42 protein-coding genes and 1 pseudogene (2 of these 43 running past the window's edge) are annotated in these 57,671 nt (G+C 65.9%); 16 read left to right on the forward strand and 27 right to left on the reverse strand.

Annotation, left to right across the window (positions count from 1 at the left end):
* The 3 genes from BHE01S_RS06665 to BHE01S_RS38370 all read right to left on the reverse strand — a co-directional run.
* Positions 1–1,331 carry the 5' portion of a S53 family peptidase gene (locus tag BHE01S_RS06665; protein ID WP_042262133.1) on the reverse strand. The gene continues 307 nt to the left of window position 1, outside the view, so the window shows 1,331 of its 1,638 coding nt (coding positions 1–1,331); its start codon is at positions 1,329–1,331; its stop codon lies off the left edge, out of view.
* Positions 1,332–1,695: 364 nt separating this feature from the next.
* On the reverse strand, positions 1,696–2,586 hold the full coding sequence (gene galU, locus BHE01S_RS06670) for a UTP--glucose-1-phosphate uridylyltransferase GalU (RefSeq protein WP_042262135.1): 891 nt from the start codon (positions 2,584–2,586) through the stop codon (positions 1,696–1,698).
* 265 nt (positions 2,587–2,851) lie between these two features.
* Positions 2,852–2,995 (reverse strand): hypothetical protein, encoded by a 144-nt coding sequence (locus BHE01S_RS38370; RefSeq protein ID WP_165822883.1) that lies wholly within the window; start codon positions 2,993–2,995, stop codon positions 2,852–2,854.
* A 199-nt stretch (positions 2,996–3,194) separates the two neighbouring features.
* On the opposite strand from BHE01S_RS38370, the gene BHE01S_RS06675 reads away from it, so the two are divergent.
* On the forward strand, positions 3,195–4,385 hold the full coding sequence (locus BHE01S_RS06675) for an acyltransferase family protein (protein ID WP_042261852.1): 1,191 nt from the start codon (positions 3,195–3,197) through the stop codon (positions 4,383–4,385).
* 109 nt (positions 4,386–4,494) lie between these two features.
* On the opposite strand, the gene BHE01S_RS06680 is transcribed toward BHE01S_RS06675, so the two are convergent.
* Genes BHE01S_RS06680 through BHE01S_RS06690 form a run of 3 tightly spaced genes read right to left on the reverse strand, consistent with a single transcriptional unit; the run spans position 4,495 to position 10,652 of the window.
* On the reverse strand, positions 4,495–6,981 hold the full coding sequence (locus tag BHE01S_RS06680; protein ID WP_042261853.1) for a glycosyltransferase family 4 protein: 2,487 nt from the start codon (positions 6,979–6,981) through the stop codon (positions 4,495–4,497).
* Complete coding sequence (locus tag BHE01S_RS06685) at positions 6,978–8,444, reverse strand: flippase (protein WP_042261855.1); 1,467 nt, start codon at positions 8,442–8,444, stop codon at positions 6,978–6,980. Before BHE01S_RS06685 ends, BHE01S_RS06680 begins: the two co-directional genes overlap by 4 nt.
* 30 nt (positions 8,445–8,474) lie before the next feature.
* Entirely contained in the window at positions 8,475–10,652 is a 2,178-nt protein-coding gene (locus tag BHE01S_RS06690) for an NHL repeat-containing protein (RefSeq protein WP_042262136.1), read from the reverse strand.
* Between the two features lie 398 nt (positions 10,653–11,050).
* On the opposite strand from BHE01S_RS06690, the gene BHE01S_RS06695 reads away from it, so the two are divergent.
* From BHE01S_RS06695 to BHE01S_RS06705, 3 genes are read left to right on the forward strand one after another with little or no spacing between them, the layout of a single operon-like run.
* Positions 11,051–12,145, forward strand: coding sequence for an acyltransferase family protein (locus BHE01S_RS06695; protein WP_042261857.1), 1,095 nt, complete (start codon positions 11,051–11,053; stop codon positions 12,143–12,145).
* Between the two features lie 37 nt (positions 12,146–12,182).
* Positions 12,183–13,226 (forward strand): GDP-mannose 4,6-dehydratase, encoded by a 1,044-nt coding sequence (gene gmd, locus BHE01S_RS06700; protein WP_042261858.1) that lies wholly within the window; start codon positions 12,183–12,185, stop codon positions 13,224–13,226.
* Positions 13,213–14,169 carry a GDP-mannose 4,6-dehydratase gene (locus tag BHE01S_RS06705; protein WP_042261860.1) on the forward strand — a complete coding sequence of 319 codons (957 nt, stop codon included), beginning with the start codon at positions 13,213–13,215 and terminating at the stop codon, positions 14,167–14,169. Before gmd ends, BHE01S_RS06705 begins: the two co-directional genes overlap by 14 nt.
* An 82-nt stretch (positions 14,170–14,251) precedes the next feature.
* On the opposite strand, the gene BHE01S_RS06710 is transcribed toward BHE01S_RS06705, so the two are convergent.
* From BHE01S_RS06710 to BHE01S_RS06755, 10 genes are all read right to left on the reverse strand, one after another.
* Complete coding sequence (locus tag BHE01S_RS06710) at positions 14,252–15,409, reverse strand: glycosyltransferase family 4 protein (protein ID WP_042261861.1); 1,158 nt, start codon at positions 15,407–15,409, stop codon at positions 14,252–14,254.
* Positions 15,410–15,440: 31 nt separating this feature from the next.
* On the reverse strand, positions 15,441–16,661 hold the full coding sequence (locus tag BHE01S_RS06715) for a glycosyltransferase family 4 protein (RefSeq protein ID WP_042261863.1): 1,221 nt from the start codon (positions 16,659–16,661) through the stop codon (positions 15,441–15,443).
* Positions 16,658–18,151, reverse strand: coding sequence for a glucose-6-phosphate isomerase (locus BHE01S_RS06720; protein ID WP_157025170.1), 1,494 nt, complete (start codon positions 18,149–18,151; stop codon positions 16,658–16,660). The genes BHE01S_RS06715 and BHE01S_RS06720 overlap by 4 nt, the downstream gene beginning before the upstream one ends.
* Before the next feature lie 2 nt (positions 18,152–18,153).
* Positions 18,154–19,299, reverse strand: a complete 1,146-nt coding sequence (locus BHE01S_RS06725; RefSeq protein WP_042261864.1) for a glycosyltransferase — start codon at positions 19,297–19,299, stop codon at positions 18,154–18,156.
* Between the two features lie 34 nt (positions 19,300–19,333).
* Positions 19,334–20,260, reverse strand: coding sequence for a glycosyltransferase family 2 protein (locus tag BHE01S_RS06730; protein ID WP_042261866.1), 927 nt, complete (start codon positions 20,258–20,260; stop codon positions 19,334–19,336).
* A 40-nt stretch (positions 20,261–20,300) separates the two neighbouring features.
* Positions 20,301–22,547 (reverse strand): polysaccharide biosynthesis tyrosine autokinase, encoded by a 2,247-nt coding sequence (locus BHE01S_RS06735; protein WP_407669479.1) that lies wholly within the window; start codon positions 22,545–22,547, stop codon positions 20,301–20,303.
* A gap of 61 nt (positions 22,548–22,608) precedes the next feature.
* Entirely contained in the window at positions 22,609–23,784 is a 1,176-nt protein-coding gene (locus BHE01S_RS06740) for a polysaccharide biosynthesis/export family protein (protein WP_042261871.1), read from the reverse strand.
* The gene (locus tag BHE01S_RS06745) at positions 23,781–24,230 is read right to left on the reverse strand and encodes an arsenate reductase/protein-tyrosine-phosphatase family protein (RefSeq protein ID WP_042261872.1); all 450 of its coding nucleotides are present in this window, start codon (positions 24,228–24,230) and stop codon (positions 23,781–23,783) included. The genes BHE01S_RS06740 and BHE01S_RS06745 overlap by 4 nt, the downstream gene beginning before the upstream one ends.
* Positions 24,231–24,280: 50 nt before the next feature.
* Complete coding sequence (locus BHE01S_RS06750; RefSeq protein WP_042261873.1) at positions 24,281–25,696, reverse strand: UDP-glucose dehydrogenase family protein; 1,416 nt, start codon at positions 25,694–25,696, stop codon at positions 24,281–24,283.
* A 77-nt stretch (positions 25,697–25,773) separates the two neighbouring features.
* Positions 25,774–27,153 carry an undecaprenyl-phosphate glucose phosphotransferase gene (locus tag BHE01S_RS06755; protein ID WP_042261875.1) on the reverse strand — a complete coding sequence of 460 codons (1,380 nt, stop codon included), beginning with the start codon at positions 27,151–27,153 and terminating at the stop codon, positions 25,774–25,776.
* Between the two features lie 499 nt (positions 27,154–27,652).
* Between BHE01S_RS06755 and BHE01S_RS06760 the strand changes: the two genes are divergently transcribed.
* A complete protein-coding gene (locus tag BHE01S_RS06760) occupies positions 27,653–29,173 on the forward strand; it encodes a mannose-1-phosphate guanylyltransferase/mannose-6-phosphate isomerase (RefSeq protein ID WP_042261877.1) in 1,521 nt (506 codons plus the stop codon).
* Between the two features lie 57 nt (positions 29,174–29,230).
* Here BHE01S_RS06760 and BHE01S_RS06765 read toward each other — a convergent pair whose 3' ends face one another.
* A complete protein-coding gene (locus tag BHE01S_RS06765) occupies positions 29,231–30,478 on the reverse strand; it encodes a transposase (RefSeq protein WP_042261879.1) in 1,248 nt (415 codons plus the stop codon).
* A gap of 656 nt (positions 30,479–31,134) precedes the next feature.
* Here BHE01S_RS06765 and BHE01S_RS06770 point away from each other — a divergent pair.
* Together BHE01S_RS06770 and BHE01S_RS06775 are read left to right on the forward strand one after the other, a co-directional pair.
* Entirely contained in the window at positions 31,135–31,614 is a 480-nt protein-coding gene (locus BHE01S_RS06770) for a DUF2501 domain-containing protein (protein ID WP_042261881.1), read from the forward strand.
* 136 nt (positions 31,615–31,750) lie between these two features.
* Complete coding sequence (locus BHE01S_RS06775; protein ID WP_052405734.1) at positions 31,751–32,242, forward strand: hypothetical protein; 492 nt, start codon at positions 31,751–31,753, stop codon at positions 32,240–32,242.
* Positions 32,243–32,246: 4 nt separating this feature from the next.
* Here BHE01S_RS06775 and BHE01S_RS06780 read toward each other — a convergent pair whose 3' ends face one another.
* Complete coding sequence (locus BHE01S_RS06780) at positions 32,247–32,849, reverse strand: DUF4337 domain-containing protein (protein ID WP_042261883.1); 603 nt, start codon at positions 32,847–32,849, stop codon at positions 32,247–32,249.
* Between the two features lie 362 nt (positions 32,850–33,211).
* Here BHE01S_RS06780 and BHE01S_RS06785 point away from each other — a divergent pair, with 362 nt between their 5' ends.
* Positions 33,212–34,423, forward strand: a complete 1,212-nt coding sequence (locus BHE01S_RS06785; protein WP_042261885.1) for a helix-turn-helix transcriptional regulator — start codon at positions 33,212–33,214, stop codon at positions 34,421–34,423.
* 95 nt (positions 34,424–34,518) lie between these two features.
* On the opposite strand, the gene BHE01S_RS06790 is transcribed toward BHE01S_RS06785, so the two are convergent.
* The 5 genes from BHE01S_RS06790 to BHE01S_RS06810 all read right to left on the reverse strand — a co-directional run bounded on the left by BHE01S_RS06790 (position 34,519) and on the right by BHE01S_RS06810 (position 39,442).
* Entirely contained in the window at positions 34,519–35,220 is a 702-nt protein-coding gene (locus BHE01S_RS06790; RefSeq protein WP_042261887.1) for an ABC transporter ATP-binding protein, read from the reverse strand.
* A complete protein-coding gene (gene livG / locus BHE01S_RS06795; protein WP_042261888.1) occupies positions 35,220–35,990 on the reverse strand; it encodes a high-affinity branched-chain amino acid ABC transporter ATP-binding protein LivG in 771 nt (256 codons plus the stop codon). The genes BHE01S_RS06790 and livG overlap by 1 nt, the downstream gene beginning before the upstream one ends.
* Positions 35,987–37,258, reverse strand: coding sequence for a high-affinity branched-chain amino acid ABC transporter permease LivM (locus BHE01S_RS06800; protein WP_042261889.1), 1,272 nt, complete (start codon positions 37,256–37,258; stop codon positions 35,987–35,989). Before BHE01S_RS06800 ends, livG begins: the two co-directional genes overlap by 4 nt.
* Positions 37,259–37,265: 7 nt before the next feature.
* Positions 37,266–38,192 carry a high-affinity branched-chain amino acid ABC transporter permease LivH gene (gene livH, locus BHE01S_RS06805; protein ID WP_042261890.1) on the reverse strand — a complete coding sequence of 309 codons (927 nt, stop codon included), beginning with the start codon at positions 38,190–38,192 and terminating at the stop codon, positions 37,266–37,268.
* A 134-nt stretch (positions 38,193–38,326) separates the two neighbouring features.
* On the reverse strand, positions 38,327–39,442 hold the full coding sequence (locus BHE01S_RS06810; RefSeq protein ID WP_042262145.1) for a branched-chain amino acid ABC transporter substrate-binding protein: 1,116 nt from the start codon (positions 39,440–39,442) through the stop codon (positions 38,327–38,329).
* 827 nt (positions 39,443–40,269) lie between these two features.
* Here BHE01S_RS06810 and BHE01S_RS38955 point away from each other — a divergent pair.
* Positions 40,270–40,365 (forward strand): annotated as a pseudogene (locus tag BHE01S_RS38955) (ABC transporter permease); the annotation flags it as partial.
* A gap of 183 nt (positions 40,366–40,548) precedes the next feature.
* Here the strand turns inward: BHE01S_RS38955 and BHE01S_RS06815 are convergent.
* Positions 40,549–40,950 carry a PaaI family thioesterase gene (locus BHE01S_RS06815; RefSeq protein WP_042261892.1) on the reverse strand — a complete coding sequence of 134 codons (402 nt, stop codon included), beginning with the start codon at positions 40,948–40,950 and terminating at the stop codon, positions 40,549–40,551.
* Positions 40,951–41,295: 345 nt separating this feature from the next.
* Between BHE01S_RS06815 and BHE01S_RS06820 the strand changes: the two genes are divergently transcribed.
* Positions 41,296–42,441 (forward strand): pyridoxal-phosphate-dependent aminotransferase family protein, encoded by a 1,146-nt coding sequence (locus BHE01S_RS06820; RefSeq protein ID WP_245639663.1) that lies wholly within the window; start codon positions 41,296–41,298, stop codon positions 42,439–42,441.
* A gap of 32 nt (positions 42,442–42,473) precedes the next feature.
* On the opposite strand, the gene BHE01S_RS06825 is transcribed toward BHE01S_RS06820, so the two are convergent.
* Positions 42,474–43,232: a class I SAM-dependent DNA methyltransferase gene (locus tag BHE01S_RS06825; protein WP_042261894.1), complete on the reverse strand. Its 759-nt coding sequence runs from the start codon at positions 43,230–43,232 to the stop codon at positions 42,474–42,476.
* 232 nt (positions 43,233–43,464) lie between these two features.
* Between BHE01S_RS06825 and BHE01S_RS06830 the strand changes: the two genes are divergently transcribed.
* From BHE01S_RS06830 to BHE01S_RS06855, 6 genes are all read left to right on the forward strand, one after another.
* Entirely contained in the window at positions 43,465–44,151 is a 687-nt protein-coding gene (locus tag BHE01S_RS06830) for an HAD family hydrolase (protein ID WP_042262149.1), read from the forward strand.
* 172 nt (positions 44,152–44,323) lie between these two features.
* Positions 44,324–44,788, forward strand: coding sequence for a MarR family winged helix-turn-helix transcriptional regulator (locus BHE01S_RS06835; RefSeq protein WP_042261895.1), 465 nt, complete (start codon positions 44,324–44,326; stop codon positions 44,786–44,788).
* A 17-nt stretch (positions 44,789–44,805) separates the two neighbouring features.
* Positions 44,806–46,944: an FUSC family protein gene (locus tag BHE01S_RS06840; RefSeq protein ID WP_042261897.1), complete on the forward strand. Its 2,139-nt coding sequence runs from the start codon at positions 44,806–44,808 to the stop codon at positions 46,942–46,944.
* A gap of 37 nt (positions 46,945–46,981) precedes the next feature.
* On the forward strand, positions 46,982–47,191 hold the full coding sequence (locus BHE01S_RS06845) for a DUF1656 domain-containing protein (RefSeq protein ID WP_027818583.1): 210 nt from the start codon (positions 46,982–46,984) through the stop codon (positions 47,189–47,191).
* 7 nt (positions 47,192–47,198) lie between these two features.
* Positions 47,199–48,179, forward strand: coding sequence for an efflux RND transporter periplasmic adaptor subunit (locus BHE01S_RS06850; protein ID WP_042262151.1), 981 nt, complete (start codon positions 47,199–47,201; stop codon positions 48,177–48,179).
* A complete protein-coding gene (locus tag BHE01S_RS06855) occupies positions 48,176–49,711 on the forward strand; it encodes an efflux transporter outer membrane subunit (RefSeq protein WP_042261900.1) in 1,536 nt (511 codons plus the stop codon). Before BHE01S_RS06850 ends, BHE01S_RS06855 begins: the two co-directional genes overlap by 4 nt.
* Positions 49,712–49,724: 13 nt before the next feature.
* On the opposite strand, the gene pbpC is transcribed toward BHE01S_RS06855, so the two are convergent.
* Complete coding sequence (gene pbpC, locus BHE01S_RS06860; RefSeq protein ID WP_042261902.1) at positions 49,725–52,001, reverse strand: penicillin-binding protein 1C; 2,277 nt, start codon at positions 51,999–52,001, stop codon at positions 49,725–49,727.
* Positions 51,998–57,671, reverse strand: the 3' portion of a protein-coding gene (locus BHE01S_RS06865) for an alpha-2-macroglobulin family protein (protein WP_042261903.1). The gene runs 401 nt beyond the window's last position; the window shows 5,674 of its 6,075 coding nt (coding positions 402–6,075); its start codon lies off the right edge, out of view; it ends in the stop codon at positions 51,998–52,000. The genes pbpC and BHE01S_RS06865 overlap by 4 nt, the downstream gene beginning before the upstream one ends.

A 57,671-nucleotide genomic window follows, 5' to 3' on the forward strand; every position in this document is an offset into this window, starting at 1 on the left:
ACGCCGCGCCGCACCAGCGCACCGGCCCCGCCGCTGCCTCGCACGACGCGCAGGCCCTTTTGCCAGTCCGGCAGCGCGAACGTCGCGCTGACGCCGCCGCCGGTCGCGCCGTTTTCGCCCTCGCTCCACACGGTTTCCTGCGAGATGCGTCCGTTCGACGCCGCGATGTGCGTGCCGCCGCAGCCGAGCGCATAAGGGCTCGACGCGGGAAAGTCGACATGATCGGCGCCATCGCTCGCGCCGTCCGACGAGCCGCTGTCGCCCGAAGCCGCGCACACGGTCACGCCGAGTGCGACAGCCGTTTGCAGCGCGTCGTTCAGCGCACCGAGCGTCTGCTGCGACCACGCCGACTCCGGCGCGCCCCAGCTGATCGAGATGACTGAAGGCTTACGCTGGCTGTCGTGCAGCGCGGCGCTCACGGCATCCACGAAACCCGCCTCGCTGTTCGGCGCGAAGTACACGGCGATGAGCGCGCGCGGCGCCAGCGCACCGGCGATCTCCACGTCGAGCGTGACTTCGGCGTCGGGGCCGTTGGGGTCGCCCGTCGGCGCGTTCGTCGCCTGATCGACGGAGATGTCCTCCACGCGCGGCGCGCTCACGCCCAACTCCTTGAAATACGCGCTGAGATCCGCCGCGTCGTATCCGCCGCCCATTTCGATGAGCGCAATGCATTGGCCGCTGCCGTCGCCCGCGGGAAAGTTGTAAAGCTCCGCGAGCTGCAAAGGCGTGAACGATCGGGTCACCGCGCGCGCGGCGCGGATTGGCGGGCGAATGGACGCACCAGGTGCGCCGGGCGCGTCTGCCGGCGCATTGGCCAGACTCGTCGGCACAATGCGAAAGTGCGGCTGGGCCTTCGCGCGACTGTCGAGCCCCACCACGGCAGTGATGACCTCGAGCATGTCCTCCGGCAAATGCACCGGGCCGCTCGGCTGACGAAAGTGATGCGTGGTTTTGCCGACCTGATGCTCGAATCGCTGCAGGTCGATGCCGAAGGCGGCGTTGTACTGCTGCACGGTGCCCGAGAGCACGACGCGGCGCGCCGAGGCATCGGTCTGATCCACGGTGAGCCCATGCACGCTCGCGAACTGCCTGACACGCTCGATATCGGCGGCGCTGGCGCCAAAGCGCTGCTCGTAGTCCTCGCGGGAAACCGGCTGCGCGGCGGGATCGTTAGCGGTGAGCCGGTCCACCAGTTCGTGGAACTCGGCCGACGCCTGACGCCGCAGGATCAGCACGATCGTGAAGCGCTCCGCCGGATCGCAAGCGCCGACGCACTGCGCGCCAGCGGGCGCGGGATGTTCACTGCCTGCCAAGGGAAGGTGCCTCGTCATGGCCGGTTGCTCCTCCATGAAGCGCGTGTCCGGATTCTGGCCTTCGGACACGCTTTGAATGACGGGAGTTCCGCGCGCCAAACCGGCCCGGAATGCCGTATGGAATCGTTGGAATATTCACGCGGCATGGCCGCCGCACGAGCGGCCCGCCACGCAGTGCGAGCGCAAACGACGCGTTGTGCGCATTCGGCATGCCCGCCAGAACCGTTATACACCGGTGACGATTGCAAAGGCGTGCCGGGGACACGGGAAGGCCAGATCGCGCGGAGGGTTGGGGAGGCGATGCGAGATGGGCGAAAAGCGCGCGGGCACCGGGCCCGCGCGCTTGAAGCACCCCGTAGCGTGGTTGTGCCGCTATGGAGTTTTATGCCGCAGCGGGCAGCGCCGCCGGCAGATGCGTTTGCAGATACGCTTCGAACTCGTCCTTGACCTCCGGATGGCGCAGCGCGAACTCCACCGTCGCCTTGAGGTAGCCGAGCTTGCTGCCGCAGTCGAAGCGCGTGCCCATATAGCGGTACGCAAGCACCTGTTCGTCGGTGAGCAGCGACTGCAAGGCATCGGTGAGCTGAAGCTCGCCGCCTGCGCCCGGCTTCAGCGCGCGCAGATGTTCGAAGATCGTGGGCATCAGCACATAGCGGCCCACCACGCCGAGGTTCGACGGCGCGACTTCCGGCGCCGGCTTTTCGACGATGCCCGACAGCTTGAACACATCCTCTTCCCACTCGCGGCCATCGACAATGCCGTACGACGCGCTGTTTTCGCGCGCGATCGATTCGACGCCCACTACCGAGCTGTGATAGTGATTGAACGTGTTCACGAGCTGCTTCATGACGGGCGTGGGGCTGTAGAGCAGGTCGTCCGCGAGAATCACGGCGAACGGCGAACCGCCCACGAGCTTTTCCGCGCACAGCACGGCGTGGCCCAGACCGAGCGCTTCGGCCTGGCGCACGTAGAAGCAATCCACGTTGGCTGGCTTGATGCTGCGAACGACGTCGAGCAGCTTTTGCTTGTTGCGGGCTTCGAGTTCGCACTCGATCTCGTACGACTTGTCGAAATGGTCTTCGATCGCGCGCTTGCTGCGGCCGGTCACGAAGATCATTTCGGTAATCCCCGCGGCGATCGCCTCTTCCACCGCGTACTGAATGAGCGGCTTGTCGACGATCGGCAGCATTTCCTTCGGGCTCGCCTTGGTGGCGGGCAAGAAGCGCGTCCCAAGGCCTGCAACAGGAAATACCGCTTTGGTTACTTTCAGCATGATGTCCATTCCCAGATCGTTCGTTTGAGTCTCGGTCTCGCAGCGAGGCAAGCCGACTTCCCCGAGGTTCTGCCGTGGCAGAGTCTTGTGTTGAATGAGATTGTCTAGCGCCTTTTAATGAATAAAAAAAGGCCAATAAATTCGGATTACGCGCATCCAGCATAACAGCGGAAATTATTGCCATTCATATCGAATAATCCCAGTCAGATCGGCACGAATTTCCTGCTCCGCCTTGTGTCAATGACGCGGCTGGTTCGCGTGCAGTCTACTCCGCTTCGTCGACGGGCGGCAAGGCGCCGGAGCGCGTGCGTGCGCGCCGGATGGGCTCATTGCGCAACGCCTCGCGATACGCGGACACCGCCACGAGTATCAACAGCACGGCCACGCCGGCCAGCAAGTGCAGGTTCATCGGATTCTCCAGCGACCATAGTCGATCACACTCAAACTAGCATTTCGAATCCGATAAATAAACCGCTTTGTTTTTCCATTCATTTATTTCTCCATTTCCCATGTTCGCATGAATACATTTCGAAAATATTTTGCTTATTTCCCTCGCGCGCGCGCCCTTAAGATCGCCGGATACTCTCCCCAAGGACCGGCCGATACCGATGAGCGATCCCGTACTCCAAACCGCCATGCCGCCTGCATCGGCCCTGCCCGCCGCCGCGACTGCCACGGGGGCGCGGCCTGCGGCCGGGGCCCGCGAGCTTGCCGGCGAGCATCTGATCGAAGCCCTGCGCGGCTTTGCGGCCCTGCTGGTGGCGTATTTCCATTGCCGCCAGGTCACGTGGATCGGCATGGGCGCGTTCCACCAGTTGCACGCCAGCCTCGCGAGCCCCGGTACCCTTGCGGCGTGGCTGACGTTTCCTATTGCCTGGGGATCGGCGGGCGTGCCGATTTTTTTCGTCATCAGCGGCTATTGCATTCATCGCAGCGGTGCGGCGCGGCTTTTTTCGAACCCCGATTTCCGGCTCGACGCGCGGCAGTTCTGGCTTCGCCGCTTCGTGCGCATCTATCCGGTACTGCTCGCCGCGTTGCTGCTCACGCTGGCTGTGGATTCGGTCAGCCTCTCGCTGTTTCCCGTGAGTCACAAGATCAACGAGATTGGGGTGCGCGACTTCTTCGTGAACCTGTTTTCGCTGCAGGGCGTGGCCGGTAAGACGTATGGTTCGAACGGCGCGCTCTGGACCCTTTCGCTCGAAGTGCAGTTTTACCTGCTGTACCCGTTGCTTTTCGCTGCGCGGCGCCGTTTCGGACTGAATGTCGTGCTCGCCGCCGTGGCCCTCATTAATGTCGTATCCGCGCTGACGCTGGAGCGGCACGACATCGTCGTCTTCACGTCGTACTGGTTCTCGTGGATGCTCGGCGCGTGGATCGCCGAAGTGCGTTTGCGTGGTTCCTCCGGGTTCCGGTTTGCCTATCCTGCTGCGGCGCTGTTCGCCGTGGGCGGTTGTGTGGCGTTTCACTTCGGGCAGTTCGGGGCGTTTCAGCTCTGGGCCTGTGCGTTTGCCTGCTATCTCGTCAAGGCGCTTGCGCGGCCCGCTGCTGCTGCTTCCGGCGTGCTGCAGTCGCTGTTTTCCAAAATCGGTGACTTCAGCTATTCGCTCTATCTCATTCACTTGCCGCTCTTTGTGCTGCTCGGGTCGCTGTTGTTTCGCTCCGAGCTGCAGACTTCGATCTGGCCTTCGTTTGGGTTTACGCTCGGCGTGATTCCTGTTGCATGGGTGTTCTATCGGCTCTTCGAGAAGCCTGCTCTTGACGCCGCTGCCCGGCTCAGGAAGCGGGGTGTCAGGGCTTGATCGGTTGATCGCCACTCCTTGCTGTTTTGGCCTTTCCTTGTTTTCGCGTCGGGACGCGAAAACAAGAAAAGGCCAAAGCGCCAAGAAACCACGACAAACAAAAACCGGCTTACTTTCCACGTGCAACGACACCATCGAGCACACGCTCGACCGCCTCGACATACTGCTGCTTCCCAAACCGCTCCCGTGCAGTAGCAAGCCCTTGCACAGCAAGCCCCTCGCGCAGAGCCGCATCATCGTGCAACCTGGCGATCGTAGCCGCCAGCTCCTTCGCATCACCCGGCGTGCAGAGCAGCCCGCTGTTGCCGTGCTCGACGATCTCCGTCACACCGCCATCGCGCGAGGCAACCACGGGCCGCTGCGCCAGCATCCCCTCAACGACCACACGCCCAAACGGCTCAGGCGTAATCGACGTATGCGCGATCACGTCGACAGCACGCATGCAAGCCGCAATGTCATGCCGGAAGCCCAGAAAATGCACCCGCTCCCGCAACCCGTTCGCTTCGACAAACGCACGCAACTCAGCAGCATAGGCATCTTCGCCAAACAGCGGCGCCCCCACAAACACCGCATGCGCCCGCGGCTCGTCGAGCAACGCTTCAAGCAGCACATGCTGGCCTTTCCAGCGCGCGAGCCGGCTAAACGCACCCACGAGGAATGCGTCCCCGGGCAACCCGATCTGCGCGCGCAATTGCGCCTGCGGCACACGCGCAAGCGCGCGGAACGGCGCTTCATCCACGCCGTTGTGCACCACGTCGATGCGCTTCGTGTCGAAATGAGTGAGCTGCGCGAACACCTTCGCCGATGCATGCGAATTGGCGATCACATGCGCGAGTCCCAGCTTCGCGCAACCCTTGATCACGGCGCGCTGCACACGGCCGAAATGCGCGTCGCTCACGATGTCGCGCAAATGCCAGACCACCGGCTTGCGCGCGAGCTTGCCCGCCAGTACGCCGATCACCATCGCACGCTGCGTGTTGGCGTAAAGCACGTCGGCCTCGCGCGCGCGGCGGCGCGTCTCGCGCACGAGCGCGGCAATGCCCGCTAGCACGCCCAGTCGCGGTGCCGTGCCGCCATCGCGGCGCACGTTGCTCAAAGCGCCCGAATCGAGTACCTCCACGCGCGCGCCGGCTTGGTCGAGCGCCTCCCTGAAAGGGCCGTCGTTGAAAAGCAGCACATCGATACGCGAGCGCAATCCCTTCACCACTTCCAGCAGCGACAGCTCGGCGCCGCCCAGCACGCCGCTCTGGTCGATGGCGAGCACGCGCGGCGCTTGCGTTGCGTCGGCTTCGATCTCGAACGGCGCCGCGCCGTGTGCCGAGCCCGCCTGCGCAATCGCCGGCACCGCCGTCGCCACACGCGCGAAAAATTGCTCGCGGAAATGCCGCGAAGAAAAGCGCTCGGCGTTCGCGCGGCAATCCTCAGCGCGGAATCGGCCAGGATCGCCTTCGAACGATTCGACGGCCTCGATGATCGCGTCCGCGGTTTGCTCGTCGAAGAACAGGCCCGTCGGGCGCGAACCGGTGTCACGCACCGTTTCGAGTGCGCCGCCCTTGCCAAAGGCAATCACCGGTGTGCCGCAAGCCTGCGCCTCGACCACCGAAATGCCGAAGTCTTCTTCCGCAGCGAACACGAACGCCTTGGCGCGCCTCATGCGGTCGTGCAGTACCGCGAACGGCTGATAGCCCAGCACTTCCACGTTGGGCGTCGCCTTCGCGCGTACCTTGTTCATGTCTGGGCCGTCGCCGATCACCACGAGGCGCCGCTCGGGCATGCGTGCGAACGCCTCGACGATCAAGTCGATCTTCTTGTACGGCACGAGCCGCGAGGCGGTCAAATAGAAGTCTTCTTTCGTGGTTTCCAGCTCGAACGCATCGACATCCACGGGCGGATAGACCACCTCCGCCTGGCGCTGATATACCTTCTGAATGCGTCGGGCGATGAACGCCGAGTTGGCGACGAACTGGTCCACCGAATTCGCCGTGCGCACGTCCCAGTTGCGGATGTAGTGCAGGATCAGGCGCGCGAGCATCGACTTCGGCCCGCGCGTGAGGCTCGACTCCTGCAGGTACTGGTGCTGGAGGTCCCACGCATAGCGGATCGGCGAATGCACGTAGCTGATATGGAACTGGTCCGGTCCCGTGAGCACGCCCTTGGCCACCGCGTGGCTGCTCGAAATCACCACGTCGTAGCCCGACACGTCGAGCTGCTCGATGGCGAGCGGCATGAACGGCAGGTACGCGCGATAACGCTTGCGCGCGCCCGGCAGCTTCTGGATGAACGAGGTCGTGGCGCGCTTGCCGCGCAGGAACGTGCGGTCCTTCGCATCGACGAAGTCGACGACCGAGAACAGGTCCGCATCCGGAAAGCAGGCAAGGATCTGCTCGAGCACGCGCTCCGCGCCCGCATAGGTCACGAGCCAGTCGTGCACGACGGCCACGCGCGGCGCACGGCCTGCGCCATGGGCCGGCCGCGATGGCCGCAGCGGCATCACGGCGCCCGTTTCGGGGCGTCCCGGTTTGATGGCGTCGCGCCGTTGAATGGGCACGGCGGCGCTTTCGGACGGCGCCGCTTCGTCGATCAGTTCGTGACTCATGCGCTTTTCCGTGAATTCAGTCGAAAGAGAAGGGAACGGGCGTAGCCGCGCAGCATCGGCGTGGTCGTAACGGACCACACCACGTTGGCGAGCGCGAGCACGACACCGGCGCCGATTGCGTACAGCGCGTCCGGCAGCCACCACGCAAGAGCGAGCGCAGCGGCGAGAAAGCTCAGGTGTGCAGACATATCGACGATGATCGTGCGGCTATGAATGCGCGAAAGCCACAGCAGCACGACGTAGTCGAACAGGGAGCGAAACAGCACGGCGGCGGCCGCGCCCGGCAAGCCGAAGCGCGAAATGCCGAGCCACAGCAGACCGGCAAAGAGCGGCAGCTCCACGAGCCCGACGCGCGCGGCGGCGGCAGGATTGTTCTGCGACTGGATGAGAATGCGCGTGACGCCCGCCTGCCCCACGAGCCACACGGCGACGATCAGCACGCGCCCGACCGGCGCGCCATGTCCGGCGATCACGGGCCCGACCCACGCATGCAGGAAGGGCTGCAGCACCACGATCGCGCCGATGGCAATGGGCGTGAACACGGCATTGAGAAACTGCAGCGACTGCGCGGCGATTTCATCGGCGTGCTCGCGACCGAGCGCCGAGAGGCGCGGAAACAGCGTGCGCACGAGCGCGTTGGGCACCATGTTCAGGCGTGTGACGAGGTTCTGCGGCACGGTGTAGTACGTGACGAAGCGCGCACCGAGGCCCGCGCCCAGCATCATGCGGTCGAGCGAATCCGCGACCATCGTCGTGATGCTTGCGACCAGCATCCAGCCGCCGAAATTGAAGAGCGCCTTCGAGGTATCGAGGCGCGGTCCGCGCACCTTGCGAATACCGAGCACGCGCAGCGCCGAGCGGCCGAGCAGGATGCCGGCCGCGAGACGCGCGAACACGGCGGCGGCCAGCACGGTCTGCAGATCCGGCTTGTACGCCCAGGCGGCGGCGAGCGGCAGCAGCTGGAACAGGAACGTGCCGAGCGTCTGATTCGTGTTGTAGATGCCGAAGCGCTCCGCGCCGTTGATCGCACCCGCGAACACCCACGAGACGTTCGCCACCGGAATCGCCACGGCAAGCCACGGCAGCGCGAGATAGACTTCGCGCCGCAATTCGGGCGTGACGTGCGTGAAGTACGCGGTATAGAGCGCGCCGCCCGAATAGATCAGCAGGCCGCCAATCGCGCCGGTCGTGAAGTTCAGCCAGAACGCGCTCCAGAACACGCGCTCGCAGGCGTCGGCGTCTTTCGACGCATATGCCTTCGAGATCTGGTTCTGCGCGGCCATGCTCATGCCTAGATCGAGCACGCTGAAGTAGCCGATCAGGGTCCAGACGAGCGCGATCACGCCGTAGCGCTCCACGCCGAGCAGGCGGATATACGAAGGCACCGTGACGAGCGACACGAAGGTCGGCAGCACGAGACCGAACAGATTGATGGCGACGTTGCGCAGTATTCCTTTATCCATTGGGTATCCAGTTGCGTGGCCCGTAGCGGGTCAGGCCGGTTTCCAGCGGTACATGAGCACCTTGCCGCGCGCGTCTTCCTCGACGAACACGAGGTATTCGCCGTTCGCTTCGCGATGCGCGGTGATCCCGAACGGCACGTCGACCCAGCCCGAGGTGTTGCCCACCTCCGCACCCGGGCCGAAGGTGCCGATCTCCTTCGCGCTGTCCTTGTCGTACACGTGGACGTTGCCCGCGGGCTCGACCACGAACACGTACTGGCCTTCCACCGTGAGCCCCGCGGGCGTGACAGGCGGCCTGGCTTTCGGGTCCCACGGCAGGCGCAGCATGTAGTGCTGCGCGGGGTGGCCGCTCGACCACTTGTCGTAGCGCACCAGCACGCGCCCCGCTTCCTTCCAGAAGCCGGGTTCGTGCGGCGCATCGGCCGTATAGCCCGTTACGTAGAGCGTGTCGGTTTGCGGCTCGTAGATCGCGCGATGCACCTCGGTGAACGGCGCGGGAATCGCGTACTTGTCGAGCTTGTCGTACGAGTAGATCGGGTTGCCCTTCGCGTCGAGCCCGCCAAAGCGGAAGCGCCAGATGCCCTTGTCGTCGCGCGCGCGCCAGATGTCGCCGCGCGTGTCGATCCACCACCCCCAGCCGCCGGCCAGATGGTCGCGGCCCGGATTGCGCGTGAATTCGTCGGCGTCGAAGGCGCCGTTGCCGTTTGCATCGCGCCAGATCCAGTCGCCGGCCGCCGGTACCTCAGGCGCGTTCGGCACGTTCTGCACCCCGCGGCCACGGCCCGCGATGAAGCCCGACGGAATCGCGGTCTCGCCGTCGCGCTGCGCGTCGAAGCGGTAGATTTTCAGGTGGTCCGCGTACATGTCGGTGAGGAACAGGAACGTGTGCCCGTTCAGCGCGCGCGCGGTAGGCAGGCCCGGCCACTGGTCGGTGTGAAAGACCGGATCGTCGGGATAGCGGAAACGATTGGACAGGAATCCGACATATTTCCAGTCCTGCCCCGGCGGCTTCGACAAGTCGAGTTCGAAGCGCTTGTTGCCTGTATAGACGCTATTGGGGCGCTGCGGGTCCATCCACGCGCCATCCACGAACAGCAGGCCTTCCAGGTTCCACAGGCGCTTGCCCTCGGGCGTATAGGCTTCCAGTGTCGCGCCAAGACCCGCGCCGATGCTGTCCTCGCGCTGCGGCCCGACACCATTGGTCGAAACGTAGATGTTCCCGCGCGCATCGGTGCCAACGCCCGTGAGGCCGTTGAAGCGGCCCGGACCCGGCCGCCCCGCGACGCCCGAGAAAATGCCGCCGCGCTCGCCGAGCGTGGCGCTCCGTGTCCAAGTCTTGCCGTTGCGCGTGAAAATGAGGATCTGCTGGCGCGGTCCGTTGTCGGCGATCAGCAGGCGTTGCTGCGGATCGAACGCGAGATCCACCGGCACCGAATCGTCGGGCAGCGCGAGCGTATCGTCGAGGCGCCTGCCGTCTGCCGAGTAGTGCTCGACGTGCGCGTGCGCGCCGCCCTTGCCCGCTTCGGCGCCCGTCAGCACCCACACCGACCCGTCGGCTGCGAGCGCGATACGGCCCGGCGCCTGCACATCCCATTGCGTCTTGCGCTGCATCGAGTTCGCGTCGTACACCTCGATGCGGTTCATCGGCGTGTTGCTCACATAGAGCGTCGAGTCCGTCGCTGCGAGCCCGCCAATGTCGGCATGCGTACCGGCGGGCACTTCGTTGATCTTCAGGAACGACGCGGAAAGCTGCGCATGCGGATTGAGCGGCTCGGGCGAAGCCTGAAACGCGGCGGCGCGTTTGGGCTCGTCGAGCGGCCGGCGCGTGATGCCGTACCACTGACTGCCCTTCGCAGGCCAGATGCCGCTGCCGACGAGATGCCCCTTCTCGTTGCCCACGCCGACCGCCGCATACAGATAGCGATGATTCACGGCCACGGCGTTGCCGCCGGCCCCCCCCCAGCCATGCGTGCCGCCGGCGAAGCCAAGCGGCTTGCCATCCTGGTATGCGCTGATCTCGGCACCGCTCTCGTCCCACGGCGCGTTGGTGAACACCTTGCCTTCGGGCGTGACGGCGATGGCCGTGACATTGATCTGCATCCACGTACCCTGGCCGTTGCCAAAGCTATTGCCGATCCACGAGGTCGTCACATTGAGTTGCGGCGCGGCGATGGTCTGAACCGACGACGTGCAGATAAACGTGCACATCGCGGCCAGTGCCAATGTCCTGCGCAAGCGGCGATCGGGATTCGATAACGGCAAGGCAATTCCTCCGGTCTGGTGACGGCAATCTGCCAGGATCATGCCGTACAAACCGTGTGAAAAATCGCCCCCAAAAAAGGGAAAATAATTCAAAAAAATTCAGTATTTATGACCCTTTTCCAGGTGAAACGGAAATATATTCCAGAACCCGGATGCGAAGCCTGCTGGCCTTGTGCAGCGGAAGAAACCTGATTCCCGGATTATCATGCGGATTTCATATCGCGCAAATTCCGGCATGTAAATTCAAAAATTCATAATCGATATATTTCGGATTTTTGAACATTTAATTCTTTCTAGAATGAACCGCGAAGTCATTGCGCATGCATGAATCCACCGGAGAACCGATGACCGTTAGCCGCCCAGTCAGTCAACAAGGCCCCGCCGACCATTCCCACCGCATCGTCCAGCTGGACGGTCTGCGTGCTTTCGCCGTGCTCGCCGTGTTCGCGCAGCATGCGTTGCGCGCGCCGCTGTGGATGGGCGTCGACCTGTTCTTCGTGCTGAGCGGCTTTCTCATCACCGGCATCCTGCTCGAGCGCAAGGCGCGCGGGCAATCGTATTTCAGCTACTTCTATGCGCGCCGGGTGCGCCGTATCCTGCCGCCTTACGTGCTGCTGCTCATCGTTTCGTCGCTGCTGTTCGGCTTCGGCTGGGCGCACTACTGGCCGTGGTACGCGTTCTTCGCCACCAATATCGGCGACGCACTCGGCCAGAGCGGGCACGACAGCCTCAACATCCTCTGGTCGCTCGCCGTAGAAGAGCAGTTCTACATCGTCTGGCCCTTCGTCGTGCTGCTCCTGCCGCAGCGGCTCATGGCCGTGGTGGCCGCCGCGCTCATCCTGCTCGTGCCGGTGCTGCGCGCCGTCGCGACGCCGTGGTTCGACTCGTACTGGCCGATCTACTACCTCACGCCGTTCCGCATGGACCTGCTGGCCGCCGGCGCGCTGCTCGCCGTGCTCGTGCGCCGCGACCGCAATGCGCTCGAGCCCTTCAAGTGGCCCGCCGCCGTGCTTTTTTTCGCGGCGCTCGGCGTGCTGGCCTGGCTGCACCTGCACTACCCGCGCTTTCGCGGCATGAACACGCCGCTTTCGAACGCGATGCTCTACAGCGTTTCACTCGTGCTCTGCACGTCCATCGTCGTGTTCGCGCTGCAGTCGAAAGGCATCGTGCGGCGCCTGCTGTCCAACCCGGTGCTCGTGTATATCGGCACGATCAGCTACACGATCTATCTCATTCACCTCACGATTCTCTATGCCGTGTGGCCGCTCCACTACGGCCGCATCGAGAGCGCCGCCATTGCGCTCGTTCTCACGCTCGCTTATGCAAGCGCGAGCTGGTTCCTCTTCGAGCGCCGCCTCACGCGCGGTCCGCGCCGCCGCTCCACAGTCGAGCCGGTCGACCTCACCGCGCGCGTGAGCCAGTCGAGCCCGCAATCGTAATTCCCGAATCCCGTTCGATACTTCAAAGGCACATCACATGAACGAACGTCGCAAAGCGATCATCACCGGTGTTTCCGGCCAGGACGGCGCCTACCTCACGCGCTTGCTGCTCGACAAGGGCTACAACGTCACCGGCACGTATCGCCGCACCAGCTCCGTCAACTTCTGGCGCATGAACGAGCTGGGGATCCTCGACCATCCGTCGCTCGAACTCGTCGAACACGATCTCACGGACGCGGGCTCGACCCTGCGTCTCGTCGAACGTGCGCAAGCGCAGGAGGTCTACAACCTCGCGGCCCAGAGCTTCGTGGGCGTGTCGTTCGACCAGCCCGCCACGACCGCCGAAGTCACCGGCATCGGCGTGCTGAACATGCTCGAAGCGATTCGCGTGGTGAATCCGCAAGCGCGCTTCTATCAGGCTTCGACCTCCGAAATGTTCGGCAAGGTTCAGGCGATTCCGCAATGCGAGGACACGCCGTTCTATCCGCGCAGCCCCTATGGCGTGGCCAAGCTGTTCGCACACTGGTCCACCGTCAACTACCGCGAGTCCTACGACATCTTCGCGACGAGCGGCATTCTCTTCAATCACGAGTCGCCGCTGCGCGGACGCGAGTTCGTCACGCGCAAGATCACCGACAGCGTCGCCAAGATCAAGCTCGGCAAGCTCAACCTGCTCGAACTCGGCAATCTCGACGCCAAGCGCGACTGGGGCTACGCCTCCGAATATGTCGAAGGCATGTGGCGCATGCTGCAGGCCGACGAGCCCGACACTTACGTGCTCGCCACGGGCCGCACCGAAACCGTGCGCGACTTCGTGAAAATGGCCTTCACGGCGGCAGGCATCCAGCTCGAATGGTCCGGCACGGGCGAGCGCGAAACCGGTATTTGCGTCGCCACGGGCCGCACGCTCGTGCGTGTGAGCCCGCGCTACTACCGCCCCGCCGAAGTCGATCTGCTCATCGGCGACCCGGCCAAAGCGCAGGAAAAACTCGGCTGGAAGCCGCAGACGTCGCTCGAGCAGCTCTGCCAGATGATGGTCGCGGCGGACCTTGCGCGCAACGAACGCCATGACACATTCTGATCCCGCTAGCCGTGCGCGCGCGCTCGTCACGGGCATCGGCGGCTTTACGGGCCGCTATATGGCCGCCCGCCTCGCGGCGGACGGCTACCGTGTGTGGGGCACCGTGCGGGCCGGCGAATCGCTGAACGCGGAAGCCTTCCCGTTCGGCGCCACGGCGATCGAAGCCGACTTGCTCGACCGCGCAGCCATCACCCACGCGCTCGAATCCGTGCAGCCCGACGTGGTCGTGCATCTCGCCGCGGTCGCCCACGTGGCCGACAGCGACGTCGCGCGCACCTACGTCGTGAACGTGGTCGGCACGCGCAATCTGCTCGAAGCACTCGCGCGCCAGAAGCATGTGCCGCGCGCGGTGCTGCTGGCGAGCAGCGCGAATGTCTATGGCAATGCCACGAACGGCGTGATCGACGAGCACGTCGAGCCCCAACCCGCCAACGACTACGCGGTCAGCAAGCTCGCGATGGAATACGTCGCGAAGCGCTTCCAGGCGCAATTGCCGATCATCATCGCGCGTCCGTTCAACTACACGGGCGTGGGCCAGGCGCCGGACTTCCTGATCCCGAAGATCGTCGAGCACTACGCACGCGGCGAAAAGCAGATTTCGCTCGGCAACCTCCACGTGGCCCGCGACTTCTCCGATGTGCGCGACGTGGTGAACGCCTATGCGCGGCTGATTGAAGTCGCGCCGCGCGGCACGACCGTCAACGTCTGCTCGGGCAGCGGCCAGACGCTTGGCGCGCTGCTCGGCATGCTTGCGCGCATTGCCGGCTACGAGATCGAGGTGCACGTCGATCCGCGCTTCGTGCGCGCCAATGAAGTGCGTCAGCTGATCGGATCGAACGCGAAGCTGCGCTCCATCGTCGGCGACAGCTCGCGCAAGCACCTCGAAGAAACGTTGCGCTGGATGTATGAAGAAGCCCGCGAACGCGTGCTTGAAACGCAATAGCGGGCCGCTTGCCGCCGTTCTCTTCTATCGAACAACCGCCGCTCTCCCGAGCGGCGGCCTTCTTTTGGTTTGACGACCCGCGTCAGTGAGCGGCGATGGCTTGCGCGTAAACCGCGGCCACGCGCCTTGCGATCACGGCGTTATCGAAGTGCTCGCGCGCATACGCCTTGCACGCCTCCTCATCCGGCAGCTTGATGCGGCCCGAGAGCGCGCCGTCAATGCCATCGGCGATTGCGTCCGCACCCGTGCTCGGCAGCACGAGATCTTGCGACAGACCCGCCACCGCCTCCGGCAGACCGCCCACCGGCGTCACCAGAACCGGCGTGCCGGCGGAAAGCGATTCCACTGTAATCAGGCCGAAGCCCTCCAGCGCAACCGTCGGCACCACGCTCAGCGTGGCCGCGCGATAGAGCGAGGGCAGATGCGCGTCGGGCACGAAACCGAGCAGCTTCACGTTGTCGGCCAGCCCTCCTTCGTCGATGCGCTGCTGAAGTTCGGATTCCAGACGGCCTCGCCCCGCGATCAGCAGGAGCACGTCCGGGTGGCGCTGCTTGACCACCTTGATCGCATCGATCAGATCTTCGAGGCCCATGCGGCGCACGAGGCGGCGCACGGCCAGGATGATCGGGCGGCCTTGCGGCAACTGGAGCTTCAGGCGCGCTTCCGCCGTCGTGCAGGCCGGGTCGAAATGCGCCGTATCCACGCAGCCCGGCACGATGCGCACGCGCTCGGGCGAAATGCCGTAGCGGCGCGTGAGGATATCGCCAAACGCCTTCGACAGCACGATGAGCCGCGAAGAGCGCTCATACACCGACTGCTCCAGCGAGTGCTTGATACGCTGGCTCAGCGTCGCCGCGCCTTCCACCAAGCTTTCGTCGGCCCACGGCCCCTGAAAGTGCGAGACCTGCGGAATACCGCGCGTAACGTCGAGGCCGGGGAACGTGTATAGCGCGAAGTGCGAGGAGATCACGTCGGGACGGTGGCGGCGGATCTCGCTGCGCAGCGCGCGGCGCGCATCCATGAGGCGAAACGGCAGCGAGCGCGAAGCGGAGCCGAAGCCGTGGATCGCGCCGCCGCTGTCCTGGGCCACCCTGGGCGAGCCGGCCACGACGCCGCGCACGCGCACGCCCGCGCCGGGCAGCGCGCCGACGAGCGAGTAATACATGCGGTCGAGACCGCCTGCGCGCTCGGGAAACCAGTGCATGCCGATCTGCAGAGACTGAATGGAGTGTGTGGTCATCGCGTGTCCTTATTCTGCACGTAAGCGGTTATCAGGGGGTTTCTGCGCGCGGGAGCGGTTGACCGCCCGGCAGCGTCGCGGCAGCGAACGCGGATTCTTCGCGGCGCACGGCCTCGCTCGCGTCGCCGGCCAGTTGGCGGTAAAGCGCGATGTACTGAGCGGCCATGCGCGCCCAGCCAAACTGCGTGGCAAGCTCCGCCGCGGCCTCGCCCATCGCGAGGCGGCGCGGCGTGTCGGCAGCGAGCGTTTTCACGGCATTGGCGAGCGCGGGCACGTCGTCGGGGTCTTCGAGCACGATGCCGCACTCGGGCGTGATGATTTCCGCACCGCCCGCGGTGCGCGCCGTCACGACGGGCAGGCCGGCCGCCATCGCTTCGAGCAGCGAAAGGCTCATTGCTTCGTAGCGCGAAGGAAATACATAGGTATCGACGGAGCGCATGAGCGTCGGCATCTCGCGCACGAGGCCAAGGAAATGCACGCGAGACTCGATGCCCAGTTCGCGTGCGAGATCGGGATACGGGCTGCCCGGCAGGTAGCCGGCCACAGCCAGATGCACGTTGCCGGGCATCTGCTTGAGCGCATGCAGCACCGTGCCAAGGTTCTTGCGCGGCGTACGCAGGTCACCCACGAAGAGCAGCAGGAACGCCTCGGCGGGCAGCGAAAACTTCTCGCGGTCGGCGCTCGCGCCCGAGAAGCCGCGCGTGTCCACGCCGTTGTAGATCACGTCGAGACGCTCCACGGGGTTGCCGCCCGACGCGCGGATTTCGTCCGCGACCTTCCGGGAGACTGCGGCGATCACGCGCGAGCGCCGGTATGCCCAGCGCTCCAGCACCGCATTGACGCGCGTGTAGACGAACTGGTATGCGGACCATACGCCGCGCGTGAGACCGAACGGGTAATACTGGCTACGCGCCCAGCCGCCGTGCACGAAGTGCGCGGTGTTGACGTCGGCGTGCGCCCAGGTGATGAAGCCGTTCACATGGAGCACATCGTACTCGCGCCGGTGGCGGCGCAGCCATAACGCGCTCTTCAGCGCGAACACCTGCTGGCGCAGCAGGTTGGTGGGCCATGCGCGCGAGGGCTGCACGCGCACCCATTTCACCTTGGGATGGGCGAGCAATTCGGGCGCGACATGCGAGGCGACCAGCGTCACCTCGAGCCCCTCGTCGAGCGCTGCGCGCGCGATTTCATGATTGACGCGGCCCTGGCCGTCGTTGTGACGCACGACATGCGTGACGATTGCGACTCTCAATCGAAGACCTCCGTGGTACGGACATTGGCCTGGCGTTGGAGCTTCGTCCAATGTCCCGCGCTGAGAATGGAAAACACGCTCGAAAAGAGCAGCAGGCCGCCGGTGCCCACGAGCGAGTTGGTGAACACGAGCATGGCGAAGATCGAGACCGCGAGGCTCAGGCAGGCGCAAACGTAGCGGTCGTCGGACAGACGAAACGACACGCGCACTGCCCGCACGAGCAGCCACAGCACGCCCGACATGTAGAGCAGCGTGCCGGGCCAGCCCAGCACGAACGGGATGTTCATCACGCCGCTGTCGAAGCTGCCGTACTGGCCGAGCTGGCCGTTACTGCTGGAGAGCTTGGTCGATGCGCCGGTGGCGCCGAGTCCCTCGCCCGTCACGTCCGTGAAGGCCTTTTTCGCGAAGTCGGCATAGAACTGGTTACGCGCCTCGTAGCTTTGGTCGTCCTTCAGGTTCACGAGCGTATTCAGGCGCTGCTGCATACGGTCCGCCACAGGACCGAAGGTGAGCAGCGGCACGCACACGCCCGCCAGCACGACCGCGCTGATGATGATGCGAATGCGCACCTTGTTGCTCGACTTCATCAACTGGATCACCATGGCGATCGCCCAGCCGCCCCAGGTGGAGCGCACGAGCGAGAGCGCGAACGAGAAGAACCCGAACGCCGCCGCGATCCAGCGCACACGATGTTTGGCGGCCATCACGAACACCATCGCGCCCATCATCGCGAACGCGAACGGGCCCGACGAGTTCATCGTGCTGAACACACGCACGCCGAGCGGCACGGGGTCGCCCTGCGAGTTCATGTCCGAGCCGATCATCCACATCGCATCCCACGGCGGCATGATGAAGAACTGCACGAGACCGTACGCGCCCATCACGAGCATGCCGTAGATAAAGGTGTTGATGATGGTCTTGCTGCACTCGGGATACTGGCGCGTGAGCACCATGATGTGAAAACCGATCAGGAACGGATAAATCCAGTTGGCAAGGTCATAGACCGCCGCGGCCGGGCCGCTTCCCACCACGCCCACCACGAACGCATAACCGATGCCGAGCAGCGCGAGCAGGAGCGGCAGCCCGCGCCGCTGCCCGAGGATCGGGTAGTAGCGCAGCAGCGAAATGCCGCTGATCATCGTGACGGCGAGCGGCGCGACCTGAATGAGGCTGGTGGGCGTGAAGCCGCCCTTGCCGTAGTCGGCGAGGCGCCGCACTTCGGGGCTCAGAAACCACAGCCACCACATGAAGCCGATATAGCGCACCGGGTTCACGAAGTAGAGCCAAAAGCCCACCGCGATCGAAAATACGGGGAACGCGAGCGTGAGCACCGTGCCCTGGTGCGCACCGATCAAGAGCGCCGTGAATACCCACAAGGCGAGCGGCGGCAGCGTATCGCGGCCGAACAGGCTACGCAGGCCGCGGCGGCGGCTGCCTTGCGGGCTTGCCGGCGCGGGTGCGGGTGCGGGGATAGCGGTCGTGACATCCATGCTCACATCCCGCGCGCGGCAACGCCCCGGCCCTGGGGTTCGCTCGCGATCGACTCGCCGTTGCGCGCGTCGCGCTCGTGCAGCATCTCGCGCGTGAGCTGGGCGTGCTGCCGGGCGAAGTGCTGCGTCGTGAGATCGCGCGTGCGCAACTGCTCGCAGGCTTCGCGCGCCTGAGCGAGCGCGCGCGCCGGGTCGGCCACGAGCGCATGCGCGGCGTCGCGCAGCTGTTCGGCGTTGAACGGCTCGACATACGAGGCGGCCTTGTCGTCGAAGTAGTCTTCGAGCGCGCCGACTTTCGTCGCGATCATCGGCTTGCCGAGCGCCGCGGCTTCCAGCATCACCGTGATGCCCGAAGCGTGCGTGTTGGGCCGCAGCGGCACGACGACAAGGTCCGCCCAGTCATACAGCGCGTGCTGTTGCTTGATGCCGGAAACGCGCACGATGTCGACGTTGTCCGCGCGAGCCGATGCCGGCATGCGCCGGCGTGTGGCGATGCGCACCTGGTAGCGCGAATCGTTGCCGAGCGCGCTGACGAGCGTGGTCCAGTCGCGGTCGCGGTCGTTGCCGATCGCGGCCACGCGTACCGGCGTGTGCGGCGTCCATTCCGCGGGCGGACGCAGCGGAAAATCGCCGGTATTGAGCCCATAGAGCACGTGGCGCGCCTCGCGCCCAAAGTACTCGCCGCACAGCGCGGCGTTTTCGCTCGCGAGCGTGGTGAGCAGGTCGGCACGCGCGAGAAGCCGCTTGTAGAGCGCGCGGCGCAGCGCGCCATAGCCCGGCCAGCGGTCGAGCAGCCACACGCTTTGCGCGAGCAGCAGCGGGCGCGCACCGCCCTTCTTCGCGTTCATCAGCAGCACCAGCGCCACGGCCAGATGCTCCTGCTCGGTGTGCGTCCAGATGACGTCGGACTGCAAAATGGCGCGGCGGTTGCGCCAGGCATGAATGAAGTCGAAGCCGCACGCGGCCTTCAGCGCGCGCCGCATGAAGCGCATGGGCGTGCTCTCGCTCGCGTCCTGCGCGTAATTGAGGGCGAATTCCGCAGATTCCGCGTGATGGTAGCCATACAGGCTGCCGATGTTCTCGCCTTTGCGATAGCGGCGCGGATCGGCGCCATAGAAAAGGTGGACGTGGACTTGCGTACCGCTCATTCGGGGTCCTCCGTGTAGTGGTTGGCCGCGCCGCTCAAACGAGCGCGCGGCGCGCCTCTCGTGCGCCGCCGCGCACCGCGCGCCAGCGGGCAAATGCCGCGGCCGCTGAACCGCCGCGCACGGCGCTCAGGCCCGTATGCACGAGGCCCGGATACACGCGCGTGCCGACGAGCGCGTACCACCACCACGCGGTCTCGCGGCGCAGCGGCGTGAGATGGCCGAGCAGGATCAAGTGCAGGTTATAGGCGGCATTGCGGATCGAGGCGAGCGTCTGCGCATTGCGCGGGTCTTCGCCCGGGCGCGGCGCCGGGTAGTGATCCACCGCCACGAGCGGGTCGTACACGAGCTTCCAGCCCGAGCGCTTCACGCTCATGCTGAACGCCATGTCGTTATGCGTTTGCGCGCCGGTGCCGCGCAGGCGCCGGTCGAAGCGCAGGTCGCCGATCGCCGCGCGCCGGTAGCTCATGTTCGCGCCTTTCAGCAGATCGACTTCGCGCGCGCCGCCCGCGCCCAGATGATGGTTGCCGATGATGCGGCCCGAGCGCTGCAGCTTGCCCACCAGCGTGCGCTCGCCTTCGATCATGCGGCCGCCTTCGTGCACCCAGTCGCGCCCGCCCAGCGCACCGAGCTTCGGGTCGGACTCGAACGCCGCCGCAATACGCGCGACCCAATCGGCGCGCGGCGCGGCGTCGTCGTCGGTCATGGCGATCACATCGCCCGTCGCGGCCTCGATGCCGCGATTGAGCGCCGCCACCTGCCCCGGCTCCTCGACGATGGCGACTTCCACGTTGAGCACGCGGGGGGTGACGTGCTCGGCGAGGCACGCATGCGTCGCCTCGTCGTCGGCGCGCGCCACCACCACGATCTCGTCGGGCGTGCGCTGCTGGCGCAGCAGCGCCGAAAGACAGCGCGACAGATCATCAGGACGCCGATAGGTCGGCACGAGCACGGTCAGTTTCATCGCGTGTTCTCCTTTGCTGTGCTGGATGAGGACGTAGTCGTCATGCGCTCAGATACTCGCGCACGTTCGCGTAGCCGTAGCCGTAATTGCCGCGCGTGCGCGCCGGCACGCCGTTGAACACGCCGCCCTGCACACGCACGCCGGCGTTGCGCAAGCGCTTGAGCGTCTCGGCGATTTCGCCTTCGGTGTGCATGCCCGAACGCAGCACGAGGAACGTCGAGCCCGCATGGCCGCCGATGATGGCGGCGTCGGTCACGGCGAGCACCGGCGGCGAATCGATGAGCAGCACGTCGTAGCGGTTCGACAGACCTTCGAGGTACTGGCCAAGACGCGGCGACATCAACAGCTCGGAAGGGTTGGGCGGACGACGGCCGCACGAGATGAAGTGCAGGTTGTCTACCTCAGTCGCGCGAATCGCCTCGTCCAGCGCAATCTGCCCCGAGAGCAGCTCGGAGAAGCCGTTCTCCTGCGGCCCGCCCAGATGACGTTCGAGCGCGCCGCGGCGCATGTCGCCGTCGATCATCAGCACGCGCTTGCCCGAGTGGGCAAGCAGCACGGCGAGGTTCGCGGTCAAGAAGCTCTTGCCGACGCCCGGCACCGAACCCGTCAGCATGACTACGCGATTGCGCGCATCCATTACGCTGAACTGCAGCGAAGTGCGCAGGCTGCGCAGACTTTCGACCGTGAGGTCCTTGGGGCGCGCGTTGGCGAGCACGTCGCGCAGGCGCGTGCCGCCAGGCACCGGGCCGCGCTTTTCGAGCGCGATCTGCTCCGGCGAAAGCGGCACGAGACCGTACACGGGCAGCTGGAACGAGCGTTCGATCTGGTCCGGATCGACAATGCCCTTGAACATGTTGCGGCGCATAAGCACGAAGCCCGTGCCGAGAATGACGCCGAGCAGCGATGCCGCCGAGACGATCAGCAGCTTCTTGGGCTTCGAGGGGTTGCCGGGGCGCAGGGCCGGATCGATGATATGCACGTTGCCGCCCGTGCCCACGCGCTGCACCGAAAGCTCCTGAATGCGGTTGAGCAGCAGCACGTAGATGTCCTCAGCCACCTTCGCGTCGCGCTGCAGTTGCACGGCCTTCACTTCCGTCGCCGGCAGGTCGCGGAACTTCGTGTCGTACTTCGCGCGCTCGGCCTGCAGTTGCGCGAGCTGCTGGCGCGCCGCGATCAGCACCGGATGCTGGTCGCCAAACCGCTGTTGCAGCGAGGCGATCTGCAGTTGCAGCGCCGAAATCTGCTGCTCGTACTGCACGCTGCCGTCGAGATAGATCTTCGCTTCGTCGCTCGCATTGATCGAACCCGACTTGCTCTGGTAAGCCGTGAGCGCTGCTTCGGCGTTCTCCAGGTCCGCCTTCAGGCGCGGCTGTTCGCTGCGCAGGAAGTCGAGCATCTTGCTCGCGTCGGCTTGCTTCGTCGCCACGTGCTCGCGCAGGTACGACTGCGCCACCGCATTGGCGATTGCCGCCGCGTGCCCGGGGTCGTTGTCTTCGAGCGAGATGTCGATCACGCCCGTCTGCTTGCCCTGCTCCTGTACCTGGATCGCGTTCTGGAAGCCGCTGATCGCATCGAGATCGTTCAGGCGCACGACCTTGAAGCGCGTGCCCGGACGCGCCACGAGCTTGCTCACGAGCAGCTTCACGCCGCCGCCCTGTTCGACCTGGCCCACCGTGCCTTCGAGCAGGCGCGCGCCATCCGGCGTCGAGATCACATAGCGGTCGTGGTCGAGCGCGGTGAGCGTGAGCTTCTTGCCTTCGAGCTCGGGCGTGACCTCGACGGAGTCGACGTTGATGACCTCGCCGCCCCACGCATAGCTGCCGAGCCAGTTGCTGAGCCCGAACCACGGACGCGCGGGCGTGCCCGGCGTCGCAAGGCGTGCGGAAAGGCTGCCGATCAGGGGCAGCATGACCGGCGTGACGGTCGTGTTCAGCTTGAACTGCTTGACCACCGGCTCGACCACGCTGCGGCTCTTGATCATCTGGATCTCGGCGTCGGTGGGCAGGCTGCCCGCCGACGATCCCGAGCTGATGTTCGCGCCCGTCTGCGTTTGCGTGAGGGCCTGCGACGTGTAGTCGGACGGCTCCACGCGAACCTGGGTATCGGCGGTATAGACCGGCTTGGCGATAAAGCAGTAAAACACGGCCATGGCGATCACCGCCGCCGCGATCGCGATGAGCCAGCCGATGTCGTCGATGATGACGCGCAGCAACTGGCCGAGAACGACGTCCTCTTCCTCGGTGCGGACCGCCGGGGCGGCCTGGCTATTGGCTTGTATGGTCACGATTCAATCCCGTTGTTTAGGTGTTGCTCCTGCGTCTTCTGCGCAAGCGCTGCGACTCGCGCGCTTACTTCGCGATCTGCTTCAGGTAGAAGACGGTCTGGATGGTCGGCAGCACCTGCTGCAACACACGGTTGAAGGTCGCCGAAGCGGCTGTGCCCACGTACACCACATCCAGCGGCTTGAGCTGGAACTGCGACGAAAGCATGATCGCGTCGGGCTTGGTCATGTCGAGACGGTAGATCTCGGGCTGCGTCGGGTTGTCCTTCATGCCGCGCATCACGAAAATCTGGCGTGGGTTCGCGTCGGTATCGAGAATGCCGCCCGCCTGGGTGAGCGCGTCGGCGATCGTGAGGTTGCCGCGAATGAGGTTCGTCTGCAGGGGCGTCTTCACTTCACCCATCACGAATACTCTGCTATCCGAACGATCCGGAATATTGATGACGTCGCCGTTCTGCAGCAGCACGTTCTGGGTCGAATCGCCGCCGTCGAGCATGCGGTTCGCATCGAGGATGTACAGCTTGCCGTTGCGCGTGAGACGCACGCGGTTGATGTCGGCGTTGTCGGTCGTGCCGCCCGAACGTGTGATGGCGTCCACCAGCGTGAGCGGCACGTCGCTCATCGAGAGCGGTCCCGGCGTCTTCACGTCACCCGTGATCTGCACCTTCTGGCTGCGGTACGCGAGCACGCGCACGTCCACCTGCGGGTTCTTCACATAGGGGCCGAGGCCGGCCGCGAGCTGGTCGCGGATCTGGCCGGGCGTCTTGCCCGCGGCCATGATGCGGCCCACGAACGGGAAGAAGATTGTGCCGTCCCTGGCGACGGTCTGCCCGTACGGGTCGGCCTGGCCGGGCAACGCGTTGGTGTAGGGCTGCGTGAGCGCCTGACCCACCGTCTGCGTGGTGTTGCCGCCCGTGGAGAACGTCGAGCCCTGCGGCGTCGAGAGTTCCGGGTGGTCGAACACGGTCACGCCGAGAATGTCCTGCGGCGCGATGTGATAGACGTAGTCGGCAGCGCTCGCGAACTTCGAAGGCGGCAGGGGCGCCTTCGGCTGCGCAGCGGCCGCCTGTGCCTGCTGCAGCACGACTTGCTGCGTGATGAGCTGCACGTTGAATTGCTGCTGCGGCTGGTTGTTCGGCTGTTCCTTCAGGCTCGACGTGTCGAGATAATTGCCCGGTGCCGTTGCGCACGCGGAAACGAAGACGCTCAACGCGACCACCGCCGTCAGTTTCAGTTTTGTCATTGGCATATTCGGCTCAACCATCCCTTTACCATGCGATCCATCAATTCAAGACTCTGGCGATACGCGGACTCGTGAAGCCCATGCGGATCGCTGACATCAGAGTTTTCCCAGTTACCGAGCGCGTACACCTTGCCGCGCGCGGTGGGTTCAATGCGCTCGACAGCGGCGACCTGGCGGCGCTCGGTCACGAGCACGAGGTCTGCCGAGCGCACGAGGCGGCTGGTCAGGCGGCGCGACTGATGCTCGCCCACCTTCATGCCGCGCTCGGCAAGCAGCCACTGCATCACGGGGTCCATGTCGTCGCCGTCGCGCGCGCGCAGGCCCGCCGATTGAAACGACTCCGCCCGCGAGCCCTTCTGCTCGCGCAGACGCTCGCGAAAGAGCTGCTCCGCCGCCGGCGAGCGGCAGACGTTGGCGTGGCAAACGATGAGCACGTTCTTGATCATGGTCGCGTGACTCCCTTCCCAGACATGCGCGATGCGTAGCCCGGCAACGCTCAGGCCAGCGCCTGCGTCGCGGCGGCTTCGGCGCGCGCGCGGCTTGCCTGCGTCGCGCTCGCGCGGCCCACGGCGTGGTACTCGATGCCGAGTTCCCGCAGCGCGGACGGCTCGTAGAGATTGCGGCCGTCGAACACGATCGGCATCTTCAGTTGCTGCTTGAGCGTTTCGAAATCGGGCGCCTTGAAAACCTTCCATTCGGTGGCCACCACGACGGCATCCGCATCGCTTGCGGCTTCCATCGCGTCGCTCACGAACGACAGCCGCGCCTGATGTTCCGGCGCGTGCGCGAGATCGAGCGCGAGTACGCGCTTCGCCTCGGCGGTCGCGACCGGGTCGTATGCCTTGACCTTGGCGCCGCGCGCGAGCAGCTCGGCGATGAGCGTGCGGCTCGGCGCCTCGCGCATGTCGTCGGTGTTCGGCTTGAACGCGAGACCCCAGACGCCGAACGCGCGGCCCGTGAGGTCGGAGCCGAAGCGCGTAACGATCTTCTGTGCCAGCACCTGCTTCTGCGCTTCATTGACGGACTCCACGGCGCGCAGGATCTGCAGCGGCTCGCCGAAGTCCTCGGCAGTGCGCATCAGCGCCTTCACATCTTTCGGGAAGCACGAGCCGCCGTAGCCGCAGCCCGCATAGAGAAAGTCATAGCCGATGCGCGGGTCCGAGCCCACGCCGCGGCGCACGGCCTCGATATCGGCGCCCACGCGGTCGGCGAGATTCGCGAGTTCGTTCATGAACGAAATGCGCGTGGCGAGCATGGCGTTGGCCGCGTACTTGGTGAATTCGGCCGAGTGCACGTCCATGTAGAGCGTGCGCTCGTGATTGCGGTTGAACGGCGCATAGAGCCGCTTCATGACCTCTTTCGCGCGCTCGCCGGGCACGTCGTCGTTGCAGCCGAGCACAATACGGTCGGGCCGCGCGAAGTCCTCGACTGCCGCGCCTTCCTTGAGGAACTCGGGATTCGAGACCACCGAGTACATGTGGCTCTCGCCGCGCTTTGCGCATTCGGAGGCGATCGCGTCGTGCACGAGCGCGGCCGTGCCGACCGGCACTGTGGACTTGTCCACCACCACCTTGAAACCGGTCATGTGGCGGCCGATGTTGCGCGCGGCCGCCAGCACGTATTGCAGGTCGGCGGAACCGTCTTCGTCGGGCGGCGTGCCCACGGCGATGAACTGCACGTCGCCGTGCGCGACCGCCGCTTCCACGTCGGTCGAGAACTTCAGCCGGCGCGCGCGCACGTTGCGCTCGATAATTTCCTTCAGGCCCGGCTCGTGAATCGGCACGATGCCCTGATTGAGCAGGTCGATCTTGCGTTCGTCGACGTCGAGGCAAAACACGTCGTTGCCAATATCGGCAAGACAGGCGCCCGTCACGAGACCCACATAACCGCTGCCAATGATCGTCAGATTCATGCCCACCTCAAAAGTGATTGGTTCTTCATGTCACGCGAAACGTTGCGCACACCGGCATCGCGCGCGCTCGCTTCGCCTCAATATGCGTTCTGGCCGGCGAAACCCTTCCACATGGTCATCGCCACGATGCGCAGGTCGAGCGCGAAGCTCCAATGCTGCATGTAGTGCAGATCGAAGCGCACGCGGTCGCGCATCTTTTCCACGCGATCGGTTTCGCCGCGAAAGCCGTTGACCTGCGCCCAGCCCGTAATGCCCGGCTTGATGCGATAGCGCGCCATGTAGCCGCGCACGAGGTCCTTGTAGATGTCGTCGTGCGCAAGCGCGTGCGGGCGCGGACCCACCACCGACATCTCGCCCTTGAGCACGTTGATGAACTGCGGCAGCTCGTCGAGGCTCGTGCGGCGCAGGAACGCGCCCACGCGCGTCACGCGCGGATCGTTGCGGCGCGCCTGCGTGACCTGCCCCGCGACTTCCGCATGGACCTTCATCGAGCGGAACTTGTAGATTTCGAACTCGTTGCCATCCAGCCCCTTGCGGCGCTGCCTGAAGAACACCGGGCCCTTCGACGTGAGCTTCACGGCAAGCGCGATCGCGGCGAGCAGCGGCGCCAGCGCGACCAGCACGCCACCCGCGAACGCGATGTCGAACACGCGCTTGGGCAGCACGCGCAGATCCGTGACCGGCGAGGCCGCGAGATTGATGGCCGGCACACCGAGCAGATCGACCACGGGCTGGCTGAAGAAGGACAGGCTGCGCACGTCCGGAATGAAACGGATGTTCACGAAGTCGTTGCGCAAGGCCGTGACGATGCGATGGATCGTGCGCTCCTTGGTGATCGGCAAGGCGAGCCACAATTCGCGCACCTCGTTCTTGCGCACGAACTCGAGCATGGCCTGGAGGTTGCGCTCCACCGGCACGCCGTCGATTGCGGCGGCGCCATCCGCGTCGCTGTCCTCGTCGAACACGAGCGCCGGGTGAAAACCCGCTTCCGGGTGAAAGCGCATGTGCTCGATCAGGAAGCGCCCATAGCGCGGGCCGCCCACCACCGCCACAGCCTTCTGGTTGTAGCCCTCGCGGCGAATGCCGCGCAGCACCATGTGCACGAGCGCCTTCGAGACGATCAGGAGCGCCACCGAGGCGACGACCCAGTACGCGAGCCAGAGGCGCGAAAGCGAATCGGCGCGGTGCAGGCTGAAGCTCAGCAGGATGCCCGTGCCCTCCACGGCGAGCCAGGCCGCGCACACGCGGGCAAAGAGGACGTACAGCGACTTGCCGCGCCACGACTTGTAGATCCCGAACGCCGGGAACATCCAGATCGCGAGCACGCAGTTGAATGCGAGCGCCACGCTCTCCGCGTCGGTGAGCGGCACGAACTGGCCACGGTGCAAGGCGGCCGCGAGCAGCGCTCCAGCGGCAATGGCGGCAACGTCGAAAATTCTGGCTAGAACGCTGAGCATGTCCGGCACCTCGGGTTTAAAAAATGAATCGCGGCCACGCACTGCAAATCATGGCCGGTCGCTGCAAAAGTTTCTGGGACTGCGTCGCCGCAAAAAAGCGTCTGGCTTCGCTAATTCTGATCCGAATAAACCCTAATAAGGCGCGATAAAAATTCAGGCTGCAAGCCTCAAAAGTATCTCCAATTGTTTCGCCCTTTCCGGGTTATTTTTTTGCGAATATTTTCGGAAAAGATTGCCGGGTTTCCCTCCTGCATTGGCTCTTGATCCCGATCGTTCCGGCAGATTTTTCCGGAAAAGAGGCCGGATTACGGGTTTCAGCAAGAAATTGCGGCGACCGGCGGCAGAATTTTTATTGAATTTTTTATCAGAGTTTCGATGTGACGGGAGCGTGATTTAAATTTAATTCGAATATTTTCCGTTTTCTTCTTTACGACACTATTTATGACGATTTTAAGCATGCTACAAATCGCATCACCGATACCTTTTACAGGAGAGCGAGATGACGGATACGGGTTCCGCTACGGCATCGGCAAAAGCGTCCCAGACGCGTGCCGAAACGCGCAGTGCATTGCAGGTGTGCCCTGTCGTGCTTGCGGGCGGCGCGGGCTCGCGGTTGTGGCCACTGTCGCGCGAGCAATATCCGAAGCAGATGATCAACCTCGTTGGCGAGCAGTCGCTGCTGGCCAGCACTGCGGGCCGCCTCGATGCGCTCGCCGAGCGCGTGACGCTCGCGGAGGAGCTGCTGATCGTCTGCAATGAAGAACATCGGTTCACCACCGCCGACCAGGTTCGCGCAGCGGGCAAGCACGCACGTCTGATTCTCGAGCCCGTGGGCCGCGATACGGCGCCCGCGCTCACGATCGCCGCGATGTCGGTGGCCGCCTCGCAGGAAGACGGCATTCTCGTGGTCATGCCCGCCGACCATGCGCTCGCGGACCTCGAAGCGTTCCAGAACGCCGTGGCCGAAGGCGTGCGTCATGCCGCGAACGGCCAGATCGTGACGATGGGCATCGTGCCCACGCATCCCGAGGTGGGCTATGGCTACATTCATGTGGGCGAGCCGCTCGCGAACGCCGAACCCAACGGTGCGCGGCGTCTGAACGGTTTTGTCGAAAAGCCCTATTTCGAGCTGGCGCAGCAATATATCGCTTCGCAGCGCTACTGGTGGAACAGCGGCATCTTCATCGTGCGCGCCTCGACCTGGCTCAAGGCGATTCGCCATTTTCATCCGGCCATCTACGCCGCATGCGCGGAATCGATCGAGCACGGCAAGGCAGACGGCGACTTCTTCCGCGTGGATAGCGAAGCGTTCGCACGTTCGCCTTCGAACTCCATCGACTACGCCGTGATGGAACCGCTCGCCGGCGACCCGACGGTCGCGAGTGGCGTGGTCGTGCCGCTCACGGCCGGCTGGACCGACCTCGGTTCATGGGACACCGTCTGGCAGGTTTCGCCCAAGGACGACGAAGGCAACGTCGCGCACGGCCGCGTGATGTTCGAAGGCGCCAGCGACACCTTCGCGCATTCGGACGGCCGGCTCGTGGCCTGCCTCGGCACCCGGAACCTCGTGGTCGTGGAGACCCCGGACGCCCTGCTCGTCGCCGACCGCTCGCGCGCCCAGGACGTCAAGAAGATCGTGCAACGCCTGAAGCAGGAACGCCGCACCGAAGCCGTGGCGCACCGCCTCGTGCATCGCCCGTGGGGTCATTACGACAGCGTGGACAGCGGCGAGCGCTTCCAGGTCAAGCGGATCGTGGTCGAGCCGGGCGCACGCCTGTCGCTGCAGATGCATCACCATCGCGCCGAGCACTGGGTCGTCGTACGCGGCACCGCGCTCGTCACGCGTGGGGAAGAACGCTTCATCGTTTCGGAAAACGAGTCAGCGTACATCCCGCTTGGCGTGTCGCATCGACTGGAAAATCCCGGCAAGATGCCGCTCGAGATCATCGAGGTGCAGTCGGGCTCGTATCTCGGCGAAGACGATATCGTGCGTCTCGACGATCAGTACGGCAGGCAGTGAAGCAAGCCGTCGTGGCAATCCAGGAAGGCTGCGCGCACCGCGCGCGGCCTTGCGTGATCAGCGCGAGAGTGTGCGGTAGCGCATTCCGGCGACGTCGGCCGTGCGTCGTTCGGCGGTGCCGGACGACGCCGTATTGGCTTCGCGAGCTTCGCTGCTGCCCGTGAGCAGTGCGCCGGTGGCGGTGTAACGCTGGACCGGCGCTTGCAGCGGCGCAAGCCGCACGCTGCCCGGCGCGCCCGCAGGCAACGCGCGCGCGGCGGCAGCATCGGACGGATCGCCGCGCGTGACGCCTGGGCTTTGGATGGGCGCGTGCGGTGCGGCGCCGGGCAACGCCGTTTGCGACGCGCTCTGTGCCGCGCCCTTCGACGCGGCATGCCTCGCGGGATGCGAACCGGGCCACGAAGCGCCGGGCGCGGACTCGGCCATGTCTTCGCGATCGAGCCATTCACGCGCCCAGTCGAAGGCGAAATTCCGCGCGGATTCGCGATCCTGGAACGGCGGACCGATCAGGCCCGAGCGCTCGATGCGCTTGCCGTCCTTGAGAATTTCCACGGCGCCGCGGAACATGCGGTTGCGCACGGGCTGAACGGTGAGGCTCATCGTATAGCCGCGCCATTCCGCGACCTGCACCACGCTGCCCGCAGGGTACACGCTGCGATGCGACGCGTCGCGCGGCATCGCGCGAGTCGCAACAGGCTTGCTCACGCGAGCAGGCGAGAACGGTGCAAACGGCGCATCGTTTTGCGAACGCGTCGCACTCGCAACGGTCGATGCGCTCGCTGCCGTCGTGGCGTTAGACACGACAGGCGCGCCGAGCGAAACGGGCAATGCCGGTTCGCCGCCAGCGAGCTGACGCATCATGCTTTCCATGGGATCGGCAAGTGGCGCGTCGGCGAGCGCGGCGGGCGCCTGCCAGGCCTCGGGACTCTTCCAGAACACGGCCGGCTGGCCGTCGTCCTCGGCGACTTCCTCGACTGCGACTGCAACGGGTTGGGCATCGGCCTGCGCGGGCTGGGGCACATAAACGAACTTGCGGCCGCGCTGCGAAAGCAGCTCGACCAGCTCGATCAACGTGCCGCTGCCGTGCCACTCCTCGAAACGGCGGCGGCAGGTGGGCCCGGACGGATAACGCGCGGGCAGGCGCGACCACGACTCACCGGTGGTGAGAATCCAGAGGACGGCATTGGCCACGACGCGCGGCTCGGCGCGAGGGCGGCCGCGCCGGTTAAGCCTGATTGGAGGTTCATCTGACACGAGCGAAGACACCTGCATCCACTCGTCGTCGCTCAGTTCTTCGAAATTCATGCTGTTCTCCACGCAGCCGGACCGGGGCTGCATTGACGGAGCACTGGCTCGCGGATCTTGTTGCCCGCGTTGGCTAGCTCGGTTGCACCATATGCTTATATGACGTGTTCATTTGCGTCGCGGGGCGCACTCTGGCAGTGCGTTCATTCACTGTATTGACGCAATAAACGTGGTCTCACTCGTGCAAGGGAGAATTTGTGCAGGAAGCATACCACCTGAAACCAGCCGATGAGGAGGGCCGTAATAAGTGTTACGGTTAGAAACAATCTCCACCTTGAATCGCCGGGAATATTGCCGGAAAAGGCCTGTAAACGTAGTGTTTTACAGCGTCAATACAGTTGTAACAGGTTCATTCGTTGCGTCGCTGGCGCGTGGTCCGCGCCCTGCACGATTCCGGATGCATGCATACCACTTGAGACACATCTCCCTCCGCAGCCACCCCGGTTCGCGCCTGCGCCGTCATTGTTGTGCCCGCAACAAATGACATGCCGATGAAATCCTCCGATGCAACACGTAACGGTCACAACGAAACCGTTGCGCGCTTCGCACCGGTTGCACCATCGCTAACCGAACGCTCGTGCGGCGTCACGTAGCGAGGCCGCGAAAACGAATCCGTCTATAGTAAGGGCGCACTGAACTACCACGGAGATTCGTGTATGCAAACCTCTGTTCCGCGCGTCGCCACGGCGTTGATGGCCACGCTGACCCTGGCGCTGCTCGCCCCCTGGGGTGCCGCACAGGCGCAGCTCGGCAACCTGCTCAACCAGGGCGGCAGCGGTGGCGCCAACAGCGGCGGTTCGGCACAAAGTGCGCTCGGCAATCTGGGCGGCCTCGGCAATTCGCTTTCGGCGCCCTCGCTCACGTCGAACGGTCTCGGCAATGTCACCGGCGTGCTGCAGTACTGCATCAAGAACAATTACCTGAACGCCGACGCCGCGAGCAATGTGAAAGACTCACTGCTCAGCAAGCTGCCCGGCGGCGCGAACACGACCGACAGCGGCTATACGCAGGGCACGAGCGGCATCCTCACGGCCGGCAACGGCCAGAAGCTCGACCTCACGGGCGGCGGCCTCAAGGAGGAGGCCACGAGGCAGGTCTGCGACAAGATCCTGAGCCAGGCGAAGTCGATGCTGTAGCCGCCCCGAGCCGGCATGCGGATGTGCGCGGGCGTACGGCCCGCGCAATTTATGTGCCGTAAGCTGTGAACACGAACGAAGTCCGGCTGTCGAATGGAATCAACCGGTCTTCACCCGGCATTGCCACCCGTAGCCCATGACCAAGCGCCACACTCCCGTAATATTCGCGTTCCCGGCCACCACGCTGCGGAGCGCGCTGAGCGGCCTCGCCGCTTTTGCCGCCCTGCTGGTTCCGGTGGCGCATGCGCAGTCCATGCAAACCGCCTCGCACGACCAGCAGTTCGACTGCAAGTCCGATCCCCATACGTTCATCTCGTCGCTCATCGAGGAAAAATCCATCGAGCCCGAGCCGAGCCGCGTCGAAGCGAATTCGGTCAACGCGTTCAGGCCCGCGCGCGGCACCCGCCTGAGCGCGTTCGGCTTCCCGATTTACGTAGTGCTCGGCTACGACCGCGACGACACGCTCTTCAGGCGCGGCGCCGGCAAGGAGATCACCTCGCCGCTTTACGGCGTGGTCGTGTCCGCGCCCGCGGAGAAGGTGCGCTCGCGCGTGCGTGAAGCCAACAGCGACGCCACCGTGCAATCGGTCGTGCCGCTGCTGCTCACGGCGATCGTGTGCGGCGGGTGAACGCTCAACCGCCGAAGAACGCCAACGCGCCCAGCCCCACGCCGGCGATGGCGACGCCCACCGACGTATTGAGCAGCCAGCGCCGCCGCGTGAGCAGCGTAATCGCCGTGAGCGCGATCGAGATCTGGATGAGCGTGGTGGCCTGGGCCCAGCGATGATGGCCGTGCAGCACGCGCTCGCTCAGCGCATCGTCCTGCTCGACGATTTTTTCGAGCGCCTCCGCCTTGGCGCGGATCGGCTCTTTCTGCTGGCGATAGCGGTCGGCGTCGGCGGCAAAGCGCTTCTGGGCGGCGTCCGAATTCGGCGCGAGCGCGGAGAGTTGCGCGCCCAGCTCCGCGAGATTCTGCTTCTCGCCCTTCGCCTGATAGTAAGCCCATTGATTCGCGGCTTCTGTCTTGCGGATCGCCGCTTCGTTCTTGTAATAGAGCGCCTGGTTCTCGCTGTTGCCGCTCTGGTAGGCAAAGATCGCTCCAATCGAAGCGAGGATGGCCGTCATCACCGCCATGCGGCCCGGGAACGGGTCGCCCCCGCCGTGCCCGCCATGGCCCGCCGCGGCGTGTTCGACCGCGTGGTCGTGCGGCCCATGCACTTCGTACTCTTCAGACATCCAGGGACTCTCCGCTTTCTCTGACTTTCACTGCGCGAACCGCATTTCCCCCGTGCGGCGCGCCTGTGGGGACGCTCAATTATCGTGAGCGCGGCGCGCTTGTCCAGTACCCGGAGTGCATCGGATGTAACGAAACCCGAAATCTCTCCTGACGAAAGCGAATCGTAGGCTTGATCGTCTATTCATTCAGATCAGGTACCCGGGATGTTGCAGTGCATCCCCTCCCGCCGGCCGTTTGCAAACGTGGATTTTCGCCCTGAGCGCCTTCCCGCATCGTTGCAGTGCCACATGGCCCTATATGCAACCTCGCGCGACATGCCCTGAGGCCTTCTGCCGTTAATAAATTCAGCCAGGAGACCATCATGGGACCCACAACGGCCGTGCACGCCGCGGCTATCGACACGGTTGCACACAGCGCGCGCGAGCGGTATGGCAAGCCGGATGAAACCTGCAGCCTGATCGACGCGATCTACGATGCCGGCTTCGACGCGCAGCGCTGGCCAGCTGTGTGCGCGCGCATTGCGCGACGCATCGGCGCGCAACACGTCAATCTCACCATGCTGCCTCCCGAAAGCACGTTCTCGCTCGCCGAGTGGGACGGCATCGACGCTTCGTTTGCCCAATCGTACGCGCAGCACTACGGCGGCCTCGATCCGCTCGTGCCGCAGGCGCGCTGCTGGGCCGCCGGCACGCTCGTCACCGACACGATGATCCGCCCGCAGGGGAGTCCGGAACGCAGCGCCTTCGTGCAGGAGTGGGTGCGCCCGCAGCGCTTCTACACGGTGGCCTTCGCGAACGTGCTGCGCGAAGGCGATATGGCCGCCGTGCTCGGCGCGCTGCGCCATGAAACGCGCTTCTATAGCGAAGACGAACTCGATGCGCTGCGCTCGCTGCTGCCGCATCTGCGCAATGCCTTGCGCGTGCAGCGGCACACGGCCCGCACGCTCGCCTCGCGCGACGATAACGCCCATGCTCCCGCCGACGCACTCGACGCGCTCGCGCATGGCGTGCTGATCGTCGACGCCGACGCGCACATCGTGTTCGCGAATCGCGCCGCCGCAGCGCAGCTCGCCCGCGCAAACGGGCTGCGCACCGAACACGCCGCGCTCGGCGCCACCACGGCTTACGCCACCCAGCAGTTGCGCGCGCTGATCGCGCGTGCGGCCGGGCGCGACGGGCGCGGGCGCAGCGGCGGCGCGATGCGGATCGCCCGCCAGCCGCCCGACGAGCCGCTCCAGGTGCTCGTTTCGCCGCTAGGCGAGCACTGTCGCGCCGACGACTTCGCCCACGGCGCACGCGCCGGCAAGGCCATGCTCATCGTGATCGATCCGCAATCGTCGCGGCGCGGCGTGGAAACGCGTCTCATCGCGCTGTTCGGCCTCACGCCCGCGGAAGCGCGCGTGGCCTGCGAGGTCGGCAAGGGCCTCAACCCGAAAGACGTGGCCGAAGCGCTGCAGGTGCTGCCCTCGACCGTGCGCACGCATCTGCATCACGTGTTCGCGAAAACCGCCACGCGCCGCCAGGCCGAGCTGATGCGTCTGATCGCGCAGCTCGCGATTGCACGCGGCGATTGATCCAGGATTCGCCGACGCAACAGAAAACGGCCCGCGCAACCCACGTTCGATGAACGCAGATGGCGCGGGCCGCAGCGCGGTCGTGTCCGCGTCGATCAACCGCCCAGATAGGCGCGCTTGATGTTGTCGTTGGCGAGCAGGTTGCCGGCGCTGTCGGCGAGCACCACGCGTCCGGTTTCCAGCACATAGCCGCGATCGGCCACGTGCAGCGCCTTGTTCGCGTTCTGCTCGACGAGGAACACCGTCACGCCCTCCTCGCGAATCGTGCGGATGATGTCGAAGATCTGCGCGATCACGAGCGGTGCGAGGCCGAGCGTGGGCTCGTCGAGCAGCAGCAAACGCGGCTTGCTCATTAGCGCACGGCCGATGGCGAGCATCTGCTGCTCGCCGCCCGACATCGTGCCGGCGCGCTGCTTCGCACGCTGGTTCAGGCGCGGGAACAGCTTGAACACGTGCTCGATGCCCGCATCGATCTCGTGCTGCGAGGCAAAGAAGCCGCCCATCTGCAGATTTTCGAGCACTGTGAGGCTCGGGAACACGCGGCGGCCTTCCGGCGAAATCGCCATACCCTTGCGCATGATTTCATGCGTGGGCATGCGCGTGATGTCCTCGCCTTCGAACGTCACTTTCCCCGCAGAAGCGCGCGGCGTGCCGCACACGGTCATCATGAGCGTGGTCTTGCCGGCGCCGTTGCTGCCGATCAGCGTGACGATCTCGCCCTTGTTCACTTCGATCGACACGCCCGCCAGCGCCTGAACTGCGCCGTAGTGGGTATGGACCTTTTCCAGCTTCAGCATCAGTCCTCTCCGAGATAGGCCTTGATCACGCGCGGGTCGTTGCGCACTTCGTCGGGTTTGCCGATCATGATCGGCTTGCCGTGCTCCATCACCAGGATGCGGTCCGACACGCCCATCACGAGGCTCATGTCGTGTTCGATCAGGAGTACGGAGATTCCGAACTCGTGGCGCAGGCTGTCGACCATCTGCTGCAGCTCGACCTTTTCCTGCGGGTTCAAGCCTGCCGCGGGTTCGTCGAGCATGAGAAGACGCGGATCGGTGATCATGCAGCGTGCGATTTCGAGCCGGCGCTGATGGCCGTACGAAAGCGTGCCCGCCTCGCGGTTCGCGACCGGCTTCAGGCCCACGCGCTCGAGCCAGTACGCGGCGCGCTCGAGCGCGGCGCGCTCGGCCCGGCGATATGCGGGCGTCGCGAACAGGCCGCTCAGCATGTTGCGGTTCACCTTCAGGTGCTGCGCGACCATGAGGTTTTCCAGCACCGTCAACTGCTTGAAGAGGCGGATGTTCTGGAACGTGCGCACGAGGCCGCGGCGCGCGACCTGGTGGCTCGGCTGGCCGGTGATGGCGCGGCCTTCGAGCACGATGTCGCCCGCGGTGGGCTTGTAGAAGCCGCCCACGCAGTTGAACACCGTGGTCTTGCCCGCGCCGTTCGGCCCGATGATCGCGAAGACTTCATCCGGACGCACGTCGAAGGCGATGCCGTCCACAGCCAGCAGACCGCCGAAGCGCATCTGCAGGCCTGCTACTTTCAACAACGCTTGTGCGCTCATTGCGGCCACTCCACGTGCGGACGGCTCGCGGGCAACAGACCCTGCGGACGCCACATCATCATCAGCACCATCACCAGACCGAAGATCAGCATGCGGTACTCGGCAAAGCCGCGCGCCACTTCGGGCAGCACCGTGAGCAGGATCGCGGCGAGCACCACGCCCAGCTGCGAGCCCATGCCGCCCAGCACCACCACGGCGAGAATGAGCGCCGATTCGATGAAGGTGAACGACTCGGGCGTGACGAGCCCCTGGCGCGCCGCGAAGAACGCACCGGCGAGACCCGCGAACGACGCGCCGAGGGTGAATGCCGAAAGCTTGATGCGCGTGGGGTTCAGGCCCAGCGAGCGGCAGGCGATCTCGTCTTCGCGCAGCGCTTCCCAGGCGCGGCCCATCGGCATGCGCAGCAGGCGGCTCGTGACGAACAGCGTGAACGCCACCAGCACGAGCGCGAGCAGGTACAGGAAGATCACCATGTGCTCGCCGCTGTACGCGACGCCGATCAGCTCGTTGAACGTCTTCGCACCTTCCACGCTCGCGCGGCGGGCCATTTCGAAGCCGAACACGGTGGGCTTGGGAATGCTGGAGATGCCATCCGGGCCGCCCGTGATGCTCGTGAGGTTGTTGAGCAGCAAGCGGATGATCTCGCCGAAGCCGAGCGTGACGATGGCGAGATAGTCGCCGCGCAGGCGCAGCACCGGGAAGCCGAGCACGAAACCGAAGGCGGCCGCGGCGAGCGCCGCGAGCGGCAGGCATTCCCAGAACGTGAAGCCGAAGTACTGGTTGAGCAGCGCATACGTATAGCCGCCCACGGCGTAAAAGCCCACGTAGCCGAGGTCGAGCAGACCCGCGAAGCCCACCACGATATTGAGCCCGAGGCCGAGGATCACGTAGATGAGCGCGAGCGTCGCCACGTCGATCGCGCCGCGCGAACCCATGAACGGAAACACCGCGCCGAACGCGAGCAACACCCAGATCGCCGCGCGCTGCTGACGCGCGCCGAGTGCGGGGGCCTTGGGCAGGCGCACGCCACTCGTTGCGCGCACAAATATCGGCTTGACGAGCTGGAACACGAACACCACGGCGGCAGCGATCCACACCGGACGCCAGTGCTGCTGCAGCACGACCTGATAGCCGTCCAGCGTGAGCTGCAGGCCGAGAATGGGCGTCGTGAGAATGACGGTCGCGACGGCGGCGGCCAGCGCCCCCTTCACGGTTTGCGACGAAGAGGCGCCCTGCGCGGGCACCCGTACCGAAACAGTCTGACTCATTTCGACCTCACACCTTTTCGATGTCCGGCTTGCCGAGCAGGCCGGTGGGACGGAATAGCAGCACGAGCACGAGCAGGCCGAAGGCCACGACGTCCTTGTACTCCGCGGGCATGTAGCCCGAAGCGAAGGTCTCGGCGAGACCGAGCAGCACGCCGCCGAGCATCGCGCCCGGAATGCTGCCGATGCCGCCCAGCACCGCGGCCGTGAACGCCTTGATGCCCGCAATGAAGCCGATATACGGGTTGAGCTTGCCGATCGTGAGGCCGATCAGCACGCCGCCCACCGCCGCGAGCATTGCGCCGAGCACGAAGGTGAACGAGATCACGCGGTTCGTGTCGATGCCGAGCAGGTTCGCCATCTTCATGTCTTCGGCGCAGGCGCGGCACGCGCGGCCAATGCGCGAGCGCGAGATGAAGAGCGTGAGCGCGATCATCAGCACGAGCGTCACGCCGACGATCAGCATGCGGGAGTACGGAATCGTCACTTCGAAGTTGCCGCCCATGTTGAAGTCGAGCGCCCCGGAAATGAGCATCGGCACGGACACGTCGCGCGCGCCCTGCCCGATCTGCACGTAGTTCTGCAGAAAGATGGACATGCCGATGGCGGAGATGAGCGGCACGAGGCGCGGCCCGCCGCGCAGCGGCCGGTACGCCACGCGCTCGACCGCGAAACCGTAGAGCCCGGTGACCGCCACCGAGACGATGAGCGCCGCGCCCAGCACGAGCGGCAGCGGATAACCCGCCGAGGTGCCGATGGCCGTGAGCGTGACGAGGCCCACATAGGCGCCGATCATGTAGATCTCGCCGTGAGCGAAGTTGATCATGCCGATGATGCCGTAGACCATCGTGTAGCCGATGGCGATCAGGGCATAGATCGCACCCAGCGTGAGCCCGTTGACGAGCTGCTGGGTGAACTGGGGAAGAAAATCATTCATGCGTAAGCCCCGCGGCCGTCAAGCCGATGAGAGACCTTTGGAACCGAACCAACCCTTTTTTAGTTGCGCGCACAACCGCCATGAAAACGCCCCGCCGCAGGAAGGCGGGGCATTTGCAGCGTGCAGCGCCGGGATCAGTTCGCGGCGGTCTTGGTGGCGTCCTTGTGCCACGTGTAGACGACGAAGCGGAACGACTTCAGGTCGCCCTGGGTGTCGTATTCGACCTTGCCGATCGGCGTGTTGAACGCATTCTTGTGCAGGTAGGCCGCAACCTTGGTCGGGTCGGTGCTCTTCGCGCCGGCAATGCCGTCGGCGATCACTTCGACTGCCGCGTACGACGGCATCTGGAACGGGCCGTTCGCATCGCGTTTGGCGTCGGCGAAGGCCTTCACGAGCTTCGCGTTGGCGGGGTCCGAGGCGAAGTCGGCCGGCAGCGTGACGAGCATGCCTTCCGAAGCCGGGCCGGCGATGGCCGTCACGTCCTTGTTGCCCACGCCTTCCGGACCCATGAACGTGGCCTTCACGCCCTGTTCACGCGACTGGCGCATGAGCAGGCCCATTTCCGGGTGATAGCCGCCGAAGTAGACGAAGTCCACGCCTTGCGACTTGAGCTTCGTGACGACTGCCGAGTAGTCCGAATCGCCGGCATTGATGCCTTCGAACACGACGACGGGAATGTGCGCCTTGTCGAGCGCGGCCTTGACCGACGTGGCGATGCCCTGGCCGTACGACTGCTTGTCGTGCAGGATCGCGACCTTCTTCGGCTTGACCTTGTTGATGATGTAGGCGGCGGCTGCCGGACCTTGCTGGTCGTCGCGGCCGATGGTGCGGAAAATGAACTGGCGCTTCTTGCCTTCGGTCAGCTGCGGCGCGGTGGCCGACGGCGTGACCATCACGACGCCTTCGTTCTCGTAGATGTCCGAAGCGGGAATCGTCGAGCCCGAGCAGACGTGGCCGACGACGTACTGGATGTGCTGCGAAACGATCTTGTTGGCGACGGCGACAGCCTGCTTCGGCTCGCACGAGTCATCCATCAGGACGGCTTCGAGCTTGTTGCCGTTCACACCGCCGGCAGCGTTGATCTGCTCGATCGCCGTCAGCGCGCCCGCCTTGACCATGTCGCCGTACTGGGCGACCGGGCCGCTGAACGGGCCGGCAATGGCGATCTTCACGGTGTCGGCGTTCGCGCTTGCACTCAATGCGAGCAGCGCGGCGGCCACGGAAACGGAGGTAAGGCGGTTAAGGGACAACAGCGGCATCATCAGGAGCTCCTCGATTGTTTTCGGGTCAACCGGTCAGACGGAATGACCTGCGCAAACGAACAGCGCCCCAATGATCTTCAATGGGGAACAACCACGACGAGCACCAGAGAAAAAGACGTGACGGGGCCCGGCATGTATCAGCGCCCTGGTAGGCGGCTGAGTTCGGAGAGACTGCTGAGTTACAGACTCTGTTGCGCAAGCGATCCGCCTGCCCCGTTCGCTGCAATTCATACCGGAAAGGTGGACCGGTCTGAATCAGCGACCCGCGGATGCTATCAATAATCCCGCTTCATCGCAACCAGGGGTTTTTTCGGATTTCGAGTTGAGTTTTGACATCGGTCAATAGAGGGGAATGCTGAAAGACGCATTGAAAATGCTCATGAAAATCGCTTTTCAGGCGGGTGGCGGACCGTCTTCCCGGCCGAGATGGCCGGCTGGTGCGGCGGCAAGGCATGGCTCGCTTTTTTGATTTTTACGCATTCTCGATCGTCATTTCAATTTCAGCGAAATCCGATCGACGAATCGCATCCAGTTAAATAATCAAAGATTAACTCACTGCCGCGATGAAATCGCCGGCTTCATTACTGGACAATCGGGAATACCCTAAATGCAAAATGCGCCAAATCATTGATTTGAAAGAAAAAATATTACAAAAATATTAAAATCGAAATTTTACACTCGATGGACTGACAACATAAATCCTGCATCAACCCGTTTTCTGCCATCCGATCCGAAAACGGGAAAGCCTTCGCCAAAGCGCGGTTTTCTTTCTTAATCGGATTGTGCACATTCGAATTAATCCGCGCGAACCCGCCGCGCAAACCCGGGGCGGCTCGGACATTTCGATAGGCATCGGCACCACCATCGTGATCGGGCTTGCCGCCGTGATCATCGGCGAGAGCATCCTGCCGCGCGCGCCAGCTCATGCTCACCGCGCCCGTGCCGCCCGTCACGAGACTCGATGACGACGACGCGCTGCTGCTGCGGCAAGTGTCCGCGCGTAGCGTCAAAAAACCCGCCCTTCAGTCGAAGTGGCGGACCCGTTCTGTCAGCGAAATTACTTCGGATACCTATTAAACCGGAAGACGCCGCGATCATGCCTTCTTCGGATACGAATACTTGAACGTCCCCTGCGCGCTCGCGATCAGCAGGCTGTCGTCCACCCAGGCCTCGGCGCGCGCAAAGAAGATCGAGCGGCCGCCGCGCTCCAGAAACCCCTTCGCCCGCACGAACTGGCCAAGCCCTTTGTCGAGGTAGTGGGTCGTGAGCGAGAGCGTGAAGCCATGACGCGGCGGGTCGCCGACCGGCGCGAAGAGTCCCGCGTAACCGGCGGCGGCGTCGAGCAGCGTGGCGATCGCGCCGCCTTGCAACACGCCCTGGCGATTGAGCTTCGAAGCGTCGATGGGCATGACAAGCTCCGCGTAGCCCTCGTGCCACTGCGCGACGCTCACGCCGAGCGTTTCGAGAAACGGGTTGTCCACGGCGAATTGCGGCATACGCTGTCTTCCTTGCATTATCGGACGATGCGACTGATTATAGGAGGGCTGTCGCAATGCCGCAGCGGGCCGCAGTCCGGCCGTGCAATTGTTCAGCGTAAATCCGCGCAACTGTACATGGCCAGCGCCGCCGCGCCGCACAACACTACCTGAAGGCGCGCGAGGCGCGCGTCCCCCCCGCAAACCCTTCCAAGGTAAAACCAGGTACTCGAGATGAACGACAACGCGCTCCACCCCGACCCGCTGGCCACTTCGCGCACAGCGGGGGCAGCGGCCGAGGCCGCGCCCGTGCCTTGCCCCGCCGTCGAAACGCTCGACCGCATCCTGCCCGAGGAACCGCTCCTCATGATGGGTGCCGGCCCCGTGCCGATTCCCGACGCCGTGGCCAAGGCCAATACCGTCGTCATCAATCACCTCGGCGACACCATGGCGCGCGTCATTCAGCAGGTGAAGACGATGGCGCGCTACGTGTTCCAGACGCATTCGAACTGGGTGCTAGGCGTGGCCGGTCCGGGCTCGGCGGCCATGGAAATGGCGATCTCGAACCTCGCGTGGCCAGGCACCCGCGTGCTCTCCATCGTCAACGGCTTCTTCAGCCAGCGCATGGCCGAGATGGCGGGCCGCGTGGGCGCCCAAGTCACCACGCTCGACGTGGCCGACCGCGAGATCGCCTCGCTAGCAGCCGTGGAGCAGGCCATCGAGCGCACGCGCCCCGCTGTCGTCACGATCGTGCACGGCGAAACCTCCAATACGGTGTGGAACCGCGAACTCAAGGAAATTGTGAAGCTCGCCAAGGCCGCCGGGGCACTCGTGGTGGTGGACGCCGTCTGCACGCTGAGCACCATGCCGCTGGAAATGGACGCCTGGGGCATCGACGTCGTCATCACGGGCGGCCAAAAGGGCCTCTCGTCGATCCCTGGCGTTTCGCTGATTGCCTTTTCGGACGCCGCCTGGGAGCGCGTGCGCACGCGCACCACGCCGAACACGCACTGGTGCCTCGACGCCATGCTCGCCGAAAACTTCTGGCACAACGCCGGCTACCACTACACCGCGCCCGTCTCGGGCGTGCTGGCGCTGCACGAAGCGCTGCGACTCGTGTGCAGGGAAACGCTCGAAAAGCGCTTCGCGCGCCACCTGCGCTGCTCGCTCGCGCTGCAAAGCGGCGTGAGCGCGCTGGGCCTCGCGCTTTATACGCCGCAATCGTGCCGCCTGAATTCCGTGGTCGGCATCGGGCTGCCCGAAGGCGTGACTGCGCGCGAGGTGTGCAATCACATCTCGCAGCAATACCAGGTGGAGATCGCCGGATCGTTCGGTCTCCCGATCGTTCGCATCGGGCAGATGGGCGAGCAGTGCCGCGAGCACAACCTCTTTCGCACCGTGCACGCGCTTGGCCGCACAATGAGCGACCTCGGCGTGAAGGTCGATCTGCCCGCCGGGGTTGCCGCGCTCGAAGAGTCGCTTTCGGCCGGCTCGCGCGAAGCGCGGCGTTAAGCGCTTTCGGCGCCGCGCGGCCGCCCACCCCCTCAAACGCGCCGTGCGCGCACGCAGATGAACGCGGGCGCCTGCGCCAGTTCTGCGTGCAGCGCCGGCGACACCGCCTTCATTTCCGGTTGCGGCACGGGCTCGAGCACGCGGTCGATGACCCAGCCCGCATCCATGAGCGCGTTGAAGATGTCGGCAAGCGGGCGCCTGAACGCTTCCACCCACGGCCTGGGCTCGCCGAAGCCGCCCCAATGCAGGCCGAATCGCGTCGTCTCGAAGTAGGTGCGCGAGCCGCGCGTGCGCGTGTCGATCCAGTCGCGCATGGGATGGGCCATCGAAAACACCAGCAGCGCGCCCGGGCGCGCCACGCGGTGAAACTCGCGAAACGTCGGCGCGAGGTACTCGACGTAATCGAGGGCGAGCGAGCACACGATGCGGTCGACCGAGGCGCTCGCGAGCCATTCGAGCGGCCGCGCGAGGTCGCCCTGTGCGATGTCGACGGCGAGGCCTGCGCAACGCGCCTTCGCCAGCTCGACCATCGCGGGCGTGACGTCGAAGGCCTGCACGCGCGCGCCCTCGCCCGCCAGCGCCGCGCTCACGATGCCGGGCCCGCAGCCCGCGTCGAGCACGTCGAGCCCCGCCACCGGGCCTAGCAGCGAGCGCGTGGCGGGCCGCTCGTAGAGCGCGTTGTGCGGTTTGACGGGGGCGTGCTCGGCGTAGCGTTCGGCGAATTGCGTGTAGCTGGCGCGGCCGGGGAGGTCGCTGGACGTCGCAGCAGGGTTCTTGTCGTCGATGGACATGAGAGCGGTGGGGTGACGAGTGGGTACGCTATTGTCCATCGTTTCGCACGGGACGGCCAACGCCGCGCCCTGCACGACGGGCCGCCCCGGGCCGCCTCTACGACTTGCCCGCGAACCGCCCACGCAAACGCGACCCCGGTTATCATCGCGCTCTTGCGTGCGCGATCCCGATGCGCGCCGCATGACGCAACCGCAGGCAACTGAAAGCAACCGCAGGCAAACCCAAACGAAGATGTCCCCCATCCCTTTCGACGCCATCCTCTTCGACTGCGACGGCGTGCTCGTCGACTCAGAACGCATTACGCACGTGGTGCTCGCGCAGATGCTGGGCGAACTCGGCTGGACGCTCGAGGTGGACGAAGCCATGCGCATCTTCGTCGGCAAGGCGGTGAAAGACGAAGCCGCGCGCATCGAGGCGCATACGGGCTTCGCGATTACCGATGCCTGGCTCGAAGGCTTTCGCGCGCGCCGCAATGCAGCGCTGGAGCGCGATCTCGTCGAGATTCCGGGCGCGCCCGCGGCCGTGCGCGCGGTGCATACGGCCATGAACGGGCGCATCGCCGTCGCTTCGGGTGCGGACCGGCGCAAGGTCGAGTTGCAGCTGCGCAAGGTGAACCTGCTCGACTGCTTCGCAAGCCACATCTACAGCGGCCACGAAACGCCGCGCAGCAAGCCGCATCCCGATGTCTATCTCGCGGCGGCGGCCGGTCTCGGCGTGGAGCCCGTCCGCTGCGCCGTGATCGAGGACACGGTCACGGGCGCCCGCGCAGGCCTCGCCGCGGGCGCCACCGTGTTCGGCTACAGCCCGCCCGAGCCCGGCCACGGCAGCGCGCAGGCGCTGCTCGCGGCCGGCGTTGCGCACGTATTCACCGACATGCGGCAGCTTCCCGTCCTGCTTTCCCGCTGGCCAAATAGTTAAGCGCGTATAAAACAACGCCAAAAAGCCCTGCGCCGCGTGCACTGTTGGCCATACGCATCACCGCGCAGCAGATAGAAAGCAGGCCGCCGACGAGTCGCATACCATCCGGTTCGTGGCGCTGCGAAAGAAAATGATAGTTTGCTATCGAATCGCTTTGGGCTATCATCCGCCGATGTCGAATCTTCATACTTTACGCCTTGCGGTCAGCAGCACGCTCGTCGTGGCGGCACGCAAATGGCGGCGCACGACGCACGGCGCCCTCACCGCATACAACGTCTCCGAAGCCTGCGCCGCGCCGCTTCTCACCGCCGGGCGCCTCGGCGAAGCCGTGCGCCAGGTCACGCTCGCGGAGCACGTTGGCATAGAAGGCCCGTCGCTCGTGCGCCTGCTCGACCAGCTCTGCGCCGCGGGCCTCGTGCGCCGCGACGAAGACCCCGACGACCGCCGCGCAAAAACCATCTCGCTCACGAGCGAAGGCCGCGCCGTGACCGAGCGCATGGAGGACGAACTGCGCTCGCTGCGCGCCCGCGTGCTCAAGGGCGTGAGCCGCGCCGACCTCGAAGCGACGCTGCGCGTGCTCAACGCGTTCAATGCACCTTCCCCTGCAGACCAGGCTGACCGGCCCTTACACGACTGAAAGTAGACAGCCGACTCATGACCTATCCCTCCATCCGCGACTGGCTCTTTTCGGTCAAGACCTTCGCCGCGTCGATGCTGGCGCTCTATATCGCGCTCAAATTTCAGCTTCCGCGCCCCTACTGGGCGATGGCCAGCGTGTACATCGTCTCGAACCCGTTCGTGGGCGCCACGCGCTCGAAGGCGCTTTACCGCGCGCTCGGCACCGCGCTCGGCGCGGCCGCCGCCATCGCGCTCGTGCCGCCCTTCGTCGAAACGCCGCTGCTCTTCAGCGCGATCGTCGCGACCTGGACGGGCACGCTGCTCTATCTGGCGATCTCCGACCGCACCGCGCGCAGTTACGTGTTCATGCTCGCGGGCTATACGATGCCGCTCATCGCGCTGCCCACCGTGACCGATCCCACGACCGTGTTCGACGTGGCGATCGCGCGCACGCAGGAAATCACGGTCGGCATCATTTGCGCGAGCGTGGTGGGCAGCACCATCCTGCCTAGCCGCCTCGCGCCCACGCTCATCGAGCGCGCCGACGCCTGGTTCCGCGATGCCGCCTGGTACGGCAGCGAAACGCTCTCGGGCCATATTGCGGGCAAGGCGCTTTCGGCCTGCCGTCAACGTCTCGCCGCCACGGTCAACCAGCTCGAATTCCTGCTGAGCCAGTTGAGCTACGATCACACGCACCCCGAAATCCTCGAGCGCGCCGAGTCGCTGCGCGGGCGCATGCAGCTCTTCCTCCCGATGATCTCCGCGCTCGCCGACCCGCTCGTCGCGCTGCGGCGCGATCTGCACGTGTGGCCGGAGGGCCTCGACAGCCTGCTCGCCGACGCCGCGCGCTGGTTCGGCGAACCCCTGCCCACGCGCGCCGCAGAAATGCACGACGACGCGGGCGACCCGGGCGCGGAGAATCTGCGCCAGCGCATCGCGACGCTGCAGCCCGCGCGCGACGCGCTCTCGAGCTGGGAAGGCGCGCTGCTCTCCAACGCGCTCTGGCGCCTCGGCCAGGTGGTCGACGTGTGGCAGGACTGCCGCGCGCTGCGCGCGCTCATCGCCCACGAAGCGAAAATCGGCACGTGGCGGCCGCGCTATCGGCACTGGCGCCTTGGCGGCACGGAACGCTTCTACGATCGCGGCCTCATGTTGTTCTCGTGCCTCGTGCCGATGAGCGCGATTCTCGTGGCCTGCTGGCTTTGGGTCAGCTCGGGCTGGCACGACGGCGCGGGCGCGGTGACGCTCGCGGCCGTGGCCTGCTGCTTTTTCGCGGCATCCGACGAGCCCGCGCCGCTGGTGTTCCGCTTTTTTCTCGCCACCGCGGCGAGCGTGGTATTCGCCGGCCTCTATCTGTTCGTCGCGCTGCCCAAGGTGCACGATTTCGCGATGCTCGTGCTGCTGTTCGCAGGCCCGTTCATCCTGATCGGCACGCTCATTCCGCGCCCGGCCTTCAACATGGTGACGATGCTCGTGGCCGTGAACACGGCCACCTTCATCAGCGTGCAGAGTGCTTACGAGTCGGACTTCTTTGTTTTCCTGAACAGCAATATCGCCGGCGTGGCGGGCCTCCTGTTCGCCTATTTGTGGACGCGCGTCACGCGTCCGTTCGGCGCCGAACTCGCGGCGCGGCGCCTGTTGCGCTCGAGCTGGAGCGACGTCGCGCTCTCGGCATCGCCCGCGCCTATCGCGGACCAGCGCAATCTCACCTCGCGCATGGTCGATCGTCTCATGCAACTCATTCCGCGTCTCGCGGCCTCCGACGAGCACCGCCATCCGTCGATCGAGAGCTTTCGCGATTTGCGTATCGCGCTCAATTCGCTCGATTTGCGGCGCTCGCGCCGCAAGCTCGACGGCGACGTGCCCGATGCGATCGACCGCGTGCTCGCGGGCGTAAGCGATCACTATGCGCGCTGCGCGCGTGCGAGCGAGCGCCAGGACGCCCCGTCCGCGCTGCTCTCCAGCATCGACGACGCCATGCGCCGCGTCGCGGCCCGCGCGCGCGCGCAGCTGCCGCCCGCCACCCTTGCCGACGCCGATGCCCAGCCCGCACCGCGCGCGCTCGTCTCGCAGCGCTGGCTGCGCGACACGCTGCACGCACTGGTGGGCCTGCGCATCGCGCTCTATCCGGCGCTCGCGGCGCAATCGCCATCCAACCCGGAGGCCACGGCATGAGCGCGCATTCCTCTTATCTTTTTTCGAAACCCGCATCATGATCGGCGAAATCGATATCTTTGGCGTGTTCGTGCCCGCCGTGCTCGTGCTGATGCTGATCGCGTACCTCATCAATGTCGTGATCGGCAAGGTGCTCACGCGCGTCGGCTTTTACCGGCTCGTATGGCATCGTTCCATTTTCGATCTCGGCATCTATGTCTTCGTGCTGGCTGCCGTCATCATCGTGTCGCATCGCTTCGTGAATTAACGTGAACGTGAAAAAAACCTGGTTCTCCGCAGGACAGATCCTGCTGACGCTCATCGTCGTCGTGGTCGCCGCCCTCGTGCTGTGGCGCATCGTCAACTACTACATGTTCTCGCCGTGGACGCGCGACGGCCGCGTGCGCGCCGACGTGATCCAGGTCGCGCCCGACGTAGGCGGCCTCATCACCCGCGTCGACGTCGCCGACAACCAGCAGGTCAAGCAGGGCCAGGTGCTGTTCGTGATCGACCAGGCGCGCTACGCGCTCGCGCTGCGCCTCGCCGAGGCCACGCTCGAGCAGCGCAAGGCCACGCTCGCCCAGGCGAAGCGCGAGTACGCGCGCAATCTCGCGCTCGGCAATCTCGTGGCGGCGGAAACGCTGGAGGAAAGCCGCACGCGCGTCGATCAGGGCGAAGCCGCGGCCGCCGACGCCCAGGTCCAGGTCGACACCGCCAGGCTCAACCTTCAGCGCACCACGATCGTGAGCCCCGTGGACGGCTATTTGAACGACCGCGCGCCGCGTGTTGGCGAGTACGTCACGGCAGGCCGCGCCGTGGTCGCCGTCGTGGACATGCATTCGTTCCGCGTGGATGGCTACTTCGAGGAAACGCGCCTGCACGGCATTCAAATCGGCCAACCCGTGGAGATCACGGTGATGGGCGAGACGCGAGCGCTGCGCGGCCATGTGCAAAGCATCGTCGCAGCGATCGAGGACCGCGACCGCCAGGCGGCGCCGAACCTGCTGCCCAACGTGAATCCGGCGTTCAGCTGGGTGCGCCTCGCGCAGCGCATTCCGGTGCGCGTGGCGCTCGACGAAGTGCCCGCCGATTTCCGCATGATCGCGGGCCGCACGGCCACCGTGGCCGTGCGCACCGAAGCGAACAACGACCGCCAGGCCTCGCACGCGAACCATGCCAGCGGCGCCGTCGCCTCGCAGCCCGCAACGGGTGCGAGCGCCCCTGCCGCGTCGCAGGCTGCCGGAGCTTCGCAATGACACGCCGCAGTCTCCGGCGCCGCCGCTTTTGCTCCAACGCCTGGCCCAACCTCGCGCTCGCGCCGCTCGCGCTCGCGCTGGGCGCGTGCATCACGCTCGGCCCCAACTACCACGTGCCGCAGGAAGCCGTGGTCAATGCCCCGCTCGCGCAAGGCCCGATCGAAGGCGCGGACCATGCGCCCGTCTCGCAACTGGGCGTGCCCGCCAACTGGTGGCAGCTTTACGACGACCCCACGCTCAACGAACTGGTGCAGGAAGCGCTGAAGTCGAACACGGACCTGCGGGTGGCGGCTGCAAACCTTGCGCGCTCGCGGGCGGCGGTCGACGTGGCCAACGCGCAGGGCGGCTTCTCGGGCAACGCGCATGCGGGCGCCGAGCGCGCGCAGGTGTCGGGCGAGCAGTACCTCCTGTTCGAAAAGGTGCCTGTCGCGACACTGGGAGACATCGGCGTCAACATCTCGTATGAATTCGACCTGTTCGGCAAGCTGCGGCGCGGCGTGGAAGCCGCGCGCGCCGACGACGCGGCCGTGGAAGCCGCGGCCGATCTCGCGCGCATCACCGTGGTCGCCAACGTGGCGCAGGCTTATGTCGAATCGTGCTCGGCCGCCGAGGAACTGGAGATCGCGCAGGAATCGCTCAAGCTGCAGAAAGAGCGCGTGGCGCTCACGAAACGCCTGCGCGACGCGGGGCGCGGCAACCAGCCCGACGTGACGCGCGGGCAGACCCAGGCCAACACGATCGCCGCCGACATCCCGCGCTTCGAGGGACGCCGCCGCGTGGCCCAGTATCAGCTCGCGATGCTGCTCGCACGCGCGCCCAGGGACCTGCCGCCCGCCGCGCTCGCGTGCAACCGCCTGCCCCGGCTCAGGCAGCCGATTCCCGTCGGCGACGGCGCCGCGCTCCTCAAGCGCCGCCCCGACGTGCGCGAGGCCGAACGCCAGCTCGCGGCATCGACGGCGCGCATTGGTGTGGCGATCGCCGAGATGTACCCCGACGTCACGTTCGGCGCGGGCGTGGGCACGATCGGTCTGACCAGCGATCTGTTCACCCCCGCGACCAATGCCTGGTCGTTCGGACCCCTGATCAGCTGGACCTTCCCGGTCAACGGCCAGCGCGACCGCGTGCGCGCCGCAGAGGCCGCGACGGGCGGCGCGCTCGCGCATTTCGACGGCGTGGTGCTCAACGCACTGCGCGAAACGCAGTCGAGCCTCGCGACCTATGCCGCCGACGACCAGCGCGCCGATGCGCTGCGCACGGCCTACACGTCCGCGCAGCAGTCCGCGGACGAAACGCATCGTCTCTACGCTGCGGGCCGCGAAGCGTTCCTCTCCGACCTCGACGCCACTCGCACGCTGACCAGCGTGCACGCCCAGGTCGCCGCGGCCGAAGGCCAGGTCGCGCTCGACCAGGTACGGTTGTTCCTCGCGCTCGGCGGCGGCTGGGAAGGCAATCGGCAAACGCTGCAGCAACAGGGGGCGCAGGGAGGCCAGCCGGCACCGGCGGCAGCCGCAGCGACTGCGCCGGCGCATTGAGCTCGCCCCTGCTTCAGCGCGCCGCGCCGCCTTGCGCGGCGTCGGCGCGCATCGACTTCTGCGGCTTCGCAACCGCGCCGCGTACCTCGAAGCGCACGGTATCGGTCACCTGCCCTCGCGCATCGACGAGTTCGAGCGTGTGCTTGCCGGGCCAGGGCAGCCACGCGACGCGCGCGGCGCCGCCCAACGCCTTGCCGTCCAGGCGCCAGTTCACGCGCGCATTCGAGCCCGTCGCACGTTCGAACCACACGCGCTGGCGCGGCGCGGGAATGTCGGGATCGAGCGCGAAAATGGTGCCGTCGACGGGGCTGCCAATCTGCGCGGGTCCACGCGCGAGGTCGGCGGCGTTCGACGCCAGGCCCACTAGCGGCGTGGACGTGCCCGCGATGAACCACTCGTTGCGGGAAGGCTCCACGGCATCGGCGAACTGCACGCGCACGTGCTCGACGCCAGGTGGCGCGGCAGGCGCGACGCTCGGCACGCGCCGATGCAGATAGCCGACGATGGCGGCCCACACCGGCGCCGCCCCGGTCACGCCCGACACGTCCCACATGGGCGAGCCGTCCGCGTTGCCGACCCACACGCCCACCGTATAGCGCGACGTGAAGCCCACGGTCCAGTTGTCGCGCATGTCCTTGCTCGTGCCCGTCTTGACCGCGGAAAACATGCGTGTATCCAGCGGACTGTCGAAATCGAAGGTACGCGTGCGCGCATTGTTGTCGGCGAGGACGTCGGTGACGATGAACGCGGACGCGCGGCTGAATACGCGCTTCAACGCGACCTTTTGTGCGGGCTGCGCCGGCGCAGGCAATTCGGCGATCGGGCTCACGACGCCGCCGTTGGCGAGCGCCCGATACGCGTTCGTGAGCGTGACGAGGCTCACGTCCGCGCTGCCCAGCGCGAGACTGAAGCCGTAGTAATCGCCCGCCTGCGTGAGCGGCAGGCCGAGTGCCGTGAGCGTCTTCGCGAATCGATGCGGCGTCACCATCACGAGCGTGCGCACGGCCGGTACGTTCAGCGACGAGCCGAGCGCGGTGCGCACGCTCACCCAGCCCTTGAAGCCCTTGTCGTAGTTCTGCGGCATGTAGAGGCCGCCGCCCGCCGCGAGATCGAGCGGGGCGTCGTCGAGCAGCGAAGCGGTCGTCACGCGGCGCTCGTCGATGGCCTCGGCGTAGAGAAAAGGCTTGAGCGTCGAGCCCGCCTGGCGCAGCGCGAGCGCCGCGTCGACCTCGCGTGCCTTCGACAGGCCTCCTGACGATCCGACCCACGCGAGCACTTCGCCCGTTGCGTTATCGAGCACGACGGCCGCGCCGTCCTGCACGTTGCGCGGATGCGCGCGCGCATTGAGTTCGATGAGCGTGCGCGTGAGCGTGTCGCGCGCGTAGCGTTGCAGGTTGGCGTCGAGCGTCGAGCGCACGCGCATGCCGGGCGCGGGGTGCACGGCGTTCGCGATCTGGCGCGCGAAGTGCGGCGCAAGCTGCGGCGAGTCTTCGCTGCGCCCGTCGAACGAGAGATCGGCGGCGGCGATGGCCGGGCGCGCGAAGGCCATCTGCACGAAGGCATCGAGATTCGGGCAGCCGCCATCGACGTTCGCTGCGCGCATGTCGCGCAAGATGCGGCACGCTCGCGCGGCGACCTTCATGTAAGGCGCATTGGGCGCACGGATCAGCGCGGCGGCGACGGCCGATTCGCGTTCGTCGAGCCCCGATGGCATCTTGCCGAACAGCATCTGCGAAAGCGCGGCAAGACCCACGGTCTCGCCGCGGAACGGCACCAGGTTCAAATACGCCTCGAGAATCTGATCCTTGCGCCAGGTGCGTTCGAGCCGCAGCGCATCCACGGCTTGCACGGCTTTTTGCGCGAGCGAGCGCTGGCCCGAGTGCTTCGTGTCGTCGTCGAGCAGACCCGTGAGCTGCATCGTGACCGTGGATGCCCCGCGCGTGCGAGTACTCCACAGGTTCGCCCAGGCGGCGGCCGTGGCGCCGCGCCAATCCACGCCGCTGTGCTCGTAGAATCGTTTGTCCTCCGAAACGACGATCGCCTCGCGCAGCGCCGGTGACACGTCGGCGAGCGCGACCCAGTCGCCGCGTCTCGCGGTACGCTCCACGCGCGTGCGCTGCAGCGGCGTGCCGTCGCGCGCGAGCAGCACCCAGTCGGAGCTTTGCCACTGGCCGCGCACGTCATCGAAGGCCGGCAGCGCGAACGCGGGCCGCGGCAGCAGCACGAAGCACAGCGCGGCAACGCCGAGTGCCGCCGCTGCGCGATGCCGTAGCGCGTATGGGCCGCTCATGGCGCCGCCTGCACGACCATCGGCGCATTCGGCGCGACGCCGAACGTGGCCGGCGCGTAGAGCGCCTCCACGCGCGTGGGCGGCAACCCGAACGTGCCGACGTTGTTGAGACGCACCGTGTATTCCACCGAGACCTTGCCCTTCGGCAGAAACTCATAGTAGGCACGGTATCCGTCGAAGCCACGCTCGATGAATGCGGGCCAGGGACCGTTCTCGTCCTGCTTCTCGCCCTGTGTGGCCACGGCCGAATCGCGCCCGAGCCCGGAGCCGAGGATCGTCGCGCCCGCAGGAATCGGGTCGTTCACGGCGACCCAGGTCATGTCGGTCTGTGCGTCGATGTCGAGGCGTATGCGTACGACATCGCCGCGCGTGTACACGCCCTTTACCGCGGCATCCACCGGCGTGATCGTCTTCGTGATGCGATAGCCCGCCGCGAACGGCGCGCGCAACGCGACCGCAGCGAGGCTTTCCACCGTGGCCCACGGCTTGCCGGTTCCCTCCTGCGTCAACGTGAGCGGCGCGGCCGTGCCCTGCTTGGGCCATGCGAGCAGCATGCTGCGCGCGGGCGCGTTGCGTGTCGCCGCCGTGGCGGCACTGGCACTCGATAGCGCTTGCCCCGCCGCTTGCGCTGCCGACTGCGACGCCGCTTGCGACGCCGATGGTGCCGCAGCGTTCCAGTCGACGATGCGAGACATATCGCCAAGCCGGATTCTCGTCGCGCCCGTCACCGGCTCGTGCTCGAACATGCGCGAAAAGCGCTCGACCGCAAGCGAGCCATACGCGTTCGCCGTCGTCGTGCTCCACGCGCCGTTGCGTTGCAGTGCGAGCAGGCCCGCCACGAGCCGCGGCATTTCCTCCTTCCACGCGGGGTTGTCGACAAAGGCCAGCGCGAGGCGCGCGGCGTTGACCTCCGTGCCCGTCATGAGCCACCACAAATCGTCTTCGGCGGCTGTCGAGAACGTCAGCTGCGTGCCCTGCCACGCAAGACGCGCGCGCAGGATCTGTTCGAGCTGCGCCAATTTATCCGCGCGATCCGGCACATCGCGCATGCGCGCGAGACTTTCCGCATAGTCGATCACGGCCGAGGTGGGCCACTGATTCGGCGCGATCTCGATCGAGCCGAACTGGCGTGCGTTCGCCGCGCCGTAGCGCGACAGCGCGTCGATGGCGGCGAGCTTGCGCAGATCGAGATCGCGGCGCGGCGCCCACGAATGGCGCTCGATGCGGCCTTCCACGAAACCCGTGAGGCCTTCCACCATCTTGCTGCGCAAGGCGTCGGGAAGCGCGAAGCGCGGGTCGAGCTTCGACGCTTCGTCGCTCACCGTGAGCAGGTACGCGGTGAGCGCGGTGCTGCCACGGCTCGCACTGTCGTCTGCGGGCGGGAAGTAGTTCGCGAGGCCGTCGCGGTCCAGATACACCGGCAGGCGCGCGAGTTCCGCCTGCCAGCGCGCGGGGTCCCGCAGGCCGATCGCGATCGACGTCTGCTGCTCGAGGCAGGAATACGGATAGCGCGTGAACCAGCGGCGCACGCCGGGCAGGCCGTCCGCGAGCTTCGGCTGCAGCGACACCGCAATGCCGCCGCGCACCGTGCCCGCACGCGTCACGCTCGCGCTGGCCGGCGGCGCGACGGGAATGGAAAGTGTGCCGTCCACCTGCGCGAGCGTGGCCTGCTGCACCGTCACGGGGATTGCCGCGCGCACCTGCTGCGCGAGCTTCACCGCGTCCGCCGCATGCGCGCCGCCCTGCTCCGCCGCGCTCACGTTCCACGCGAGCGCGGGGCGCTCCGCTTCGGCGAGATCGTCGGGAACCGCGACTGTCCACGTAATCTCACGCGACGAATTGGGCGCGAGGTCCACGGTCTGCGCGGCAAGCGCGAGCGGCGGCACGTTCGGCGTGACCCGCACTTTCATCGCGCGCGCGGTCGTATTGCGCAGCGTGAACTGCGCGCGGAAGGTGTCGCCCTCGCGTACCTGCGGCGGCAGGCCCGGGATCAGCTGGAGGTCCTGCGTGCTCTCGATGGTCGCGCTGCCCGTGCCGAAGCGCGCCATCCCGCTCGCCGCAATCGCGACAATGCGAAAACGCGTGATCGAGTCGTTCAGCGGCACGCTCACTTGCGCCTCGCCCTTCGCATCGAGTGTGACGCGCGGGTTCCAGTAGAGCAGCGTGTCGAAGAGCTCCCGCGTCGCGCCACGGCCGCCGCCACCGCCTGCCGGGACGGCCTTGCGCCCGAAGTGGCGACGCCCGACGATCTCCATTTGCGCAGTGGCCGTTTCCACGCCGTACGCGCGTTGCTGCAGCATGGCGTCGAGCAGATCCCAGCTGCGGTTGGGCATGAGTTCGAGCAGCGCTTCATCCACGGCCGCCACGGCGATCTGCGTACCCGCCGGTACCGGCTGCCCGCCCGGAAGCTGCACGCGCAACTGGACGTGCGACGTGGCGCGTACCGCGTAGCGTTTCGCGTCCGGCGTCACGCTCACCGCGAGGCGGTGCGCCGCGTCGCCCACGCGGATTTGCGCGAGCCCGTAACGGAACGCCGGCTTCGAAAGATCGACGAGCGGCGTGGGCGCCTCGTACTGGCGCCCCTCGTACCAGAACGCACGCGCCCATTCGAGCGGCGCTTTCCACCCCCACGTGAAGAACGAATACCACGGCACTTCGTGAATGCGTCCACGCAGCGCGAGCACCGAAACGTAGACGTTGGGGCCCCAGGTCTCGTTCACCTTCAACTCGACGGTTGGATCGCGCCCGTCGAGTTGCACCACGTGCGTTTCGATGATGCCCTCGCGCTCCACGGCCACGAGCGCCGTCGCAAAGCGAAACGGCATACGCACCTGGAAGCGCGCGGTCTCGCCGGGTTCGTAGCTCGTCTTCTCGGGCAACACGTCGATGCGGTCGGTGTTCTCGCTGCCGAACCAGAGTTCGTCCTCGCGCGTGACCCATACCGAGGTCGTTGCCGTGGAAGTATGGCCGTCGCCGTCGCGCGCCATAGCCACGAGCTGTATGTTGCCCGCCTCCTTGAGCTTCGCGTCGCACGTGAGCAGGCCGTGGTCGTCGCTCGTGCCGCTGCACAGCGTGCCGAGATCGCGCGTTTGCGTGTGGTTGTCGTAGGCATAGAAGCCGCCCACCATGCGCTTGCGCGAAGTCGTCGTGATCTTCGCCACGCCGCGCACTTCGAGCTTCACGCCCGCGTGCGGCTTGCCCTGCAGGTCGAGCGCGAGCGCGCTGACCGGTACCGTCCTGCCCACGGAGACCCAATGGCCCGACTTGATGCCCGCCACCACGGCAGCAGGCCAGAGCGTGGCCGCGCCGCTGATGGTCTGCACTTCGCCGTTCGGGTCCGCGAAGGTCGCTTCGAGCGCGAGGCGCTTCGGCGCATCCACGGCCGGCAGGTTCTTCAGCACGAGCGTGCCCGCACCGTTGCGGTCGAGCGTGAGCGGCGCCTTGTCGGCCACGAGCTTCGCGACCTCGTTGTCCTCCCGTGGGCCGCTGTCCTCGTCCCCGGACGTGTTGTCGGCCTCGCTCGCGCTCACATACGGCGCGAAACTGAAATCGCTGTACGTGCTGGCGAACGACGGCGTCGTTTCCTTCACGAGCGCCGATACCTGCACGGGCAGATTCGAAGCCGCGCCGCCCGACACATAATCGATCTGCACCGCCACGCTCGCCTGCGTGGCGGCGACGAGCGGCGACGTTTTCTCGTTCTGCACGGCGATCGTGCCCTTGAGCACCGGCAAGCGGAATGCTTCCACGCGGAAGCTGCCGCTGTCGTAGCTCATGTGAACCACATCTGCGCTGTCGTCCGCTTCGTCATTGCCGTCGCTCGCCGTGCTCGCGTTCGCGTCGCCGTCGTCGAGCGAGACGTCGTATTCGCCGAGCTTCGCTTCGGGCGGCAGCACGAAGGTCGAGTCCGCCGTATGGTCTGCGGCCCACTTGAGCGGCAGATGCCAGGTCTGGCCGCTGCCGGCATGGCGTATCGTCACGCGCGTGGGGTACTGCTGCACGAGCGCGAAACCATGCATCGTCTGGGCGCGGATGAAGTGTTTCATCGACACCGTCTCGCCCGCGCGCAGCAGCGTGCGGTCGAACACGGTATGTGCGCGCACCGTGGGCTGCAGGCTCGTGTCGGTCGGCACGTTGAAGCGCCACGACTCGATACCGCGATTCCAGTCCGATTGCACGAAGGCCATGTCGGGACCTGCTTTCGGGTCGTCGATGCGCGCCGAGACGAACAGCCCGTTGAAGCTGTTTTCGCCGCAGTCTCGACGATTCGCAAGCGGCCCGTCTATCGTCAGGAGTCCATGGGAATCCGTCTTCCCCGTGGCGAGCGTCTCGCCATTGCAGTCCGATACGTGCACGTCGGCGCCCGCTACAGGCTCGCCCTTGTCGAGCGAGGTGACCCACACCACGCTGTTCTCGCGGCCCTGCTTGAAGTGCACGCCCAGATTGGTGACGAGCACGGTCGTGCGCACGTACATGGGCGCCGGCTTGCCGAGCAGCGAGGCGCCAAGTGTTGGCGAGGCGAGTTCGATCACGTAGAAACCCGGCTTCGGCACGGGAATGCCCACTACTTCGAACGGCCGCAGCGCCTTTGGATCGGCTTTGGGCAGCGTGAGCGTTTGCACGCCGGGCTGGCCGCCGAGCAGCGAGAGCGAGCGCACGTCGATGACGCGTTCCTTCGCGGCCTCATCCCCCTCCCCCGTCGTGCGCGGAATCACCACGGGCGGCTTCGCGCGCGCGAGCAGCCCCGGCATCAGCTTGTCGATCGACGTTTCGCTCATGCCGAACGTGTCGAACTGCTCGACGAGGCGCATCCAGCGGCGCATGTCGGTATCGGACTGCACCGCGAGCTTCGCGAACTTCGCCTCGCCCGCATTGAGCCCCTGCACGTGCAGGTCGGCTTCGACGTTGCGCAGCGTGACCGGCACGAGCGGCGGCGTACCCGGCTCCGCATAGCGTTCGATGATGCCGAAGGTCGAGGACGGGAATTTCGCGAGCGGCGGCATCGGCGCGGTCGCCGTATGCAGCGGGAACAGATCGGCGTTCGCGAGCGCTCGCCCGCTTACGTCCTTGAGGCCGGCGGGTGCGGTGATCGTGAGCGTCGCGCGCTCGGGCAAGGGCGCGGAGAACGAGATCGAGCTGACCTCGTCGTTCTTGTCATCTGGGCGGAAAGTCGGCGCGACTTCCCCCTTGGGCCCTTGCAGACGGAACTTCTGCGCGTCGGCCCGCGCAATCGGCGCGCTCAGATCAATGCACACTGGCCGCAGCGGCGTGCATGGCGCCTTCGCATTCTCGCGCTCGCAACTCATGCTCGCGGTGAACGGCTCGCGCACCGTGAAATCGAAGCGTCGCTCCACATCGTTGGGCGTGCCGTTCGGCCCGAGCACGCCCCGTCCGTACACGAGCTGCATCTTCGCGCTGGAGGGCAGCGTTTGCTGGCAGGTGAGCGTGAGCACGCTCGCGCTGTCCTTTTCGAGCCGGAAATGCCTGAGCAGCGCCGCGCGCACGGACGCATCGACAGGCTGCACCGGAATGCGGTTGCCGAGTCCGCCAGACTCGCACCACACGTGCTCGCGCACGGAAGCCGGCGTGGCGGGACCATTGAGCTTCAGCACGAATGCCTGGTTTTCCTCAATTTCGCCGCCATAAGGGTGCACGCTCAGCGGGAACGGG

It is taken from the genome of Paraburkholderia heleia NBRC 101817 (genome assembly GCF_000739775.1).
GTDB classification, from domain to species: domain Bacteria; phylum Pseudomonadota; class Gammaproteobacteria; order Burkholderiales; family Burkholderiaceae; genus Paraburkholderia; species Paraburkholderia heleia.

Excerpts from the sequence above, each read along its gene's own strand:
- galU (WP_042262135.1), bottom strand. The coding sequence starts at position 2,586 with ATGCTGAAAGTAACCAAAGCGGTATTTCCTGTTGCAGGCCTTGGGACG.
- BHE01S_RS38370 (WP_165822883.1), bottom strand. The coding sequence starts at position 2,995 with ATGAACCTGCACTTGCTGGCCGGCGTGGCCGTGCTGTTGATACTCGTG.
- BHE01S_RS06675 (WP_042261852.1), top strand. The coding sequence starts at position 3,195 with ATGAGCGATCCCGTACTCCAAACCGCCATGCCGCCTGCATCGGCCCTG.
- BHE01S_RS06680 (WP_042261853.1), bottom strand. The coding sequence starts at position 6,981 with ATGAGTCACGAACTGATCGACGAAGCGGCGCCGTCCGAAAGCGCCGCC.
- BHE01S_RS06685 (WP_042261855.1), bottom strand. The coding sequence starts at position 8,444 with ATGGATAAAGGAATACTGCGCAACGTCGCCATCAATCTGTTCGGTCTC.
- BHE01S_RS06690 (WP_042262136.1), bottom strand. The coding sequence starts at position 10,652 with ATGTGCACGTTTATCTGCACGTCGTCGGTTCAGACCATCGCCGCGCCG.
- BHE01S_RS06695 (WP_042261857.1), top strand. The coding sequence starts at position 11,051 with ATGACCGTTAGCCGCCCAGTCAGTCAACAAGGCCCCGCCGACCATTCC.
- gmd (WP_042261858.1), top strand. The coding sequence starts at position 12,183 with ATGAACGAACGTCGCAAAGCGATCATCACCGGTGTTTCCGGCCAGGAC.
- BHE01S_RS06705 (WP_042261860.1), top strand. The coding sequence starts at position 13,213 with ATGACACATTCTGATCCCGCTAGCCGTGCGCGCGCGCTCGTCACGGGC.
- BHE01S_RS06710 (WP_042261861.1), bottom strand. The coding sequence starts at position 15,409 with ATGACCACACACTCCATTCAGTCTCTGCAGATCGGCATGCACTGGTTT.
- BHE01S_RS06720 (WP_157025170.1), bottom strand. The coding sequence starts at position 18,151 with ATGGATGTCACGACCGCTATCCCCGCACCCGCACCCGCGCCGGCAAGC.
- BHE01S_RS06725 (WP_042261864.1), bottom strand. The coding sequence starts at position 19,299 with ATGAGCGGTACGCAAGTCCACGTCCACCTTTTCTATGGCGCCGATCCG.
- BHE01S_RS06730 (WP_042261866.1), bottom strand. The coding sequence starts at position 20,260 with ATGAAACTGACCGTGCTCGTGCCGACCTATCGGCGTCCTGATGATCTG.
- BHE01S_RS06740 (WP_042261871.1), bottom strand. The coding sequence starts at position 23,784 with ATGACAAAACTGAAACTGACGGCGGTGGTCGCGTTGAGCGTCTTCGTT.
- BHE01S_RS06745 (WP_042261872.1), bottom strand. The coding sequence starts at position 24,230 with ATGATCAAGAACGTGCTCATCGTTTGCCACGCCAACGTCTGCCGCTCG.
- BHE01S_RS06750 (WP_042261873.1), bottom strand. The coding sequence starts at position 25,696 with ATGAATCTGACGATCATTGGCAGCGGTTATGTGGGTCTCGTGACGGGC.
- BHE01S_RS06755 (WP_042261875.1), bottom strand. The coding sequence starts at position 27,153 with ATGCTCAGCGTTCTAGCCAGAATTTTCGACGTTGCCGCCATTGCCGCT.
- BHE01S_RS06760 (WP_042261877.1), top strand. The coding sequence starts at position 27,653 with ATGACGGATACGGGTTCCGCTACGGCATCGGCAAAAGCGTCCCAGACG.
- BHE01S_RS06765 (WP_042261879.1), bottom strand. The coding sequence starts at position 30,478 with ATGAATTTCGAAGAACTGAGCGACGACGAGTGGATGCAGGTGTCTTCG.
- BHE01S_RS06770 (WP_042261881.1), top strand. The coding sequence starts at position 31,135 with ATGCAAACCTCTGTTCCGCGCGTCGCCACGGCGTTGATGGCCACGCTG.
- BHE01S_RS06775 (WP_052405734.1), top strand. The coding sequence starts at position 31,751 with ATGACCAAGCGCCACACTCCCGTAATATTCGCGTTCCCGGCCACCACG.
- BHE01S_RS06780 (WP_042261883.1), bottom strand. The coding sequence starts at position 32,849 with ATGTCTGAAGAGTACGAAGTGCATGGGCCGCACGACCACGCGGTCGAA.
- BHE01S_RS06785 (WP_042261885.1), top strand. The coding sequence starts at position 33,212 with ATGGGACCCACAACGGCCGTGCACGCCGCGGCTATCGACACGGTTGCA.
- BHE01S_RS06790 (WP_042261887.1), bottom strand. The coding sequence starts at position 35,220 with ATGCTGAAGCTGGAAAAGGTCCATACCCACTACGGCGCAGTTCAGGCG.
- livG (WP_042261888.1), bottom strand. The coding sequence starts at position 35,990 with ATGAGCGCACAAGCGTTGTTGAAAGTAGCAGGCCTGCAGATGCGCTTC.
- BHE01S_RS06800 (WP_042261889.1), bottom strand. The coding sequence starts at position 37,258 with ATGAGTCAGACTGTTTCGGTACGGGTGCCCGCGCAGGGCGCCTCTTCG.
- livH (WP_042261890.1), bottom strand. The coding sequence starts at position 38,192 with ATGAATGATTTTCTTCCCCAGTTCACCCAGCAGCTCGTCAACGGGCTC.
- BHE01S_RS06815 (WP_042261892.1), bottom strand. The coding sequence starts at position 40,950 with ATGCCGCAATTCGCCGTGGACAACCCGTTTCTCGAAACGCTCGGCGTG.
- BHE01S_RS06820 (WP_245639663.1), top strand. The coding sequence starts at position 41,296 with ATGATGGGTGCCGGCCCCGTGCCGATTCCCGACGCCGTGGCCAAGGCC.
- BHE01S_RS06825 (WP_042261894.1), bottom strand. The coding sequence starts at position 43,232 with ATGTCCATCGACGACAAGAACCCTGCTGCGACGTCCAGCGACCTCCCC.
- BHE01S_RS06830 (WP_042262149.1), top strand. The coding sequence starts at position 43,465 with ATGTCCCCCATCCCTTTCGACGCCATCCTCTTCGACTGCGACGGCGTG.
- BHE01S_RS06835 (WP_042261895.1), top strand. The coding sequence starts at position 44,324 with ATGTCGAATCTTCATACTTTACGCCTTGCGGTCAGCAGCACGCTCGTC.
- BHE01S_RS06840 (WP_042261897.1), top strand. The coding sequence starts at position 44,806 with ATGACCTATCCCTCCATCCGCGACTGGCTCTTTTCGGTCAAGACCTTC.
- BHE01S_RS06845 (WP_027818583.1), top strand. The coding sequence starts at position 46,982 with ATGATCGGCGAAATCGATATCTTTGGCGTGTTCGTGCCCGCCGTGCTC.
- BHE01S_RS06855 (WP_042261900.1), top strand. The coding sequence starts at position 48,176 with ATGACACGCCGCAGTCTCCGGCGCCGCCGCTTTTGCTCCAACGCCTGG.
- pbpC (WP_042261902.1), bottom strand. The coding sequence starts at position 52,001 with ATGAGCGGCCCATACGCGCTACGGCATCGCGCAGCGGCGGCACTCGGC.